The 55,818-nt window shown below is 71.1% G+C and carries 51 protein-coding genes and 2 pseudogenes (1 of these 53 only partly in view); 18 read left to right on the top strand and 35 right to left on the bottom strand.

Features of this window, described 5'->3' with window-relative positions; translation table 11 throughout:
* Both ACZ4WS_RS24610 and ACZ4WS_RS24605 read right to left on the bottom strand, forming a co-directional pair.
* Positions 1–373, bottom strand: the beginning of a protein-coding gene (locus tag ACZ4WS_RS24610) for an aldehyde dehydrogenase family protein (protein ID WP_467983364.1). The gene continues 1,088 nt to the left of window position 1, outside the view; 373 of the gene's 1,461 nt are visible here — the first part of the coding sequence; its start codon is at positions 371–373; its stop codon lies beyond the left edge, outside the window.
* A gap of 140 nt (positions 374–513) precedes the next feature.
* Positions 514–1,338 (bottom strand): helix-turn-helix domain-containing protein, encoded by an 825-nt coding sequence (locus tag ACZ4WS_RS24605; protein ID WP_467983501.1) that lies wholly within the window; start codon positions 1,336–1,338, stop codon positions 514–516.
* A gap of 358 nt (positions 1,339–1,696) precedes the next feature.
* Here ACZ4WS_RS24605 and ACZ4WS_RS24600 point away from each other — a divergent pair, with 358 nt between their 5' ends.
* Entirely contained in the window at positions 1,697–2,191 is a 495-nt protein-coding gene (locus tag ACZ4WS_RS24600) for an ATP-binding protein (RefSeq protein WP_467983363.1), read from the top strand.
* A gap of 92 nt (positions 2,192–2,283) precedes the next feature.
* On the opposite strand, the gene ACZ4WS_RS24595 is transcribed toward ACZ4WS_RS24600, so the two are convergent.
* The 4 genes from ACZ4WS_RS24595 to ACZ4WS_RS24580 all read right to left on the bottom strand — a co-directional run bounded on the left by ACZ4WS_RS24595 (position 2,284) and on the right by ACZ4WS_RS24580 (position 3,991).
* Positions 2,284–2,544 carry a DUF397 domain-containing protein gene (locus ACZ4WS_RS24595; protein ID WP_095935699.1) on the bottom strand — a complete coding sequence of 87 codons (261 nt, stop codon included), beginning with the start codon at positions 2,542–2,544 and terminating at the stop codon, positions 2,284–2,286.
* Between the two features lie 214 nt (positions 2,545–2,758).
* Positions 2,759–3,220 carry an SRPBCC family protein gene (locus tag ACZ4WS_RS24590; RefSeq protein ID WP_467983362.1) on the bottom strand — a complete coding sequence of 154 codons (462 nt, stop codon included), beginning with the start codon at positions 3,218–3,220 and terminating at the stop codon, positions 2,759–2,761.
* Complete coding sequence (locus tag ACZ4WS_RS24585) at positions 3,217–3,585, bottom strand: ArsR/SmtB family transcription factor (protein ID WP_467983361.1); 369 nt, start codon at positions 3,583–3,585, stop codon at positions 3,217–3,219. The genes ACZ4WS_RS24590 and ACZ4WS_RS24585 overlap by 4 nt, the downstream gene beginning before the upstream one ends.
* A gap of 43 nt (positions 3,586–3,628) precedes the next feature.
* The gene (locus ACZ4WS_RS24580; RefSeq protein WP_467983360.1) at positions 3,629–3,991 is read right to left on the bottom strand and encodes a VOC family protein; all 363 of its coding nucleotides are present in this window, start codon (positions 3,989–3,991) and stop codon (positions 3,629–3,631) included.
* A gap of 65 nt (positions 3,992–4,056) precedes the next feature.
* On the opposite strand from ACZ4WS_RS24580, the pseudogene ACZ4WS_RS24575 reads away from it, so the two are divergent.
* The 3 genes and pseudogenes from ACZ4WS_RS24575 to ACZ4WS_RS24565 form a co-directional block, all read left to right on the top strand.
* Positions 4,057–4,164 (top strand): annotated as a pseudogene (locus ACZ4WS_RS24575) (50S ribosomal protein L28); the annotation flags it as partial.
* Positions 4,164–4,468, top strand: a pseudogene (gene rpsN / locus ACZ4WS_RS24570) (30S ribosomal protein S14). The pseudogenes ACZ4WS_RS24575 and rpsN, both read left to right, overlap by 1 nt.
* Positions 4,469–4,521: 53 nt before the next feature.
* Complete coding sequence (locus ACZ4WS_RS24565) at positions 4,522–5,046, top strand: hypothetical protein (RefSeq protein ID WP_467983359.1); 525 nt, start codon at positions 4,522–4,524, stop codon at positions 5,044–5,046.
* A 32-nt stretch (positions 5,047–5,078) separates the two neighbouring features.
* Here ACZ4WS_RS24565 and ACZ4WS_RS24560 read toward each other — a convergent pair whose 3' ends face one another.
* On the bottom strand, positions 5,079–7,307 hold the full coding sequence (locus tag ACZ4WS_RS24560; protein ID WP_467983358.1) for an FUSC family protein: 2,229 nt from the start codon (positions 7,305–7,307) through the stop codon (positions 5,079–5,081).
* 130 nt (positions 7,308–7,437) lie between these two features.
* Between ACZ4WS_RS24560 and ACZ4WS_RS24555 the strand changes: the two genes are divergently transcribed.
* Entirely contained in the window at positions 7,438–7,950 is a 513-nt protein-coding gene (locus ACZ4WS_RS24555; RefSeq protein ID WP_467983357.1) for a DUF4232 domain-containing protein, read from the top strand.
* Positions 7,951–8,001: 51 nt separating this feature from the next.
* Here ACZ4WS_RS24555 and ACZ4WS_RS24550 read toward each other — a convergent pair whose 3' ends face one another.
* Complete coding sequence (locus ACZ4WS_RS24550) at positions 8,002–9,123, bottom strand: DUF2786 domain-containing protein (protein WP_467983356.1); 1,122 nt, start codon at positions 9,121–9,123, stop codon at positions 8,002–8,004.
* Positions 9,124–9,222: 99 nt separating this feature from the next.
* Here ACZ4WS_RS24550 and ACZ4WS_RS24545 point away from each other — a divergent pair, with 99 nt between their 5' ends.
* The 3 genes from ACZ4WS_RS24545 (at position 9,223) to ACZ4WS_RS24535 (ending at position 13,981) form a co-directional block, all read left to right on the top strand.
* Complete coding sequence (locus ACZ4WS_RS24545) at positions 9,223–9,969, top strand: ABC transporter ATP-binding protein (RefSeq protein ID WP_467983355.1); 747 nt, start codon at positions 9,223–9,225, stop codon at positions 9,967–9,969.
* Positions 9,970–10,007: 38 nt separating this feature from the next.
* Complete coding sequence (locus tag ACZ4WS_RS24540; RefSeq protein ID WP_467983354.1) at positions 10,008–12,137, top strand: ABC transporter permease; 2,130 nt, start codon at positions 10,008–10,010, stop codon at positions 12,135–12,137.
* Between the two features lie 152 nt (positions 12,138–12,289).
* Positions 12,290–13,981, top strand: coding sequence for a bifunctional 3'-5' exonuclease/DNA polymerase (locus ACZ4WS_RS24535; protein WP_467983353.1), 1,692 nt, complete (start codon positions 12,290–12,292; stop codon positions 13,979–13,981).
* On the opposite strand, the gene ACZ4WS_RS24530 is transcribed toward ACZ4WS_RS24535, so the two are convergent.
* The 3 genes from ACZ4WS_RS24530 to ACZ4WS_RS24520 form a co-directional block, all read right to left on the bottom strand.
* Positions 13,982–17,500 (bottom strand): AfsR/SARP family transcriptional regulator, encoded by a 3,519-nt coding sequence (locus tag ACZ4WS_RS24530; protein ID WP_467983499.1) that lies wholly within the window; start codon positions 17,498–17,500, stop codon positions 13,982–13,984.
* A 312-nt stretch (positions 17,501–17,812) separates the two neighbouring features.
* The gene (locus tag ACZ4WS_RS24525; RefSeq protein WP_467983496.1) at positions 17,813–18,670 is read right to left on the bottom strand and encodes a glycosyltransferase family 2 protein; all 858 of its coding nucleotides are present in this window, start codon (positions 18,668–18,670) and stop codon (positions 17,813–17,815) included.
* A gap of 193 nt (positions 18,671–18,863) precedes the next feature.
* Complete coding sequence (locus tag ACZ4WS_RS24520; RefSeq protein ID WP_467983352.1) at positions 18,864–19,160, bottom strand: antibiotic biosynthesis monooxygenase family protein; 297 nt, start codon at positions 19,158–19,160, stop codon at positions 18,864–18,866.
* Positions 19,161–19,302: 142 nt separating this feature from the next.
* Here ACZ4WS_RS24520 and ACZ4WS_RS24515 point away from each other — a divergent pair, with 142 nt between their 5' ends.
* The 6 genes from ACZ4WS_RS24515 (at position 19,303) to ACZ4WS_RS24490 (ending at position 27,660) form a co-directional block, all read left to right on the top strand.
* Positions 19,303–20,868, top strand: coding sequence for an APC family permease (locus ACZ4WS_RS24515; protein WP_467983351.1), 1,566 nt, complete (start codon positions 19,303–19,305; stop codon positions 20,866–20,868).
* 139 nt (positions 20,869–21,007) lie between these two features.
* Complete coding sequence (locus ACZ4WS_RS24510) at positions 21,008–23,497, top strand: ATP-binding SpoIIE family protein phosphatase (protein WP_467983350.1); 2,490 nt, start codon at positions 21,008–21,010, stop codon at positions 23,495–23,497.
* A 2-nt stretch (positions 23,498–23,499) separates the two neighbouring features.
* Positions 23,500–24,540: a LacI family DNA-binding transcriptional regulator gene (locus ACZ4WS_RS24505; RefSeq protein ID WP_467983349.1), complete on the top strand. Its 1,041-nt coding sequence runs from the start codon at positions 23,500–23,502 to the stop codon at positions 24,538–24,540.
* 113 nt (positions 24,541–24,653) lie between these two features.
* Positions 24,654–25,898 (top strand): ABC transporter substrate-binding protein, encoded by a 1,245-nt coding sequence (locus tag ACZ4WS_RS24500; protein WP_467983348.1) that lies wholly within the window; start codon positions 24,654–24,656, stop codon positions 25,896–25,898.
* Positions 25,895–26,812, top strand: coding sequence for a carbohydrate ABC transporter permease (locus ACZ4WS_RS24495; RefSeq protein WP_467983347.1), 918 nt, complete (start codon positions 25,895–25,897; stop codon positions 26,810–26,812). The genes ACZ4WS_RS24500 and ACZ4WS_RS24495 overlap by 4 nt, the downstream gene beginning before the upstream one ends.
* Positions 26,809–27,660: a carbohydrate ABC transporter permease gene (locus ACZ4WS_RS24490; protein WP_467983346.1), complete on the top strand. Its 852-nt coding sequence runs from the start codon at positions 26,809–26,811 to the stop codon at positions 27,658–27,660. Before ACZ4WS_RS24495 ends, ACZ4WS_RS24490 begins: the two co-directional genes overlap by 4 nt.
* 79 nt (positions 27,661–27,739) lie before the next feature.
* On the opposite strand, the gene ACZ4WS_RS24485 is transcribed toward ACZ4WS_RS24490, so the two are convergent.
* The 14 genes from ACZ4WS_RS24485 to ACZ4WS_RS24420 all read right to left on the bottom strand — a co-directional run bounded on the left by ACZ4WS_RS24485 (position 27,740) and on the right by ACZ4WS_RS24420 (position 40,311).
* A complete protein-coding gene (locus ACZ4WS_RS24485) occupies positions 27,740–28,543 on the bottom strand; it encodes an SDR family NAD(P)-dependent oxidoreductase (protein ID WP_467983345.1) in 804 nt (267 codons plus the stop codon).
* A gap of 48 nt (positions 28,544–28,591) precedes the next feature.
* Positions 28,592–30,493 (bottom strand): oxidoreductase, encoded by a 1,902-nt coding sequence (locus ACZ4WS_RS24480; RefSeq protein ID WP_467983344.1) that lies wholly within the window; start codon positions 30,491–30,493, stop codon positions 28,592–28,594.
* 141 nt (positions 30,494–30,634) lie between these two features.
* Complete coding sequence (locus ACZ4WS_RS24475) at positions 30,635–31,372, bottom strand: maleate cis-trans isomerase family protein (protein WP_467983343.1); 738 nt, start codon at positions 31,370–31,372, stop codon at positions 30,635–30,637.
* Complete coding sequence (locus tag ACZ4WS_RS24470) at positions 31,369–32,193, bottom strand: GntR family transcriptional regulator (protein ID WP_467983342.1); 825 nt, start codon at positions 32,191–32,193, stop codon at positions 31,369–31,371. The genes ACZ4WS_RS24475 and ACZ4WS_RS24470 overlap by 4 nt, the downstream gene beginning before the upstream one ends.
* The gene (locus tag ACZ4WS_RS24465) at positions 32,193–32,462 is read right to left on the bottom strand and encodes a hypothetical protein (protein ID WP_467983341.1); all 270 of its coding nucleotides are present in this window, start codon (positions 32,460–32,462) and stop codon (positions 32,193–32,195) included. The genes ACZ4WS_RS24470 and ACZ4WS_RS24465 overlap by 1 nt, the downstream gene beginning before the upstream one ends.
* Entirely contained in the window at positions 32,459–33,331 is an 873-nt protein-coding gene (locus tag ACZ4WS_RS24460; protein WP_467983340.1) for a nitrilase-related carbon-nitrogen hydrolase, read from the bottom strand. Before ACZ4WS_RS24460 ends, ACZ4WS_RS24465 begins: the two co-directional genes overlap by 4 nt.
* The gene (locus ACZ4WS_RS24455; RefSeq protein WP_467983339.1) at positions 33,324–34,448 is read right to left on the bottom strand and encodes a DODA-type extradiol aromatic ring-opening family dioxygenase; all 1,125 of its coding nucleotides are present in this window, start codon (positions 34,446–34,448) and stop codon (positions 33,324–33,326) included. Before ACZ4WS_RS24455 ends, ACZ4WS_RS24460 begins: the two co-directional genes overlap by 8 nt.
* Complete coding sequence (locus ACZ4WS_RS24450) at positions 34,449–35,468, bottom strand: 2,5-dihydroxypyridine 5,6-dioxygenase NicX family protein (RefSeq protein ID WP_467983338.1); 1,020 nt, start codon at positions 35,466–35,468, stop codon at positions 34,449–34,451.
* 24 nt (positions 35,469–35,492) lie between these two features.
* Positions 35,493–36,248, bottom strand: a complete 756-nt coding sequence (locus tag ACZ4WS_RS24445; RefSeq protein WP_467983337.1) for an SDR family oxidoreductase — start codon at positions 36,246–36,248, stop codon at positions 35,493–35,495.
* Between the two features lie 35 nt (positions 36,249–36,283).
* The gene (locus ACZ4WS_RS24440) at positions 36,284–36,472 is read right to left on the bottom strand and encodes a ferredoxin (RefSeq protein WP_467983336.1); all 189 of its coding nucleotides are present in this window, start codon (positions 36,470–36,472) and stop codon (positions 36,284–36,286) included.
* Positions 36,469–37,731 carry an NADH-ubiquinone oxidoreductase-F iron-sulfur binding region domain-containing protein gene (locus ACZ4WS_RS24435; protein ID WP_467983335.1) on the bottom strand — a complete coding sequence of 421 codons (1,263 nt, stop codon included), beginning with the start codon at positions 37,729–37,731 and terminating at the stop codon, positions 36,469–36,471. The genes ACZ4WS_RS24440 and ACZ4WS_RS24435 overlap by 4 nt, the downstream gene beginning before the upstream one ends.
* A gap of 8 nt (positions 37,732–37,739) precedes the next feature.
* On the bottom strand, positions 37,740–38,390 hold the full coding sequence (locus tag ACZ4WS_RS24430; protein WP_467983334.1) for an isochorismatase family protein: 651 nt from the start codon (positions 38,388–38,390) through the stop codon (positions 37,740–37,742).
* Positions 38,383–39,759, bottom strand: a complete 1,377-nt coding sequence (locus tag ACZ4WS_RS24425) for an aromatic ring-hydroxylating oxygenase subunit alpha (RefSeq protein ID WP_467983333.1) — start codon at positions 39,757–39,759, stop codon at positions 38,383–38,385. The genes ACZ4WS_RS24430 and ACZ4WS_RS24425 overlap by 8 nt, the downstream gene beginning before the upstream one ends.
* Positions 39,760–39,777: 18 nt before the next feature.
* Positions 39,778–40,311 carry an aromatic-ring-hydroxylating dioxygenase subunit beta gene (locus ACZ4WS_RS24420; RefSeq protein ID WP_467983332.1) on the bottom strand — a complete coding sequence of 178 codons (534 nt, stop codon included), beginning with the start codon at positions 40,309–40,311 and terminating at the stop codon, positions 39,778–39,780.
* 365 nt (positions 40,312–40,676) lie between these two features.
* Here ACZ4WS_RS24420 and ACZ4WS_RS24415 point away from each other — a divergent pair, with 365 nt between their 5' ends.
* Positions 40,677–41,249, top strand: a complete 573-nt coding sequence (locus tag ACZ4WS_RS24415) for a MarR family winged helix-turn-helix transcriptional regulator (protein WP_467983331.1) — start codon at positions 40,677–40,679, stop codon at positions 41,247–41,249.
* A gap of 163 nt (positions 41,250–41,412) precedes the next feature.
* Here ACZ4WS_RS24415 and ACZ4WS_RS24410 read toward each other — a convergent pair whose 3' ends face one another.
* Positions 41,413–42,132 carry a gamma-glutamyl-gamma-aminobutyrate hydrolase family protein gene (locus ACZ4WS_RS24410; protein WP_467983330.1) on the bottom strand — a complete coding sequence of 240 codons (720 nt, stop codon included), beginning with the start codon at positions 42,130–42,132 and terminating at the stop codon, positions 41,413–41,415.
* Positions 42,129–43,619 carry an aldehyde dehydrogenase gene (locus ACZ4WS_RS24405; protein ID WP_467983329.1) on the bottom strand — a complete coding sequence of 497 codons (1,491 nt, stop codon included), beginning with the start codon at positions 43,617–43,619 and terminating at the stop codon, positions 42,129–42,131. Before ACZ4WS_RS24405 ends, ACZ4WS_RS24410 begins: the two co-directional genes overlap by 4 nt.
* A 170-nt stretch (positions 43,620–43,789) precedes the next feature.
* Between ACZ4WS_RS24405 and ACZ4WS_RS24400 the strand changes: the two genes are divergently transcribed.
* Complete coding sequence (locus ACZ4WS_RS24400) at positions 43,790–44,500, top strand: type 1 glutamine amidotransferase (RefSeq protein ID WP_467983328.1); 711 nt, start codon at positions 43,790–43,792, stop codon at positions 44,498–44,500.
* 191 nt (positions 44,501–44,691) lie between these two features.
* Here the strand turns inward: ACZ4WS_RS24400 and ACZ4WS_RS24395 are convergent, their stop codons facing one another.
* From ACZ4WS_RS24395 to ACZ4WS_RS24360, 8 genes are all read right to left on the bottom strand, one after another.
* A complete protein-coding gene (locus ACZ4WS_RS24395) occupies positions 44,692–46,149 on the bottom strand; it encodes an APC family permease (protein WP_467983327.1) in 1,458 nt (485 codons plus the stop codon).
* A 239-nt stretch (positions 46,150–46,388) separates the two neighbouring features.
* A complete protein-coding gene (locus ACZ4WS_RS24390; RefSeq protein WP_467983326.1) occupies positions 46,389–47,051 on the bottom strand; it encodes a TetR/AcrR family transcriptional regulator in 663 nt (220 codons plus the stop codon).
* A 37-nt stretch (positions 47,052–47,088) separates the two neighbouring features.
* Complete coding sequence (locus tag ACZ4WS_RS24385; protein ID WP_467983325.1) at positions 47,089–47,946, bottom strand: fumarylacetoacetate hydrolase family protein; 858 nt, start codon at positions 47,944–47,946, stop codon at positions 47,089–47,091.
* A gap of 3 nt (positions 47,947–47,949) precedes the next feature.
* Positions 47,950–48,903, bottom strand: a complete 954-nt coding sequence (locus ACZ4WS_RS24380) for a 3,4-dihydroxyphenylacetate 2,3-dioxygenase (protein WP_467983324.1) — start codon at positions 48,901–48,903, stop codon at positions 47,950–47,952.
* The gene (locus tag ACZ4WS_RS24375) at positions 48,896–50,368 is read right to left on the bottom strand and encodes an aldehyde dehydrogenase (protein ID WP_467983323.1); all 1,473 of its coding nucleotides are present in this window, start codon (positions 50,366–50,368) and stop codon (positions 48,896–48,898) included. The genes ACZ4WS_RS24380 and ACZ4WS_RS24375 overlap by 8 nt, the downstream gene beginning before the upstream one ends.
* A gap of 37 nt (positions 50,369–50,405) precedes the next feature.
* Entirely contained in the window at positions 50,406–51,212 is an 807-nt protein-coding gene (locus tag ACZ4WS_RS24370; protein WP_467983322.1) for an acetoacetate decarboxylase family protein, read from the bottom strand.
* A gap of 10 nt (positions 51,213–51,222) precedes the next feature.
* Positions 51,223–52,431 (bottom strand): NAD(P)/FAD-dependent oxidoreductase, encoded by a 1,209-nt coding sequence (locus ACZ4WS_RS24365; protein WP_467983321.1) that lies wholly within the window; start codon positions 52,429–52,431, stop codon positions 51,223–51,225.
* Positions 52,432–52,436: 5 nt separating this feature from the next.
* Complete coding sequence (locus ACZ4WS_RS24360; protein ID WP_030038098.1) at positions 52,437–52,625, bottom strand: ferredoxin; 189 nt, start codon at positions 52,623–52,625, stop codon at positions 52,437–52,439.
* Positions 52,626–52,996: 371 nt separating this feature from the next.
* On the opposite strand from ACZ4WS_RS24360, the gene ACZ4WS_RS24355 reads away from it, so the two are divergent.
* Both ACZ4WS_RS24355 and ACZ4WS_RS24350 read left to right on the top strand, forming a co-directional pair.
* On the top strand, positions 52,997–54,352 hold the full coding sequence (locus ACZ4WS_RS24355) for a glutamine synthetase family protein (RefSeq protein WP_467983320.1): 1,356 nt from the start codon (positions 52,997–52,999) through the stop codon (positions 54,350–54,352).
* A 32-nt stretch (positions 54,353–54,384) separates the two neighbouring features.
* Positions 54,385–55,701, top strand: a complete 1,317-nt coding sequence (locus ACZ4WS_RS24350) for a cytochrome P450 (RefSeq protein WP_467983319.1) — start codon at positions 54,385–54,387, stop codon at positions 55,699–55,701.
* Positions 55,702–55,818: the final 117 nt, after the last annotated feature.

The raw sequence follows: 55,818 nt of genomic DNA, 5'->3' as shown, positions 1-55,818 counted from the left end.
CGGGACGCAGCGCCAGCTGGATCGACTCGCGCAGGAACTCCTTGGCGAGGTGCAGTTCGAAGCCCGCCTTGAGGTGCGTGCCGCCGAGCTCGGCGATGATCACCTCGGTGATCTCGGCCTCGCGCTCCTCGATGATCCTGAGGGCCTTCTCGAAGACCGCGCGACGGGCGTACGCGTTGGTCGCGCCCCATGCCTTCTGGGCGCGCTCGGCCGCGCGGTAGGCCTGATCGACCTCGTCCACCGTGGCTATGGTGATCGACGCCAGCTTCTCGCCGTCGTACGGGTTGAAGTCGATGATGTCCCAGGAGCCGGTGCCCGGGCGCCACTCGCCGTCGATGTACTGCTGGGCCAGGTCGGTGAAGTAGGACGACATGTGCTCCCTCAATCCCTGTGCTGCCGAAGCAGACATCCGATCACGGTCTGATCACGCGTCATCGTACTTGTGTTTCAAGGGAGTTGGAGAACACCTCCGGGCAGTCTGTGAAGACTCTCAGGAGAATGCCAGGGGCACTTTCAGGACAGCTGGAGCAGCCCCCTGAGCAGATCGCGGCTCTCCGACGGACCGGGGCTGTCCTGTTGCAGCTGCTTCAGCGCGCCCTCGTACTGCGTGACGTCCTCGCGCTTGTCCAGGTAGAGCGCGCTGGTGAGCTGCTCCAGATAGACGACGTCCGACAGGTCGGACTCGGGGAAGCTCAGAATGGTGAAGGAGCCGCTCTCGCCGGAGTGCCCGCCGAAGCTGAACGGCATGACCTGAAGTCGTACGTTGGGGCGCTCCGAGACCTCGATCAGATGCTGGAGCTGTCCGCGCATCACCTCGCGGTCGCCGTACGGGCGGCGCAGGGCGGCCTCGTCGAGGACGATGTGGAACTCCGGGGCGTTCTCGGAGACGAGGTACTTCTGGCGCTCCAGACGCAGCGCGACGCGCCGGTCGATGTCGGCGACGCTCGCGCCCTTCATACCGCGCGCGACGACCGCATGCGCGTACGCCTCGGTCTGCAACAGGCCGTGCACGAACTGTACTTCGTACACCCGGATCAGGTGGGCCGCGCCTTCGAGGCCGACGTAGGTCGGGAACCAGCTGGGCAGGACGTCGGAGTAACTGTGCCACCATCCCGCGACGTTGGCTTCCTTGGCGAGCGAGACCAGGGAGGTGCGCTCCGCCTCGTCGGCGATGCCATACAGCGTCAACAGGTCTTCGACGTCACGCGTCTTGAAGCTCACCCGTCCCAACTCCATGCGGCTGATCTTCGATTCGGAGGCACGGATCGAGTACCCGGCCGCTTCCCGGGTGATCCCGCGCGCCTCCCGCAGGCGCCGAAGATGTGACCCCAGCAGCATGCGCCGCACCACCGAGCCGCTCGACTCACCAGCGCTCACGTTCGTCCGCCTCCCCAACCGTCTTCAAGGGCCGAAGTCTGCCACTAAAACACTTCAAGCAGTACTCGTTCGATTACGGAAACGGAAAGTAGCCAAAGGAGCCGCACGGGAAGAGGTCAGAAGAGGGGCAACAAGAGGGAAGAAGGTGACAGAAGAAATGAGCAAGAAGCGGTAGAGGAAGGTCCAATTCGGGCGCGTGCACGTGCATCTGCCCTTGCATCTGCTGTACGCATTCGGAACCATGGTCCCCGCGCCACCGCTGCATCGCAACGACCGCGAACACCCGGGAGTGCCTCGCATGGGGACGAATGGATCGACCATGCTCGAGCCCTTACGGCAGGGACTTCCGCCGCTCGATCCCGCGGCTGTGTCCAACGCCGCTTCCTGCGCCCTGCCCCCTCGCTATGAAGCGGTGCGCGAAGCACGGCAGTTCACCCGCAGAACGCTCGACCAGTGGGACATCGGCGAACGCTTCGACGACGTCTGTCTGGTGGTCTCCGAGCTCGTCACCAACGCGCTGCGGCACGCACTGCCCTCGGACACGCCCCGGGACGACCAAGGCCCGCCCGTGCGGCTGCACTTGATGCGGTGGACCTCACGTCTGGTGTGCGCGGTGCGCGACCCCAGTCACGACAGCCCGGTCGCGGGTGACTCGGACGACTTCTCGGCGGAGTCGGGCCGCGGCCTGTTCCTGGTCGACTCGTTCGCCGACAGCTGGGGCTGGCACCCGCTCGCGGGCACCCTCAGCGGCAAGGTCGTGTGGGCGCTGTTCCGGCTGCCGCCGGCGGGGCCGGCCGCACTTCCGGCCGAATAGCGAACCGCGGCGCCTTTTGGCGCCGCGGTTCTACGCGCGTTACACACCGTTGAACGGCCATCGCGCTCGGTCGCGTACTCAGGGGCCCGTCATCAGCCCGCGATCAGGTGATCGAACTCGCCGTCCTTGATGCCCAGGAGCATCGCTTCGATCTCCGCACGCGTGTAGACGAGCGCGGGCCCCTCGGGGAACCGCGAATTCCGCACGGCCACGTCACCGCCGGGCAGCCGCGCGAACTCCACGCAGGATCCCTGCGAGTTGCTGTGCCGACTCTTCTGCCAGGCCACCCCATTCAGCTCGGTCGCGGCCATGCCGTTGTACACGTCATCCACGTCGTACACGTCGTGGTCCACAGGTCGCTCCCCGGTCGTGCAGTGGCTGAAGTGGCCATAGATGCAGTGGTCAACTGACCCGGATCATAGCTCTGTTCATGTGCAGATGCGTGGGCAGATGCACGTGCACGCGGGGTGGTCCTGCGGTTACAGCTTTTACCGGCCCTTGACTACCGGCTGCTGTTCGCTTGACTACGGCCTGCTGCTCGCCGGGCTGCATACGGAGTACGTCCGGCTACATCCGGTCCAGCGCCTGCCCCAGAGATCGCAGGACATGCGACCTCCAGCCCCCGTCCATGATCTTCCGCGCCATCATCTGTGCGGGATCGTCCGGATCGAATCCCTCGTGTACTAGGAACAGACGCGTACCGCGGCCTTCGTGTTCCAGTGTCCAAGTAATGGTCCAGTCCGCAGGATTGGCCGGATCGGTGTCCGCCCACCGGACGCGCAGCATCCGCTCCGGCTCGTACGCGAGAACCCGCACGTCAACGCTGCCGGAGAAGTTCGAGTTGGGCCGCGGTACGGACGTCAGCGTGTACTGGTGGCCGACTTCGAGCCGGAAGTTTTCCGACCCCTGCATCTGCCACTGCACGAGCAGCTCGGGCTCGGTGAGGGCGCGCCAGACCTTGGCGGGCGGGTGCGGGAGGAACTGGTCGACGCGGATGGTCGTCAGGTCAGTCTCTGGAACGGAGTTCATGTCTCGGCATCGTCGGGCATGCGGTCCAGGAGATCGCCGAGGCCCTTGAGCCTGTCGCGCCAGAACCGCTCGTACGGATGGAGCCAGTCCTGTACGTCGGCGAGCGGCGCGGCCTCCAGCCGGTAGATGCGCTGCCGTCCCGCACGCTCCTCCGACACCAGCCCGGCGTCCCGGAGCACCTTGAGGTGTTCGGAGAGGCTGGGACGCCGCATGTCGAAGTGGTCGGCCAGGGCCTGGACGGGCTGGGGCCCCTGCTCGCGCAGCAGGCGGAGCACCTCGCGGCGCGTGGCGTTGGCGAGCGCGGCGAAGATCTGGTCCTCGCGAGCGCCGGCCCCAACCTCGGCCCCAGTCCCGGTCACAGTCATGGCGCGCTCAGAAGCCTTCCTTCTCCGTGGCCTTCTTCGTGGCCTACTCCGTGATCAGCATCAGACCGTTGCCGTCCGGGTCGCGGAACGAGGCCATGCGGCCCCAGGGAAGGTCGTCGGGACCTTCCACCGCGACACCCGCGGCGGCGAGCCGCGCGCAGTCGGCGTCGACATCGGTCGTGACCAACATGATCCCCCGGGTCTCGCCGGGCGTAAAACCGCCCATCCCCGGACCCGAGAGCGTGAAGACGGTCTGCGCCCCCTTCGGGGCGACCTGGAGCCAGCGCCCGGGCGGCATGTCCAGGTCGGCGGTGACCTCGAATCCGAGTACGTCCGCGTAGAAGCGCAGGGCGCGGTCCTGGTCGGCGACGGGGAGGGTGACGAAGGAGGCGTGGGTGATGTTCATGAACCAAACGATAGGTAGGAGATTCCCTACGCGTCAACCGTAGGGAATCTCCTACCTATGAGTGGGGCCGCCACGTACGGCTGCGGCTGAGCGCGAAGGGGATCAAGACGGTCGACACGATCGGCGCCGAGGCCTCCGTGGCGAGGACTCGTGCCCGGGGAGTGAAGGTCTGATGGCGAAGCGGAGCGAGATCACGAAGAACCAGAGGCGCCATGAGTCCGTCGCGCGGTACGCCGCCCGGCGGGCCGAGCTGAAGGAGATCATCCGCAGGCCCTCGTCGGGCGCTGCCGAACGGCTCGCCGCCCAGGAGGAATTGTGCAGGCAGCCGCGCGACGCCGGCGCCACCCGTGTACGCAACCGGGACAGTGTGGACGGCCGCCCCCGCGGCTGCCTCCGCACCTTCGGCCTCTCCCGGGTGAATCTGCGGGAGAGGCGCAGGCGGGATTCCTCCCGGGGGTTCTCAAGTCCTCCTGGTAGCTTGCTGCGGTCGTTCCGGCGACCCGGCATCATCACCACCCTTGGGGGCTTCAGTGACTTCGGCGACTTCGGCGACGGCTTCGGCGGTCTTCCCGCGTCGGCAGGCGCGTATCGCGGCCGCGGCGGCGGGTCTGACGGCCGCGCTCGTGCTGACCGCGTGCAGCAGCGACGGCGGCGGTTCCGGTGACAAGTCCGCGAGTCCCAGCGCGTCCGCGAGCGGGACGGCCGACACCAGCGGCGGAACGGGGAGCAGCACGTCCCCCGCGGGCAAGCTGGCGGGCAGCTGGCTGGCGACGACCGACGGCAAGGCCGTGGCTCTGGTGATCACGGGCAAGCAGGCCGGGCTCTTCGCCACGGGGGGCACCGTGTGCAGCGGTACCGCCGGTGAGGAGTCGGGCATGCAGATGATCCATCTGACGTGCACGGACGGGAACAAGGACCGGGCCACCGGCATGGTCTCGAAGGTCGACTCCACGTCCATGCGGGTCAAGTGGGAGGGCTTCGGCCAGGAGATCTACACGAAGACCGAGGGCGGGCAGCTGCCGACGGGGCTGCCGACGGCGAGCCTGGGCTCCTGACCGGTTGTTCGGGCTCCTGACCCGTTGTTCGTCTACCGGCGGGCCGCGGAATTCTTCGGGTTCCGCGGCCCGTTCGCGTGTCCGGGCCCGCGGTCGCTCACCGTCATCGGAGGTACGGCGGCGTCGAGGGCCTCGGACAGTTCGACGAGGGAGTCCAGGAGGAGGCCCGCGCCCCGGCGGACGAACGCTTCGGGGCCGTCCTGCGGGACACCCTCGGCGTCCCAGGCCTCCAGGGCCTCGCGGACGGCGTCCCAGCGCGGCACGCGGCGCTCCCGTACGGCCCTCGCGCCCTGGTGGGTGGCCTTGCGCAGGGCCTCGGCGAAGCGGGCGGCGGCCGGGACGGGGGGCGCGTCCCGGTCCGGGAGGTGGGCCTCCAGGAGCATCGCGACGCGGCCCATCTGGGCGAGGGCGTCCTCGGTGTCACGGGCCGCGGTGCGGGACAGGCCCCGGTGGCGTACCGGCTCCTGCTGGGCGCGGGCCACGGCGGTGTGCCAGGCCGCGCGGGCGGTGCGCGAGGCGAGGAGGGCCTCGCGCACGTCGCTGCGGGCCCGTGGGTCGGCGATGGGGGTCCCACCTGCTCGAGCGAAGTCGAGAGCTTGGGGGAGGGTGACGGCGGCGGCGGCGTAACGGCCCTGCGCGGCCAGCCAGTCGGCGAGGCGGGTGCGCAGCCGCGGTGTCTCCCAGGCCGGGTAGACCGCGTACGCCAGCATCGCCAGCAAGCCGCCGAGCAGGGTGAGCAGCACGCGCTCGGGGACCGTCTGCGTCCACTGCTCGCCGCCCATGCCGAGCAGGAAGACGACGTACGCGGCCACGCAGGCCTGGGCGGCCACCTGACCTGTGCGCATCAGCAGGTACATCAGCCCCGCGCTGATCACGGCGAGGCCGCCCGAAAGGTACGTTCCCGGGTTCGCCACCTGTACGACCCCCGTGGCCAGCGCCACCCCGACGAGCGTGCCGGCGAAACGGGCGACCGCGCGGCTGTACGTCTGCGAGAAGTCCGGGCGCATGATCATGACCGAGGCCAGGGGTGCCCAGTAGCCGTGGCCCAGGGGGAGCCAGCTGCCGAGAAGGTAGCCGACGGCGGCCACCGCGGAGACGCGGGTCGCGTGACGGGTGATCTGGGAACCCCGGTGGAGCTCCTTGCGCATGGCCTTGAGGGCCACCGGGATGAGGCGCGGGAGCGTGGGGCGGAGGAGGGGGGCGGCCCCGCCGGGGTCACCCGCGGAGCCTCCCGCCGCGACGCCTCCCGTCGTGGCGCCCGCCGCTACGCCCCCCGTCGTGGCGCCCGCCGTCTCCACCACGTCCTGGATCAGCGTCCCGAGCCGCGTCGCCGCCCGGTACGGCGGCCCCGTCAGGATCGCCCCGGTGTCCGGGGTCTTGAACGCGGCGACCGCGCCCGGCGGAAGGGACACCGGAGTGCCGTGGCGGACGGCGTGGGCGGCGACGTCCAGGGTGGCGGCCGCGGCGTCGAGGAGTTCGCGGACGCGGTCGCGTTCGGGACCCTCGGGGGGTACGCCCATCGCCGGGTCGGCGAGGGAGGCGAGGACGGGGCGGATGCGTTCGGCGAGGCCCCGGGTGCCGTGGAGCTCGGCGGGGCGGTGGCGGGCCTGGCGCGGGGTGACGGCGGCCGCGTTGCGGGCCTCCATCAGCGGGAGCGGGTCGAAGGGCGCCACCGGGTCGTGGCGCAGCCGGCGCGCGTAGTCCGCCTCGGCGGCCAGGGCGTCGGCCAGCGCGTCACGGTGGGGACCCCAGCGCCGTACGGGAAAGAGCACGACCAGGGACGCCTGCACCACCCCGCCCGCGATCATCATCGCGCCGTGGCCCGCCGCCTCCGCGACCGAGGTCGGCAGCGTGACCGTGACCAGCATGATCGCGACGTTGGAGGTGGCGATCAGGCCGATGGTCGGGCCCGCCGCCCAGCTCAGCCCGGCCAGGAACGTCCACACCACCAGCAGCGCCAGGAACAGGACCAGGTGGGAAATGGTGAGATAGCCGACGAACGTGGAGACGGCGAGGCTCGCGCCCGAGGCGAGCGCCAGCTCGGGACGCGGCCGCCAGCTGCGCTGGAACGTCGCGATCGCCGCCTGGAACGCCCCGAACGCCCCGCCCGCCGCCGCCCCGGGCCCGAACGCCCACAGGCTCACCGCGATCACCAGCGCGAGCCCGGCGGCGCCGCGCAGCGCGACCAGCGGTTCAAGACGCTTCCGCTCGATCGTCAGCCCCGAGCGGGTGGTCTCCTTCAGCGCCCGGAGCCAGCTCATTCCGTCAGCGTACGGGAGGTTTCAGGGTATTTACGGCCTATGAGATGCGTATGGGCCGGGGGCCGCGGAACGCGCGCGCACCGATCTGCGTGATGATCCATGAGCACCGCCACAACCTCAGGGGAACACCATGCGCGCTCTACCCATCGCCGTCACCGTCCTCGCGGCGGCCCTCGTCCTGACCGCCTGCGACGACAGCGGCGACGGCAGCAAGAAGGCCTCCGACGCGTGCAGCGCCGACCAGGTCGGCATGCAGGTCGGCCCGGCCAACACCGCCCCGGCCGCCGGAGACACCGGCGACATCCCCGTCACGATCACCAATCGCAGCAGCACCTGCACGCTGAAGGGCTTTCCGGGCCTGGAAGTGCAGGGCGGCGGCGTCTCCACGGACATCGTCGCGGACAAGTCCGCGAAGCCGGTGAAGCTGACCCTGGCGGAGAACGACACCGCGTCCTTCACCATCACCTACGTACGGGGCAAGGCGGGCGACGCGAAGAGCCTCGACACGAAGACGCTGAAGATCAGCCTGCCCGGCGCCACCGCCTCGCAGACCTTCCCCTGGTCGTACGGCGCCATCGCGGGGAAGGGCGACGCGGGCACCCTGAACGCCTCCGTGAGCCCGTTCCAGCACGCGGGCGACTGAGCGATTGAGCCGCCGGCTCCTGCGTCACGGCAGGAGCCGTCGGCTCTCGCGTCACCGCAGCGGTGGCCGTCCCCTGACCTGCGCCCGGTCCGCCGCCGCGGCCCCTTCCTGCCACCCGGCCGCGTCATTGACCCCGCGCATCCGGGTGGTCACCGTTTCCGGGAACATCCGCTCCATGTGGTCCGCGACCGCCACGTCGCGGGCCACCAGCACCGGCAGCAACGCGCCCTCCGTGGCCGTCACCTGGCCCTCGGCGGCGGACGCCAGCCGGTCGCCGATCCGGTGCGCGTACGCGGCGAGGAAGGACTGCCGGAAGGTCTTCGTACGCTTGCGGCCACCGGCCCGCTGTGCCGCCTCCGCCTTGGTCATCGCGGTCGTGGCCTGCACCAGCAGCGAGGTGTAGAGGAGCTCGACCGCCTCCAGATCGGCTTCGAAACCGACGACCGTCGAGAAGCCGAGGGATTCGTTCCACACGGCCCGGCAGCGGTTCGCCCCGGCCACCGCGTCCAGGAGCACCGCCTTGGCCGTCTCGTACGGCGACTCGACCCCGATACGGCAGGCGCCGGGCGCGTCCTTGGCGTGCGTGCGCGCCGCGAGCAGCGCCTCGTCGATGCTGTGTCGCGCCATCAGCTCCTGCGCCTTGGCGCTCAGCGCCTCCGCCTCCTCCGGGAACCCGGTCGCCTCGGCCTTCGCGAGCAGCGCGCGGATACGGGTGAGCATGCGGGAGTCCTGGGCAGCCGCCTGCCGGGGCGGGTCGAGGGGCTCGAGGGGCTCGATGGAGGGCAGGCGGAGCAGCAGCCGGTACAGCTCCAATACGGCGGTGGCGTAGGAGAAGCGGTCGGTGCGGGGTGCCCTGGACCCGGCCTTCAGCTCTTCGAGCTGCGCCGCCCAGCGCGGGCCCCGCGGCTCGCGGTTCCCCGCGAGAATCAGCGCCGACACCAGGCGTACGTGTACGTCGTCCAGCTCGCGCCGCACGAACCGTACGAGGTCGGCGGGCTGCCAGCCCCGGCGCCAGGCCGCCGCGACGAACTCCTCGCCACGTCGGGCGAGTTCGGCGTCGGACGCGAGGTCGGCCGCGAGCAGTGAGGCGCCCGTGTCGAGGGTCGCGTCGGTGTCGGCGTAGAGCGCGGCCTCGAAGGCGCGCTCCACGGTGCTGGACGTACTGCTGCTCATACGTCGATCGTGTCACGGGCCCGGGTATGCCTGGCCCTACCCCCGGGACGCCCCCTGGTGGTCGTGTGCGCGGGCGCGGCGGACGGTTCGCTGGAGGGCATGACGACCACAGCCGTACGTATCCGATCGCTGCGCCGTGACTACGGCGCCGTCGCCGCCCTGGACGGGGTCGACCTGGACTTCGCCGCCGGGACCTTCACCGCCGTGATGGGCCCCTCGGGGTCGGGCAAGTCGACCTTGCTGCAGTGCGCGGCAGGCCTTGACCGGCCGAGTTCCGGGACGGTGGCCGTCGACGGGGTCGAGCTGGCCGGGCTGAGCGCACGCCGGCTGACGCTGCTGCGGCGGGAGCGGATCGGGTTCGTGTTCCAGTCCTTCAATCTGTTGCCGTCCCTGACCGCCGCGCAGAACGTGGCGCTGCCGCTGCGGCTGGCAGGGCGCCGCCCGTCACGGGCGGCGGTGCGCGAGGCGCTGGCCCGGGTGGGGCTGGCCGACCGCGCCGGGCACCGGCCGTCGCAGTTGTCGGGCGGGCAGCAGCAGCGAGTGGCGCTCGCGCGGGCGCTGATCACCCGCCCGGCGGTGCTCTTCGGCGACGAGCCGACGGGGGCGCTGGACACCGGCACCAGCCGTGAAGTCCTGTCGCTGTTGCGGGAGTTGGTGGACCGGGAGGGCCAGACCACGGTCATGGTCACGCACGATCCGGTGGCCGCCTCGTACGCGGACCGGGTGGTGTTTCTGGTCGACGGGCGGGCGAGCGGGGAACTGGCGGAGCCCACGGCGGAGGGCGTCGCCCGTCGGATGGCGGGGCTGGAGCGTGCCGCGACCGGGCCGGAGCGTGTGCCGTGCTGACCTTGCCCCTCTCGCCCCCTTCACCCTCCTTGCCCTCCTTGTCCTCCTTGTCCTCCTTGCGCACCCGCTGGGCCTCCTTCCTCGGCTCCTTCGTCGCCGTCGCGCTCGGGGTCGCCGTGATGACGGCGATGGGGCTCGGCCTCGCCGCCACCCTCGACGCGCCCGCGCGGCAGCCGACCCGGTTCGCGTCCTCGCCCGTCGTGGTGATGGGCCGGGACACGCTCACGGTGGAGGTACGGCGGGGACCGGGCACCGCGCTCGTGTCGGGGAAACTGGCGCATCCACACCCTGTGGACAGTGAACTGATCGGCGAGCTGAGGGCGTTGGGGCCCGTACGGCTGGACGGTGCGGCGCGGGACGCGGTCGGCGTCGACGCGCCCGCCGCGGCCGTACGACAGCTCGTCGGCGACCGTGCCCGGGTCCTCACCGGCGACGACCGCCACCGGGCCGACCCTTCCGCCGCGCGCGATGCCGAGGCGTTGACCGGGGTCAACGCCCTGCTGGGCACGGCGGCCGGGGTCACGACCTTCGTCTCGGTCTTCGTGACGGCCTCGACGTTCGCCTTCGTCGTGGCCCTGCGGCGCCGGGAGTTCGGGCTGCTGAGGATGGCCGGGGCGACACCCGGGCAGGTGCGGCGGCTGCTGCTCGGGGAGGCGGTCGCGGTGGGGCTCGCGGCGTCGGCGGCGGGGTGCGCGCTGGGGGCGCGGGCGGCGCCGTGGCTCCTGCGGGCGCTGGTGGACGGCGGGGTGGCGCCGTCATGGCTCACGCTGCGCGGGTCGGTGAGCCGGCCGTACCAAGTCGCCTTTTGTACCGGCCTGTTGGTGGCATTGGCCGGTGCGTGGACGGCCTCGCGGCGGGCGGGGCGGATCAGTCCCGTGGAGGCGCTGCGCGAGGCGTCCGTGGACACGGGTGTGATGCCGTGGTCGCGACGGGTGATCGGCTGCGGGCTGCTCGCCGTCGGACTCGGGCTGCTGGCCTGGACGCTGGGGACGGACCCGGCCGCACTGCTCAAGCGGAAGACGTACGCGACGCAGCCGATGGTCCTGGTCTCGGCGGTGGCCGCGCTCGCGCCCCTGCTGGTCCGTCCGGTCGTACGACTGCTGCCCCTGCGCCGGCTGCCCGGCGCGAGCGGGCTGTTGATCCGTGAGAACGCCCTCGCGTCCGTACGGCGCACGGCCGCCGTGGCGGCTCCCGTCCTGGTGACGGTCGCGCTGGCGGGCTCACTGCTGGGGTCGGCGGCGACGGTGACACAGGCGAAGGCGACGGAGGCGCGGGAGCAGACTCGGGGTCAATTCATCGTCACCGGCGCGGACTTGCGGGCGGTGCGGATGCCCGGGGCCACCGTGTCGGCGACCGCGTCCACGGCGGTCTTCGTACGGGAGGAGGAGACCGCTCTCGTACGGTCCGACGCGCGGGCGGTGAGCGATGTGGCGGCGTTCGCGTCGGTGTCCCGGCTGCCGGTGGTGGCGGGCGACGTACGCGATCTCGACGACCGTTCGATCATCGTCAACGAGGAGTGGGAGCGGCACGAGGTGGGCTCCTGGGTCCGGGTCCGGCTCGGGGACGGCCGGCCCGCCCGGCTGCGGATCGTCGCGGTGCTGGCGCGGGGCACCGGGGACAACGGGGCGTATGTCACCTCGGCGAACGCGCCGGGGGCCTCGGTCGACCGCCTCGATGTGCGGGTGGCGGCAGGCGCCGACCGGGCGGAGGTCGCGGCGGCGCTCCGGCCGTCCGGGGGGACGGTGCGGTCTACCGCGGCCTGGCTGGCCGCCACCCACCCGCGCACCGGTCCACAGACCCGCCTCGGGCTGCTGGTGGTCCTGGGCATCGCCCTTGTCTACGCCGCAATCTCCCTCGCCGGGACCCTGCTGATGGCGACCTCCGCGCGGGGTACGGAGCTGCGGTCCCTGCGGCTCGCGGGGGCCACCCGGGGGCAGGTGCTCCGGGTCGTCGCGGGCGAGGCGGTGGTGGGGGTCGGCGTGGGAGCGGTGCTCGGGGGTGCCGTCGCCGGGGTGAACCTCGCGGGGCTGGCGGCGGCGCTCGGGCGATTGTCGGCGCCGGTCGGGGTCGCCGTGCCCTGGGTGGAGGTGGGCGGGTGCGTGGGGGTCTGCCTGGTGATCGCGGGGGTGGCTTCGGTGGCGGGGGCTTGGCGGGTGGCTCGGGGGTGAGGCGACCGGCCGACGCACCGCCGCGGAGGAGGCCGGCGGCTGACGCACCGCGGCGGCGGAGACCAACGGCTGACGCACGCCGGCGGAGGAGGCGACCGGCTGACGCACCGCGTCGGACGCCGTTGTCAGACCCTCCTGCGAGACTCGGATTCATGACCGAGCGGTGGGCCCTCGCGCCGACCGAGGACGGTGGCGCGGAGGTCGCCGTCCTCGGCCCCGACGGGCTGCCCGTCGGCCCGGTCCGCAGGGAGCCGGATCTCGCGGGGGCCGTGCGGTCGCGGCCCGATGTGAGCCGCTGGGTCTGGCGGTCCACGGCCGACGTCTATCCGCGTCTGCTCGCCACGGGGGTGCGAGTGGAGCGGTGTTACGACGTCGAGGCCGCCGAGACCCTGCTGCTCGGCCACGAGGGGCGGCTCGGCGAGCCCCGGTCGGCGGCCGCCGCGCTGGCCCGGCTGCGCGGCGGCCCCGTACCGCCCGATCCGCCCCAGCGCTCCGCCGAGCCCGGTTCGCAGTCCTCCCTCTTCGAACCGCGCCCGGTCCACCTGCCGCTGACGGATCTCCTGGAGGTGTACGCGGACCAGCAGCGCCGCCATCACGCGACCGCGCACCCGGACCGGATGCACCTGCTCACGGCGGCCGAGTCGGCGGGGATGCTGGTGGCCGCCGAGATGAACGGAGCGGGGCTGCCGTGGAGCGCGGCCGTCCACCGCGAGGTCCTGCACGAACTGCTCGGGGAGCGCTACGCGGGCGGCGGCGAGCCCCGGCGCCTCGCCGAGCTCACGGACGAGATCTCGGCGGCCTTCGGCAGACGGGTCAGACCCGACCTGCCCGCGGACGTCATCAAGGCCTTCGCGCAGGCCGGGATCAAGATCAAGTCCACCCGGCGCTGGGAGATCGAGTCCCTCGACCATCCGGCCGTGAAGCCGCTGGTCGAGTACAAGAAGCTGTACCGGATCTGGGTCGCACACGGCTGGTCCTGGCTGCAGGACTGGGTGCGGGACGGGCGGTTCAGACCCGAGTACCTGCCGGGCGGGACGGTCACCGGGCGATGGGTGACGAACGGCGGCGGGGCCCTCCAGATCCCCAAGGTGATCCGGCGCGCGGTCGTCGCCGACCCCGGCTGGCGGCTCGTCGTGGCCGACGCCGACCAGATGGAGCCCCGGGTGCTCGCGGCGATCTCCCGGGACCCCGGCCTGATGGAGGTCGCGGGCCGCGAGAGCGACCTCTACCAGTCGGTGTCGGACCGGGCGTTCGCCGGTGACCGGGCCCAGGCGAAGCTCGCCGTCCTGGGGGCCGTGTACGGACAGACCTCCGGAGACGGCCTCAAGAACCTCGCCCTGCTGCGCCGCCGCTTCCCCAAGGCCGTGGCGTACGTGGACGACGCGGCGCGCGCGGGCGAGGAGGGGCGGCTCGTCCGGACCTGGCTGGGCCGCACCTGTCCTCCGGCGGTCGGCGCGTCCGACGCCGCTTCGGAAGAGGCGGGCATCCCGCAGGACGAGCCCGCCGAGACCACTCCCGACCAGGGCTGGATCCCCGGTTACGCCTCCTCCAACTCCCGCGCCCGCGGCCGTTTCGCCCGCAACTTCGTCGTCCAGGGCAGCGCCGCCGAGTGGACCCTGCTGGTGCTCGCCGCGCTCCGCCGCACCTGCGCGGACCTCGCGGCCGAGCTGGTCTTCTTCCAGCACGACGAGGTGATCGTGCACTGCCCCGCCGAGGAGGCCGACACGGTGGTGACCGCGATCCGCGACGCCGCCGACCTCGCGGGCCGCCTCACGTTCGGCCGGACACCGGTGCGTTTTCCGTTCACGACGGCCGTGGTGGAGTGCTACGCGGACGCGAAGTGATTACCGGGCGCGCTCCGCAAGGAGTTCCCTCAGCTCCCCCACCACCGGGGTGTCCGTCCCGTCCAGCGCTTCGAGGGCCAACTCCCACTGCTCGCACGCCCCTTCGGCATCTCCCCGCATCCGCAGCAGCAACCCCCGCTGATGCCGGGCGAGCCCCCCGGTGTACCGGTCGGCGCGGCGGTCGGCCCGGCACAGCAGCAGATCGCACTCGCCCGCGGCCCGCTCGCCGTGCCCCACACCGCGCAGGGCGCGCACCAGCCCGAGCCGGGTCTGCGACTCGCCGTGCCAGTCGCCGTGGCTGCCGAGAATGCGCAGGCTCTCCTCGAAGTGCGGTACGGCGGCGGCGGGTTCGCCGAGGGTGAGATGGGCGTAGCCGATGTTGCAGTGCGCGGAGTGCCGGACGATGAAGTCACCGATGGTCTCGCCGAGCGCGAGGCTCCGCTTGTGGTGGTCGATGGCGGCCCGGGGGTCGGTGTGCTCGTACAGGTTGCCGAGGTGGCTGTAGGTGACGGCCTCCGTGTGCGGGTCACCCAACTCCCGTGAGAGTTCGAGGCTTTGCAGCAGGGCGTCGCTGGACTCGGTGTAGCGGCCGAGCCCCTCGAGGAGCATGCCGCGGTTGTTCAGACCCCGCCGCACCCACGACAGGACCCCGAGCCGGCGCCAGATCGCCAGCGCCTCGTCGTTCAGGGCGAGGGCGTCGCTCGCACGGCCCGTCATGAAGTGCAGCCCCGCGAGGTCCCCGAGCGCGTACGCCTCGGCCGCCTCGTCCCCGAGCCGCCGTGCCGCGCCGAGCGTGGCCCGCTGGAGGACCTCCAGCTCGGCGACGCGGCCGCTGCGCTGGACGTACGGGTTGAACAGCCGCACCAGGACGGGAACGTACGCGGACGTCTCCGCGTACCGTTCCACCAGCGCGACCACGTTCTCCAGCTCCAGATCGCCCCAGGCGAAGGCCTCCTTCGCGGAGCAGAACGGCGGCGTGGCCGCGGCGTCCGCCGCGTGCGGGTCCGGCTGCGAGGCGGTCGCCCGGCCGCGGTCCTCGCGGTCGAGACCGGGCTCGACGATCGCCTCGAGAGCGCGCGCGGCGACACCGGCGTACCAGCGCAGGGCGCGCTCGGACACGTCAGGAGTGTGGTCGTCAGAGGTGCCCTCGCCGGACCTCCGGCACTCGACCGTCCCCGCGATCTCCCGGGCGAAGTCGCGGACGAGGTCGTGGGGTGCGTAGCGGCCGTACGCCGTCTCCTCCAGGAGGGCGACGTCGACGAGCCGGTCGAGGGCGGCCTCGGCACGGCGTTCGTCCGTGCCGGAGAGACGGGCGAGGAGGGGTGCCCCGTACGCGGGCAGGTCGAGCGCGCCGATACGGCACAGGGCGAGCGCCGCGTCCCGGTCGGCCTCCCGCTCGGAGGCGCGCAGCGCGTCATGGGCGACGGCGAGTGACCTGCGGACACTCAGGTCGTCGTATTCCAGGTGGTGCAACCGCCCTTCGGTGGCGGTCAGTTGACCGGCGAGCGCGTCCGGCGTGAGCGCGCCGCGCGCGGCGAGGCGGGCGGCCACGACACGGAGGGCGAGCGGCAGCCGTCCGGTGAGTTCGACAAGGGGATGCTCGCCGTCGAGCCCGTCCTCCCGCCCGGAGACCGCGCGGAGCAGCGCCGCGCTGTCCTCGTCGGACAGCGGTGCCAGCGGGAAACGGTGGGCGCCGTCCAGCGCGGTGAGCGGCGAACGGCTCGTCACGATCACCGCGCACCCCGTGCCCGCGGGCAGCAGCGGCCGCACCTGCGCGGCGTGCGCGGCGTCGTCGAGCACCATCAGCGTGCGCGTCGGCGCGAGCATCGACCGGAGCAACGCGGCTGCCGCGTCCGGGTGTTCGGGGATCCGGCGCGGCTCGGCGCCGAGGTCGCGCAGGAGGGCGGCGAGCGCCTGTCCGGAGGAGAGCGGGGTCATGCCGGGGGTGGCCCCGTGCAGGTTGACGTACAACTGGCCATCGGGGAAACGTTCCCGCAGTCCATGGGCCGCGTGCAGGGCGAGCGCGCTCTTGCCTACGCCGGCCATGCCGCTGATGACGGCGATGCCCGGCCCGGTGGTCCCGCGCGCGCCATTCGTGTCCAGGGTCAGCCGGAGTGCCTCACGGATGTCTCCGCGGCCGGTGAAATGGGCGGGTGGGGGCGGGAGTTGGGCAGGTCTGGGCGGGGGCTGCTCCGTCGGCGGGACGGCGGTGTCCTGCTCTGCTCGGCCGGAGCTTTCGGTGCGGGTGTCCGGGGGCGCGTCGCGGTCCCGGTCCCGGTCGCGGTCCCGGTCCCGGTCGCGCTCGCGCTGCCGGTCGCGGTCCCCATCCCGGTCCCCGTCCCGACTCCGGCCCTGGCCTCGATCCCGATCCCGACTCCGGTCCCGGTCCCGCTCCCGCTCCCGCTCCCAGTCACGGTCCCGAAGAATCTCCAGGTGCGCCTCACGCACGGCGGGGCCCGGCTCCACGCCGAGCTCCTCGACCAGGCGGGCGCGCAGATCCCGGTGAACGGCCAGCGCCTCGGCCCGACGGCCGGTGCGGTGCAGCACGAGCATCAGGAGCCGGTGGAAGGCCTCACGGAACGGGTACTCGGCGACGAGGGCGGCCAGTTCGGGGGCGAGGCGGTCGAGCCGGGCGATCCCGGAACCGACCAGGCCCGCGGTCCCGAAACCACCGACCGACCCAGAGGATCCAGCACCGCCGACCGACCCAGAGAATCCAGCACCATCGACCGTCCCGGAGGATCCGGCACCGCCGACCGACCCAGAGAATCCAGCACCATCGACCGTCCCGGAGGATCCGGCACCACCGACCGACCCAGAGAATCCGGCATCACCAGCTGTCCCTGCGGACCCGGGCCCCCCAGCCGTCGCCAAACGCCCAGCCGTCCCCAGCCCTCCGGCACTACCCGAACTCCCTGCACCCCCGATGCCCCCGGCACCCCCGATGCCCCCGGCACCCCCGATGCCCCCGGAACTCCCGACACCCGCCGCCCCCGCAAGCTGCAGCTCAGCCTCGTACCGCCACTCCAGAACGAGCAGCCGCGCCTCCTCCAGGCGCTGGACGAGCGCGTGCGCACCGGGCTCGGTCGGGACCCCGCTCAGTGGTGTGCCGCGCCACAGCGCGAGCGCGGAGGTGGATGCGCTCAGCGCCCGCTCCCAGTCGCGCCCGGCATGCGCGGCGCGCGCGCCCATGACGTGGTGTTCGAAGACGCGGACGTCCAACTCGCCCTCGCCGACCCGCAGAACGTAACCCGGCGGCACGGCGCGCAGCCGCTCGGGATCGCCGAGGAGGCGCCGCAGCCGCGTCACGTGGTTCTGCAGCGATGCCTGAGCGGACGCCGGTGGCGCCCCGCCCCACAGCGCGTCCTTGAGGACGTCGACCGAGACGACCCGGCCGGGCTCCAGGAGCAACGCGACCAGCAGGGCGCGCATTTTGCCGCTGCCGATCGACCGGACGTCGCCGTCGGCGTCGTACAGGACCGGCGGCCCCAGCAGCCCGAACCGCAGCCCGTCCCGCATCACGCCGACCCACTGCCTTCCCGCGCGGCCGTTCCGACCGCACCCGCGGCGACTTCGCGCCTTCTTACGGCGACTTCGCGCCGACCGACTCTCGGCTCACAAGAGAAACCGTTGGCCATATGTTAGCGATCCGTTGGCGCGACCTGATGTGATCAATCCATCGGATCTGGCCCGACGGCGCGCGCGTACGACGCGTAACTCGGGGGAGTGTCGCCGCCGCGGCCGGATCCGGGGACGCGAGAGGCCCCGGTCGTCGGAGGTGAGCGACCGGGGCCTCCGTCTGTCCGCAACGTCCTGAAGCGAAACCGCTGTTCAGATGACGGGCGGCCGCCCGAGCCGAGTGAGCCGCCACACGGTCCCCCACCGCATCGGCCGCCGCTCCCCGCCGGACTGCCTGAGCCCCTCCGCGAACCCGCCGAACCAGGCCCGCAGTCCACCCACGGACCTGGTCCGTACCAGGGTGAGCAGCACCCAGATCCCCAAGTGCACGGGAATCAGCGGGAGGGGCAGCCGCCGGCGGGTGAGCCAGACCCGGTTGCGGGCGGTCACCCGGTGGTAGATGGCGTGCCGGGCGGGCGAGGTCTTCGGGTGCTGGAGCAGCAGCGCGGGCTCGTACAGCACGGTCCACCCGCCGTCGATGGCACGCCAGGCCAGGTCGGTCTCCTCGTGCGCGAAGAAGAACTCGGCGGGCCAGTCACCGATCTCGGCGAGCATCGGCATCGAGAGCGCGTGACCGCCGCCGAGGAACCCGGTGACCGGTCCTCCCCGCATCGGATCCCTGGCCCCGACCCGGGGCACGTGCCGCCGCTGGGTCTCGCCGTTCTCGTCGGCGATCCGGAATCCGACGATGCCGAGCCGCGGATCACCGGCGTACAGATCGCGCACCCGCCGCAGCACATCCCCGTCGACGAGCAGCCCGTCGTCGTCGAGTTCGACGACGACGTCCACATCCGCCAGCTCCCGCAGCCGCTGGAGCGCGACATTGCGCCCGCCGGGGCACCCGAGGTTCTCATCGACCTCGATGGTGGTCACTTCGCCGGGCAGCCCGAGGCGCTCGCCGAACTCGGGCAGCGGACACCCGTTGCCCACGATCACGATCCGGGCGGGCGCGACATCCTGCTTGGCCACGGAGGCGAGCAGCGCGTCGACCTCAGCGGGCCGATTGCCCATGGTCACCACTGCGACGGCAACCCGCGGCCCCTCCTCCGCCTGTGACACGACAACCACTCCATCCCGGCCGACGACTGTGCCGCGATGCTAGCCGTTCACCGGAATTTGCCTTCACGTACGCCCCGTTGTGCGCCCTCAAGAGCCCGGCACGGGTGCGCACTCGCACGACCGCGGAGTGCGCACCCGTACGGCATCAGCCCGAGTACGAGCCCCTGACCTCGAAGTGCTCCACCGACGGCGGACCGGCCAGCCAGTCCTTCACCCCCGCCTGGAACTCCCGGAACTCCGCAACGGCGGGAAGCGGATTCTCGACACCGTCCGCGATCTCGAGCTCCGCGACGTACGTGACCCCGTCGGGAAGCCGGTACGAGGCATAGCGCACCCCCGCGGGCTGCTCCCGCGCGATGGCGGTGAACATCTTCCCCAGAGCCTCTTCGAGCTCCCCGACGAATTCGGGCTTCACCGTGGACCGCACCATCAGAACAGTCATCTCGTCATCTCCCTCTGCCAACGCAAGGGCACCGTGGGTGGCGCCATCTCCTTGACGCACGCGGTGGCGGACATGTGACAGCCCGCGTTTCCGGGTTCATGCTGGTGAACAGCAGCCGCGTGTTCGTCGACCGGAGGGCGCCATGGGTCTGCCCACTGTCCCGGTCCCGCCCGCAGCGCCCTCCCCGCCGGGACCGGGAGTGACGGACAAGGGGCTCAAGGGCGGTGCGCTGGGGCTCTTCTCCAGCACGGTGATCGGCCTGGCCTCCACCGCTCCCGCCTACAGCCTCGCCGCGACCCTCGGGGTCATCGTCGGGATCGTGGGCTTCCAGTCCCCGATCGTGGTCATCCTCGCCTTCGTCCCGATGTTCCTGATCGCCTACGGCTACAAGGAGCTCAACCGGGCGGACCCCGACTGCGGCACCACCTTCACCTGGGCCTCCAGGGCCTTCGGCCCCCGCACCGGCTGGCTGGGCGGATGGGGCATCGTCGCCGCCGACATCATCGTGATGGCCAACCTGGCCCAGATCGCAGGGGCGTACGGCTTCCAGCTCGTGGGCGCGGACGGGCTCGCCCAGGACACCTTCTGGGTCACCGTGGTCGGCGTGGTGTGGATCGCCGTGATGACGCTGATCTGCTACATCGGCATCGAGATCTCGGCCAATCTGCAGAAGGTGCTGCTCACCATCGAGATCGTGGTGCTCTTCCTGCTGGCCGTCACCGCGCTGGTCAAGGTGTACGGGGGAACGGCGCCGAGCGTCTCGTCGGAGATCTCGTGGTCGTGGTTCAACCCCGCCCGGATCAACTCGCTCGACGACCTCACCAAGAGCGTGCTCGCCGGTGTGTTCATCTACTGGGGCTGGGACACCGCCGTATCCGTCAACGAGGAGACCGTCGACCGCGATCGCACCCCGGGCCGGGCGGCGGTCATCTCCACCGTCATCCTGCTGCTCGTCTACGTCATGATCACCACGTCCGCACAGGCCTTCGCCGGAGTCGGCGACCGCGGCATCGGCCTCGCCAACCCGGACCACTCCGGGGACGTCCTCTCCAGTCTCGGAGCCGAGGTCTTCGGCACCGGGGGCTGGGGCGAGACCGCCACCAAACTCCTGATCCTCATGGTGCTCACCTCAGCGGCCGCCTCCACCCAGACCACCATCCTCCCGACCGCGCGCACCACCCTCTCGATGGCCGCCTTCAAGGCCATCCCGGACCGGTTCGCCCGTATCCACCCGCGCTTCCTCACCCCGACCTGGTCCACCGTCGGCATGGGCCTGGCCTCGATCGCCTTCTACGTCATGCTGACCCGGGTGAGCGAGAACGTCCTGGCCGACTCGATCGGTTCGGTCGGCCTCATGATCGCCTTCTACTACGGGCTCACCGGGTTCGCCTGCGTCTGGTACTACCGCAGAGTCCTCACCCGCGGCGCCCGCGATCTGTGGACGAAGGGGATCATGCCCGCTCTCGGCGGCGTCCTGCTGCTCTACTTCTTCGTCAACGCCTGCGTGGTGTACTCCGCCGCGGACTACGGCAGCACCTCGTGGACGCTGCCGTTCCCGCCGCACTGGCAGCTCGGCGGCGTCTTCGTCACCGGTATCGGCGCGCTGCTGCTGGGTGCCGTTCTGATGCTCGTGTGCCGGGTGTTCAATCCGGGGTTCTTCCACCAGGAGACGATCTCCGTCTCCGCGCACGAACGGGACGGCAGCTGAGGCTCTGGGGACGCCCCAGCCTTGGCGACTGCCCGGGCGCAGCCCTTGCGACCGCCTGCGCGAGTCCGACTTGTCCGTTTCTTGCCCAGCGCGCACGCTGAGGACTATGAGTGAGACGCCTGGCGTGAATTGAGCAGGGATGGACACCAAAAGGCCGGTTTCCGATCAACCCCCCGATCACTGTGCCTACTCGGCCGATGCCGCCACGGCCACCCTCAGCACCGGCGGCATCGTCACGGGCTGGAGCGAGGGGGCCAGGCGGCTGCTGGGTTACCGCGCCTCGGACGTCGTGGGGTATACCGCGGCCGACCTTCTCGCCACCGTGGAAGCCTCCCGCGCGGCCGGGTTCTCCCTGATCGACTCACAGGAATGGAGCGGCACAGCGGCCTTCCGCCACCGGGACGGTCACCGCATCGATCTGGCCCTGCACTCCTACCCCTCACTGGACGGCAACGCCGAGGCCCAAGGGTTCGTCGTAACCGCCACCGCCGACGCGTCCGAGTCGGAATACGACCGGAGGATGGTGGAGTGGGCGTCCACCCAGTCCTCGGTGGCCATGTCCACCTTCGCCATGGGCTCGCACGGGTGGCGGCTGAACACAGTCGCGTCAGGAGGAGGGGAAGCCGAGAGGGGAGGGGAAGCGAAGGCAGGAGCAGGAGCAAAGGCAGGAGCGGGAGCGAAGGCAGGTGAACGGGGCGGCTCGCCGTACCCGGACGTCCTCGACGAGCACGACGACGACGGATTTCGGCGGCTCGTCCAACAGGTGGCCGAGGAAGCCAAGCCGATGCGCTACGAGTGCAGCGCCCCGGGCCCTTTCTCCTCCCGTCAACACGCCTGGATCATCGAGATGTGGCCCGTCAAAGACCCCTCCACCGGCCAGGTGTGCGGCGTCGGCACCGCGGCGTTCGACAGCAGCGAGGAGCACTGGGCCCGGCAGCGGCTGGCCCTGCTGAACGAAGCGGGTGCCAGTATCGGCACCACCCTGAACGTGCAGCGGACCGCCCAGGAACTCGCCGATCTGGCCGTCCCCCGGCTCGCCGACTTCGTCAGCGTGGACCTGCTCGACTCCGTGACCCGCGGGCAGGAGCCGGCCCCGGGGCCCGTCGACGCCACCGTGGTACTGCGCCGGGTCGCGCACCAGTCCTCCCGCGAGGGGGTGCCCGAAGCGGTCCTCGACCTCGGCGCGATCGACACCTATCCCCCGTTCTCCCCTCCCGTCCGCGCCCTGACCACCGGGCAACCGCTGCTCAGCGGCCTCGACGACCCCGACTACACCCGGTGGATCACCGAGGACGAGAGAAGGATCGAACGTGTACGGGCCTACGGATTCCACTCGATCATGGCCACGCCGCTGCAGGCCCGGACGATCACCCTCGGGGTGGCGCTCTTCGCCCGGAGCGAGGGCTCGCGCCCCTTCGAGGAGGACGATCTGGTCCTCGCCGAGGAACTCGCGGGCCGGGCGGCCGTCGGCGTGGACAACGCGCGCCGGTACACCCGCGAGCGCACCAACGCGCTCACCCTCCAGCGCAGCCTGCTGCCCCGTGATCTCCCCAAACAGGCGGCCGTCGAGGTCGCGTTCCGCTATCTGCCGGCCGGCACGGGGGCCGGCGTGGGCGGCGACTGGTTCGACGTGGTGCCCCTCTCCGGCACTCGGGTCGCCCTGGTCGTCGGCGATGTCGTCGGGCACGGCCTCCATGCCTCCGCCACCATGGGCCGGCTCCGCACGGCGGTGCGCACGCTCGCCGATGTCGACCTGCCTCCGGACGAGCTCCTCACCCACCTCGACGACCTGGTCACCCACCTCACCTCGGACGACGGCAGCGTCTCCGCGGACATGACGTCCTCCGGTGAGATCGGCGCCACCTGTCTGTACGCCGTCTACGACCCGGTCTCCCGCATCTGCACCCTCGCCAGCGCCGGCCACCCGCCACCCGCCGTGCTCTTCCCCGATGGCACGGTCAGCGTGGTCCGGCTCTCCCCGGGGCCCCTCCTGGGTGTCGGCGGCCTGCCCTTCGAGGCCACCGAGCTGGAGCTGCCCGAAGGCAGTCTGCTCGCCTTCTACACCGACGGCCTGATCGAAGCCCGCGGCCATGACATCGGCATCGGCCTCGACCGGCTGTGCGAGTCCCTCGCCTCCCCCGTCCCCTCTCTGGAGGTCACCTGCGACGTCGTACTCAAGGCGCTGCTCCCCGAAAGCCCGGCCCCGGCCGACGACGTGGCCCTGCTCCTCGCGCGCACCCGTGCCCTCCACACCGACCAGGTCGCCGCCTGGTCCGTGCCGTCCGACCCCGCGATCGTCGCGGACGCCCGGGCCCAGGCCTCCCGCCAGCTGGCCGTCTGGGGACTGGAGGAAGCGGCGTTCGTCACCGAACTGGTGGTGAGCGAGCTGGTCACCAACGCCATCCGGTACGGGGAAGTGCCCATCGGGCTGCGGCTGATCCGCGACAGGACGCTGATCTGCGAGGTCTCCGACGCCAGCAGCACCGCGCCCCACCTGCGTCGCGCCCGCACCTACGACGAGGGCGGACGCGGACTGCACATGGTTGCCCAGCTCACCCAGGGCTGGGGCACCCGCCAGACCTCGACCGGCAAGACCATCTGGGCCGAACAACCCCTGCCGGTCAGCTGAAGATGACGAGGCGGCCAGACGCTCCGAAGACCGGAGCCGACCCGCGCGCGGACACGGACGCCCTGGCGGGTGGTGGCGGTCCCACGGCGGGTGGCGGTACGCCGACGCGCGGCGGTACGCACATCCTCGGTCTGGTCTATCCGCCGGCCGGCCGGGGTCGCGACTACACCGGGATGCAGCTCGCCTTCGTCGGCGGAGTGGCCGAGGCCGCCACCACGTACGGCTACGACCTCCTGCTCTCCCCCGCCGACCGGGCGAGTGACCCCTCGTTCCGGCGGATGATCGACGAGCGGCGGGTGGACGGCGTGATCGTCATGGAGATCCGGCTGGAGGACGACCGGGTCGAGCACCTCGCCAAGGCCGGCTTCCCCTTCGTCACCATCGGAAGGAACAGCAGGGCCGAGGAGACCGGCTGGGTCGATCTGGACTTCGCGGGCCTCGCACGCGGCTGCGTGTACCACCTGGCCGATCTGGGCCACCGCCGTATCGCCTTCGTCAACCGGTCCGAAGAGCTCTTCCAGAGCGGATACGGCTTCGCGCACCTCGGGCTCGAGGGCTACACCAAGGCCATGGCGGAACAGGTACTCACCCCACACGCGTACCTCTGCGGCGACGACGTCGCGGCGGGGGAGGCGATCCTGGAGCAGATCCTGCTGGACGATCCGGCGACCACCTCGCTGGTCACCATGAACGAGGCGGCTCTGGAGGGCCTGTATCGCGGGCTGACGCGCCACGGCCGCGCCGTGCCGCGCGACTTCTCGGTCGTCGGCGTGGCGGCCGGCCGCTGGGCGGAACAGGTGAACCCGCAGCTCACGGCGGCCGAGATCCCCGCCAAGGAGATGAGCCGGGTGGCTGTCGACCTGATGATGCAACGGCTCACCTCACCCGGCTCGGCTCCCCGACACGTCCTGCTGAAACCCCTGATCTCCCTGCGGGCCAGCACCGGTCCCTGCCGACCGGTGCCCGGTTCGGAGCCCGAAGCGGACTTCCCGGATCTCGAAGATTTCCCCGATCTCCCGGATCTCCCGAATTCCGACTTCTGAGATTTCCGACTAACGAGACTGCCGACCCCGAGACTGCCGACTTCTGAGACTGCCGACCCCGAGACTGCCGACTTCTGAGGTGGCGAACACCGATCACACACTGGGAGCAGAGCATGTCGTACGCCGTCGACCGCCGCGGATTCCTGCGCGCCGCGGGGACGGGAGCGGCCGCCCTCGGCCTCGGCTCGACCCTGGTCTCCTGCGGCTCGGACCAGCAGAGCGGCGGTACGGTCACGCTCACCTGGTGGGACTACTTCACCCTGGACAACTTCCAGCCCGGGATGACGGCCCTGGTCAACGACATCGAAGCGCACGTCCCCGGCGTGCGGATCGAACGGCGTACGTTCCCCTTCGCGGACCTCGACCGGCAGATCACCCTGGGCGCGGTCTCCGGCGATCTTCCGGACATCGCCATCGTCGACAACGTCGCCATGAACTCACTGGGCGGCACCGGGCTGCTGGCCGATCTCACCGACAGGATCGAGGAATGGGGTCAGGCCGACCAGTACTACGAAGGCCCCTGGGCCGGCTGCCAGGTCGCCGGGAAAAGCCTGGGAATCCCCAACAGCAGCAACTGCCTCGCCCTCTACTGCAACACCGCGATGCTCCGCGCCGCCGATGTGCAACCCCCCACCACGTGGGACGAGCTGGCCGCTGCGGCCAGCCGGCTGACCAGCGGGGACCGGTTCGGTCTGGCGCTGAGCGCAATCAGGACGGAGGAGGGTGTCTTCCAGTTCCTGCCTTTCCTGTGGCAGGCCGGCGGCGACCTGGACACCTTCGACACCTACGGCACGACCGCGCTGTCCTTCCTCGACGACCTCGTCGCCAAGGGCTCGCTGTCCGAGCAGTGCGTGGGCTGGACGCAGCAGGACGTCAACACACGGTTCATCAACCAGCGCGCCGCCCTGCAGATCAACGGCCCGTGGCAGCTCCCCACCCTCAAGAAGGCCGACCTGGAGTGGGAGGTCGTCGCGCTCCCCCGCGACAAGGCGTCCGCCACCTGTCTGGGCGGAGAGAACTGGGTCCTGATGGCGAGCGGCAAACATCTCGACAAGGCGTGGGAGGTCCTCGAGTACACCCAGCGTCCATCGGTTCTGGTGCCGTACCTGGTGGCGCTCGGCAACCTCCCCGCCCGCAAGGATCTGGCGAGCGCGGGCACTTGGGCATCCGACCCCGCCCTGCGACTGTTCCTCAGCCAGCTGCCCGTGGCCCGTCCGCGTCAGTACGGGCCGCACTACGCCGAGGCCTCGCAGGCAGTCGCCGAGGCCGAACAGGCCGTACTCACCGGCGCCGCCGCCCCCTCCGCCGCGGCGAAGTCCGCCGCCGTCAAGATCGACAAGGCGTTGGAGCGGCGGTGAGACCTAGCCGCCCCACTGCCCTCTCCCTCTCCGCCCGCCGCCGGCGGGCGGGGTATCTCTTCTCCCTCCCGGGCCTGGTCTTCCTGGGCCTCTTCCTGGCGTACCCCCTGCTCTACAACCTATGGACGTCCGTGCACGACGTGGGCCTGCGGGAACTGCTCGGCGGTGCCCCGCGGTTCAACGGCCTCGCCAACTACCGGGCCACCGTCGCCGACCCGGACTTCTGGCGCGCCGTACGTCTCACGATGGTCTTCACCCTGGGATCGCTGCTGTTCCAGTTCGTCATCGGCTTCGCCCTGGCGCTGCTGTTCGCCCGCCAGTTCCCGTTGAACGGGCTGTTGCGGTCGCTGCTCCTTGTGGCCTGGCTGCTGCCCCCGGTCGTCAGCGGCACCCTCTTCCGCTGGATGCTCGACGACGAGTCCGGCGTCTACAACGCCCTGCTCCGCGCAACGGGTCTGGGCGCCCTGTCCCACGACTGGCTCACCGACCCGAGCACGTCCCTGGCGGGGGTCGTCTTCGCCAACGTATGGGTCGGCGTGCCCTTCAACATGCTGCTGCTCCTGGTGGGCCTGCACACCATCGACCCGGAACTTCACGAAGCCGCCGCCATCGACGGCGCGGGCGTCTGGCAGCGCTTCCGCTGGATCACCCTCCCGCTGATGCGACCCGTGTCGGTGACCGTGCTGCTCCTCGGCCTCGTTTACACCTTCAAGGTCTTCGACATCATCTTCGTGATGACGGGCGGCGGCCCCGTCGACGCCACCAGCGTCCTGTCCCTCTACGTCTACGAGATCTTCTTCAAGTTCTTCCGCTTCGGAGAGGGCGCCGCGGCGGGCCTGTTGCTGTTGCTCGTTCCCCTGCTCGCGGGCGCGCTCTATGTGCGTCGACTGCGCCGGGAGAGCGAGGCGGCGTGAAAAAGAGCATGGCCATCGGTCGGAAACCGACCCGCCGCCCCTGGCTCCTCACCACAATCGCCTCGCTGATCACCGCCGCCTTCCTCCTGCCGGTCTACTGGATGGTCAACACCAGCCTCACCGAGCCGGACCGGATCCTGGCCGAGTCCCCGCAGTGGGTCCCCACCCCGGCCACCACGGAGAACTACTCAAGGGCGCTGTCCGACGAGACCCTGCACCAGGCCCTGCTCAACAGCCTGGTGATCTCCTGCGGAGTGGTCGCGCTCACCCTGCTGCTGGGCGTCCCTCTCGCCTACGCGCTCGCCCGCATCCCGATGCGCGGCTCCGGCACCATGGTGCTCGCCCTGCTCATCGCCCAACTGCCGCCCAGCATCGTGCTCGCGGCCCCGCTGTTCATCCTCGAACGCCGGGCCGGCCTCGCTGACACATACCTCGGTCTGATCACCGCGGACACCACCCTCACGCTGCCCTTCGCGGTGATCGTGCTGCGCCCGGTGCTGCGGAGCGTCCCCAGGGAGTTGGAGGAGGCGGCTCTGGTCGACGGCTGCGGGCCGGTGGGCGTACTCCTGCGGATCATCCTGCCGATCATGGTGCCCGGCCTGGTTGCGGTGGTCGGCCTCTCCTTCCTGATCGGCTGGGGCGAGTTCGTCTTCGGCCTCACCCTCGCCGCGAAGCCCGACGTACAACCGGTCACTGTCCTGCTCAACGCCTTCGTCGGCCAACACGGAACCGCATGGGGAGCCCTGATGGCCACCGCCACCCTCATCAGCATCCCCGTGGTCTGCGTCTTCGCCATCTTCCAACGCTTCATCACCGGCGGCCTCACCACCGGAACCATCAAAGGCTGAGGCTGCGGGATCGAGGGGCCGTGCGACGTGCAACGCAAAAGACCAGGCCGCTGAGGCTCAGGCGGGCCCGCGCCGCCCATCACCGGTGCTCGGTGACCCGGCCGCCGGGGCGCGCCAGCCCCCGGATCGACAGTCCGCTGTCGGCGGTGACCATGGTCCCGGTCATCGCGGCCGACTGCGCCGGCGAGGCGAGCAGGGTGAAGATCCCGCTGTACGCGTCGACGTCCGGCACCTCCTGAAGCGGCAGCACCTCCCGGGTGCCGTCCAGCACCGAATCGGCGGCCGTCTGGCCGAGGGAGGCCGTGCCGCGCAACCGGGTCGGCGCCACACCCGGTGCCACGCCGTTGACCCGGACGTCCGGCGCGAGTTCGTACGCGAGCTGCCGGACAAGCCCCTGCACCGCGTGCTTGGACGCGGTGTACAGCACCCCGCCGCCCGCCGCGTTGGTGCTGGCGAACGAGCCGGTCAGGATGACGCATCCGCGCGACTTCACGAGATCGTCGACGACGGCCCGTACGCCGAGCATCGGCGCGAGGACGTTCACCCCGAACAGTTCGGAGAAGGCGTCGGTGAGCCGTTCCCCCGGGATCTCCTCCAGGGGCCTGGCCGCGTCGGTGATACCCGCGTTTCCGACGAAGACATCGATGCGCCCCCAGGTCTCCCTGGCGACTGCGGCGGCCCGGGCGTTGCCCTCCCAGGACCGTACGTCCGTGACCACCGGGACGACGGCGTCCCCGAGTTCCTCGGCCAACTGCTCGACGGTGTCGGCGACGTCCACCGCCACCACGCGGGCGCCCTCCGCGACGTAGCGGGTGACGACCGCACGTCCGATGCCCGATCCGGCGCCGGTGAACACCACGACCTGCCCGTCCAGTGCACCCATGGCTGACCTCCTTGTCTGCTGTGCGTTATGGAAAGTTTCCTTAGGGGATCACGCGCGGCGGGACTCGAAGAACGCCCCGTGGAGGGCGTCGAAGACCCGTCCGTTGCGCGCGGCGCCGCCGAGTGTGACGACCTCCAGGTCCGGGGCGGCCTCGCGCAGCGCGCTCGCGAGCCCGGAGTCGCTGTCGTGTCCGATGGCGACGAGAACCGTGGCGGCGGGTATCAGCCGGCCGTCCGCGGTGCGGGCACCGTCGTCGCCGAGCCCCGTCACCTCGGCACCGGTGAGGATCGCCACCCCCTTGTCGGCGAGGATCTTCGGCAGCGCTCCCGCGTCGGTGAAGACCTCGCGGTTGCCGAGGATCGCCTCTCCGGCCTCCGCCAGCGTGACCTCGTGTCCGGCGTCGGCCAGCCACAGCGCGGTGTCGGCTCCGGTCATCCCGCCGCCGACGACCACGACCGGGGAGACCACGTCTTTCGGATCCGTGACGTCCCGGGCCAACTGCATGCCCGGCAGTGTGCGGGGGACCGCGCCCGTGGCCACGTACACCAGGTCGAAGCCGCCGTCTGCGAGGGTCGTGGCGTCGGCGTGCTCGGCGACGACCTCTACGGGGCGGGAACGCACCTGGTGGACGAGGTGGTCGCGGAGTGCGGCGAGGTCCTGCTTGTACGGCGAGCGCGTCGCGGGTACCAGGGCCCCGCCGAGCTCCCCGGGCTCGTAGAGCGTCACCTCGTGTCCCCGGTCGGCGAGCACGGCGGCGGCGCGCAGCCCGGCGGGACCGCCGCCTGCCACCGCGACACGGCGGCGGACGGCCGCCGGTTCGACGGGGAAGCGGTACTCCTCCCCCATCGACGGGTTCACCGTGCAGCCCGTGCTGCGGCCCGCGTTGAGCCCTCGGTCGAGGCAGCCGTCGTTGCAGCGGATGCACGGGACGATGTCCAGGAGCCGTCCCTCCTGGGCCTTACGGGTCCAGTCCGGGTCGGCCAGCATCGCCCGGCCGAGGGAGACGAAGTCGGCGCCGCCCTCCAGTGCCTCGGCCGCGACCTGAGGGGTGACCAGAGAACCGGAGCCGATGACCGGGATCGTCACCTCGGGCTTGATCTTCTCCCAGCCCCAGCGGTGCACGGCACGCGGCATGTACCAGGGGCTGACCTCGTACTCCATCAGCGCGTGGTGGCCCCCGGAGGCGTGGATGACGTCCACGCCCGCGGACTGGAGCAGTCGCGCCAATCGGACGGTCTCCTCGACCGGGATGCCGTCGTCCTCGTAGTCGGTGACCGAGAGACGGACGCTGAGAGGGAAGTCGCGCGGGACGCGTTCCCGGATGGCGGCGACGATCTCCAGGGTCAGGCGGGCGCGGTTCTCGAAGGAGCCGCCGTAGCGGTCGGTGCGCTTGTTGGTGTGCGGGGACAGGAAGTTGGTCAGCAGATAGCCGTGGCCCGCGTGCACCTCGACGAGGTCGAACCGGGCCAGCCAGGCGCGCTCGGCGGCGTCCGCGAAAGACGTGACGACCCCGTGGATCTCCTCCTCGGTCAGGACCTGGGGCCGCTCGCCGTACTGGGATTCGACGTAGTCCCAGGAGACGTCCGACGCGGTCTTGATCGGCTGCGTACCGAGGAACTTCTGCCGGCCGCAGTGCTCCAACTGGATGCCGATCCTCGCCCCCGCGGCATGGACCTCGTCGACGAGCCAGCCGAGGCCGGGGATGTGCTCGCGGCGGGAGATGCCCAGCTGGGCGTGGATGGACTTGCTGGCGTCGTCATCGACGTAGCTGTACTCGACGATGATCAGGCCGGGTCCGCCCTCGGCGAGCCGCTTGTAGTGGTTGACCAGCCGTTGGGTGACCGTGCCGTCCTGGTTGGCCAGGGCGGTGGTCTGGGGCGACTTGATGACGCGGTTCTTCAGTTCGAGCGAGCCGATGCGGCCGGGGCGGAACAGGGTGTGCAGTGCCATGGCATCCATCTCCTGGTTCGGTCCTGGTGCGGTCCTGCTGGTTCGGTCCTGGTGCGGTCCTGCTGGTGCGGTCCCGGTTCGGTTCCTCAGCGGTTCCGACAGTGCATGCATAACTGCATGCACTGCACGGGAAAGAAAAGGTCAGCCGCGGTCGGCCAGCAGCCATCCCGCGCGCGGCACCACCGGGTCGAGCCCGAGGACCCGCAGCGTCCGCCAGACCGTGGCGACGGAGGCGGTCACCACCGGGATGTCGAAAGCGTTCTGGATCTGCTCCACCACCGGCAGCGAGGGCATCTGCACACACGCGCTGAGCACCAGGGCGTCCACACCCGAGGTATCGACCTTGGCGGCGATGTCGACGAGCTGCGCCGGGTCCAGCCGGCCGACCTCCAGGTTGTCCGCGACCTCCAGGCTGATCGAGTCGTGAACCTCGACTCCCTCGGCCTCGATGTAGTCGCAGACGGTCCGCGTGAGCGGCTTCATGTACGGCGCGATCACCGAGATCTTCTTCGCGCCGAGGTGCTGCAGTCCCTCCACCAGCGCGCCCGCGGACGTGATGACGGGGGTGCCCTCCGCGATCTCGGCCAGCCGCCGCTGGCTCTCGTGGTGGTATCCCTTGGCCCGCGCCATGATCGCCACGAGGCAGGCGTACGCCATCACGTCGACCTCGGCGTCCGCGAGTTCACGGGCGCAACGCAGCGACTGGTCGTCCATGTCGCGCAGCTGCTCCGGAGTCACCTGCTGCATCCGCATCCGGGCGGAGTGGAAGGTGAACCGCTCGGGGCGGATCTCCTCGCGGGCTCGGAGCATCGCGGGGATCTCGGTCTCCATCGTGGTGTTCGAGCTCGGCACGATGAGGCCGACCCGGGTCGAGGTCATGAGCTGTCTCCTTCGGTGCGCAGCAGGCGCAGGTTGGACGTGTGCAGTTCGAGATCGGTGCGTGCGCCGAGGCGGCGCCAGCGCAGTGGTACGGGGCATTCCACCCGGTTGTCGGGGGTGGTGCCCAGCTCGATGCCGAGCCCTCTGGTCGCGATGAGCAGCGCGTCGAACCGGTGGTCGGGATCGCTGTCCAGGACCAGGCCCAACGCGGCGTCGATGAGGTGGAACTCCAGTATCTGACGGGCGAGTTCGGTGTCACGGGCGCGGGCTGCCTCCAGGAAGAGGCGGTCGACGCTCGTGAAGTGCTCGGGGACGTGCGGGTGCGAGAGGTAGAGCCGCTGGTGGCGGTAGATCTTCAGGTGCAGCGACTCGGTGAGCTCGGCCAGCGCCTTCGGGTAGCGGCGCATCGCGGTCTGGTGGAAGCGCAGGTGCGCTTCCTGGAAGTCGCGGATGCGGTGCCGGGCCGCCTCCATCGCCTCCAGGTCCTCCGTCATCCGTACGAGGTCGTCCTCGGTGAGCAGGTCGATGATCCCCGAGATCGTCGTCGGCTCCACGAGCAGCCGCAGCACGTAGTGCTGCTCCACATCGGCCGGGCTGGTCGGTGCGACCTCCATGCCGCGGTTGGCCTCGGCCACCACCAGGCCATCGGCCTCCAGGCGGTGCAGTGCTTCCCGCAGCGGGGTGCGGGAGGTCTCCAGCTCCGCGGCGAGCCCGCCCTGCGACAGCCGGAACCCGGGCGCGTACCGCCCTTCGATGATCCGCTCCCGCAGGGTCCGGTAGATGTCCTCGACCGTCGTGCCCGGCCTGGTTCCCGTGGCCATCAGCTGCCGCCCTCCCCCGACGTGGGCTCCTCGGCTCCGAAGGACACCGCGAACAGCTCGCTGAAGCGCTCGGGCTCCTGGGCGGCGATGATCTCCAGTTGCATGGCGTCGAGCAGAATGCGGTAGCCCCGCTTCGGCACGTGGAGTTCCAGCCTCTCGCCCTGTCGCGTCCACACCTTGCGTACGCGCACCCCGGTGAACTCGTTGCCGATGCCGAAGCTCTCGCCGGCCCGGACGATGCCGTCACCCCGTGGCGGTTCGGTGGTCATGTTCTCTCCCTCATGTCTGCATCCATGATCTCAGGAGGGGCCCCGTACACGCCGGTCTTCACCCCACGCAGCACCGGCAGGGCCTGGCGGCGCGCCGCCACCTGGGACAGGTCCAGATCGACGACCTGCCAGGCCGCCGCCCGCTCCCCCAGGTCGGCGAGCACCTCGCCCCAGGGACCCACCGCGAGCGCGTGCCCGTACGTGGGGAAGGCGTCGTCGGCGTCGTCGTGCTGCCCGCGGACCGTCGCCGAGGCCACCACGTACGCGGCGTTCTCGATGGCACGGGCACGCAGCAGCACCTCCCAGTGGGCCTCGCCGGTCCGCTGCGTGAACGCCGCCGGGACCAGCAGGACTTCGGCACCGGCCAGCGCGAGCGACCGGTAGAGCTCCGGGAAGCGCACGTCGTAGCAGATCGTCAGGCCCACGGTGGTGCCGCCGACGCGGAGCAGCGCCGGGCGGTCGCCCGCGGTCTCGACGCCGGATGCCTCGAAGGACCGGCCGTCGACGCGGGCGTCGAACAGGTGGATCTTGTCGTAGCCGCCGACGATCTCGCCGTCGGCGTCGATCACCAGGGCCGTGTTGCGGATGCCGTCCGGGCCGCGCCGCTTGAAGCCGCCCAGCACGACCACCGTTCCCGACTCCTTGGCGGCCTGCCGCAGGCTGGTGATCTCCAGTGAGTCCACCGCGAGGGCGGCCTCACGCATCTCGGTGTTGGTACCGAGCATCAGCCCGTTCTCGGGCAGCAGCACCAGATCGGCCCCTGCGGCGGCGCACTCGCACACCATCCGCACGGCCGTGGCCGTGTTGGTGGCCAGGTCCCGGGTGGCGTGCCACTGGGTGAGGCCGACCCGCAGTGTCCGGTCAGTCACGGTCGCCCGCCTCCACGGCTTCGCGCTCCGACAGGAGCATGTCGACGACCGTCCAGCCGCCGCCGGACACCTCCATGGGCTCGTACGCGAGCACCTCGCCGCGTACGCCGGGGCCGGTGAGACCCAGCATGATCAGCCAGTTGGGGAATTCGTACTGCCCGTGGTCGAGCAGGGCGTACGGCTCGAGATTCGCCAGGTCGGATCCTCGTCCGGTCTGCAGCATCTCCAGGATGTAGGTGTCGAACTCGACGTCCACACCGCCGAACTTGCCCGGGTCGAGCCAGTGCGACAGACCGCCGGTGGCCAGCATCGCCACCTTCAGGTCGCGCCCGTCGACCACGCAGCGCAGCACCTCGCCGAAGGCGCGGGCGCCGAACGGGGAGAAGGAGCGGGCGGGCTGCGTGATGATCGGGATCACCGGCAGGTCCGGGCGGGGCAGCAGCTGCCGCAGCGGGACGATCAGCCCGTGGTCGAGGTCGATCTGCTCGGACTCCTCGACCTCCAGCCCCTCGGCGCGAATGGCGTCGGCCATGGCGCGGGCGTACTCGGGCGCGCCGGTCAGGGTCAGGTCGAGGTCGGGGCGCTTGAAGAACTCCATCGACCCGGTGTGCTCCTTGCCGGTGCCGATGACGAAGGCGCCGGTCCGGAAGGACTGGAAGTGGCAGTCCGCCGTCACGATGAGCACGTCGGGCTCGGCGGCCGCGATCCGCTCGGCCAGCTGCCGGTAGCCCTCGGTCAGCCGGGCCACCGCGTCGGCGGGGTCCACCTCGGGCCGGGCCAGCAGGTCCGGTACGTGCGAGCAGCCACCGGCGAACACCAGGTTCTCCGGCACGTTCGGCTCGGGCAGCGGCGTCGACGTCTCGACGTGGAAGCGGCCGGAGCTCGTCGAGTCGCCCAGGTCGTCGGCGAACCAGCGGCTGACCAGGATGGTGATGCCGTCCACGACCCCGGCCGAGCGCAGCCGGTCGCGGTCGCCTCCGGCGATCACGGCGGCCCAATCGGCGTCCAGGCCGAGCTCGGCGGCGCCCACGCCGACCGGGTCGGCGCGGAAGCGGTCGAGCAGCCCGGTGTCCTTGCCGAGCGCGAGGATCGCGCGCTCCAGTGTGCGGGTGTCCATCTACGCTCCCTCACCGGTCAGCTTGCCGTCACGGACGACCGCCGTACCGTCGATCTCGACGGTGCAGCCGCGCATCGGGATGTCGAGGTGCGCGGGCGTCTCGCGGTTCGCGAAGCGGTTCGGGCCGGTGGACCACATGAAGTTGCCCGCTGTGGAGCGCAGTTCCTGCCCGTACAGGGAGCGCGGCTCGTACACCTCGAAGGCCGACCAGCGGGCGATCGGGTGCACGCCCCAGCCCATGTGGGAGACCGCGAACACCTCCGGGTCCTCCCAGGCGTCGAAGTAGTCCTGCAGGACGAACGCGTCGTTGCCCTTGCCCTCGACGCCGGTGATGAAGCCCTTCTCGACGGTGAGGGTGACGGTGTCGCGCACGGCGCGCTGCCACGGGATCAGTACGTCGCCCGGCTGGAGCACGATGGTGCCCTCGGCGGTGCGGTCGCGCGGGAAGCAGGCGACGAAGCCGCTCGGCCAGTGGTCCCAGCGGCCGGGCTCGTCGACGTAGCCCCACTGGTGGGTGATCGGGAGGTCCTCGCCGGAGATGTCGGCGGTCAGGTCGGTGCCCGCGGCGCTGGTGACGCGCAGCGTGCTGCCCGCCTTGAGCAGCCGGCCGCCGGCCTCCACGGTGCTGCGCAGACCCTCGTCGCCCATCATGCGCTCCAGCACGTCGGCGGGCTCCGCGACGAACAGCATCCGCTTGCCGTTGCCGGTGATCCGGGTGCGTACGTCGGAGTGGATGAGGCCGCCGACGGTCACGTCGATCACCAGGTCGCACTCGGCCGCGGCGGCCAGCAGCGCGGCGATCTCACGGCCGTCGGCCTCGTACGGCGGCAGCATCGGGTTGGACAGGCTGGAGGCGGTGAGCACCAGGGCGCCGGCGCCGATGTCCCGGGCGGCGGCCACCGCCGCTTCGGCGTACTCGGTCTTCTGGCCCAGTTCCTGGATGACGGCGACCGTCTCGTCCGGGGTGAGCTTGCACAGCCGGTACTGGTCGACGAACAGTTCACGCAGAGTCTTCGGCATGTCGATGCCTCTCTTTCTGATCGGTCAGAGGGTGGAGCGGATGGCGCCGCCGTCGACGGCGAAGGTCTGGCCCGTGACGAACGCGGCGGCCGGGGAGACCAGGTAGGCGGCGGCCTGTGCGATCTCCTCCGGCTCGGCCCAGCGGCCGAGCGGGATGGCGGAGACGACCTTGCCGATCTCCTCTTCCCGGGTCGTGCCGTTGGCCGCCGACTTGGCCGCCACGATGTTCTCCATCCGGTCGGTGCCGGTGGCCCCGGGCATGAGCTGATTGACGCGCACGCCCCGCTCCGCGAGCTCCAGCGACATCTGCTTGGCCAGAGCCGACAGCATCGAGCGCATCGCCGCCGACAGGACGCCTCCGGCCGCGGGCTGCTTCACCCAGGTGGAGGTGATGAAGAGGATCGAGCCGCCGCCGTTCGCCGCCATCGCCCGCGCCGCGCCCGTCGCCAACTGCACGGCAGGCCGTACGAGTTGGCCGTAGGCGGTGTCCCAGTCGGGCAGCTCGGTCTCGAGCACCGGCATGATCTTGGGGCCTGGTGTGTTGACGACCAGGATGTCCAGGGCGCCGTGCGCGGCGATCACATCGGGGATCAGCCTGTCGACGGCTGCGGGGTTCAACAGGTCCGTGGGATACGAGGTCTGACCTTCCGCCTCGACCGGCGTACGGGCGCTGACGGCCACCACGGCGTCCTCGGCGACGAGCTGCCGCGCGATCGCCTGCCCGATGCCCCTGCTGGCGGCGGTGACCAGGGCCACCTTGCCCTTGAGTCCGAGATCCATGACGTTTCCGTTCAGTCGTGGAGGGTGATGGCGCGTCAGTCGTGGAGGGTGATGGCGTGCTCGGGGCAGCCCGCGGCCGCCCGGCAGGCGGCGTCCTTGTCGGTCACCGTGCCGTCGCCGATGACACCGGCGTAGCCCCACTCGTCGAGCTGGAAGACGGTGGGCGCCTCGTCCGCGCAGGTGCCGTATCCGTTGCACTTGGTGGAGTCAACGGTTGCTTTCATGCGTGTTCTCCCTCGGTGTCGCTGGTTCGGGTGTCGCTATCGCTGTCGCCGGTGTCGCCGTCGCCGGTGTCGATGTGCTCCGGGAACTCGGCCAGTACGGTGCGCGCCCAGGTCGCGGCGCCGTCGAGAAAGGCGCAGGCGCCCCGGCCGGGCAGGGTCTGCCCCCAACGGGCGAGGTTGTCCCGGTCCCCGGCGGTGGCCGTGCCCGCGCCGAGCGAGGCGAAGGCGTCCCGGATGGACGCGGTGCCCTTGACGCACACCCCGCACTGCTGCGCGGACTCGGCGGCGTACCAGGCCGAGACCTCGGCAGCGACGGCGAGCGGATCCCGGCCGGTGTCCAGCGCGGTGATCGCCGCGCAGCCCAGCCCTGACCCCGCCGCGCGGACGTCCTCGTACGTGCACACGGTCGCCGCGTGCGCCGGGCCGAGCAGGCCGCCGAACCAGCCGCCCATCAGGAACCCGGCCGGAGATGAGGTGAACCCGCCTGCCAGGCCGAAGAGTTCGGCGACGGTCAGCCCGTAGGGGACCTCGTAGACACCGGGCCTGGCGCATGCGCCGCTGAGCGTCACCAGGGTGGTGCCGGGCGACTCGGTGGTGCCGTGCGCACGGTAGGCCGCCGCGCCGTGCCGGGCGATCCAGGCGGCGTGGGCCAGCGTCTCGACGTTCGAGACGAGCGTCGGCAGGCCGTCCACTCCCTTCTCGCCGACCCGGGGCGGGCGGGCCATCGGCAGCGCCGGGCCTCCGCTGATCGACCGGCAGACCGCCGTCTCCTCGCCCGCCACATAGGTGGGCGCCACGGTGTGCACGTCCAGGCGTACCCCGGCCATCAGGGCCGGGTCGAGCTCGGCGAGCGCGACGCGGACGGAGGTCTCGGTCTCGGGGTGGGAGAGGTAGACGACGGCCCGGTCGGCGCCGACGGTGCGGGCGGCGAGCAGCAGCCCGTCCAGCACCAGGTGCGGCCGGTGCGTCAGCAGCCAGCGGTCCTTGTACGAACTCGGCTCGCCCTCCTCGCCGTTGGCCACCACCACGCGGGGCCCGTCCGCGTCCGCGACCCCTCGCCACTTGATGTGCGCGGGGAACCCGGCGCCGCCCCGGCCGCGCAGCCCGGAGGCCTCCAGTTCGGCGATCACGTCGGGGCAGGCCGGCGGTCCGTACGTACCGCGTTCGTGTTCGGCGGCGAGGTCGAGCGGGCGGTCGGCGGCCAGGCGGGGTTCGATGCCGGGCGCGTACCCGGCAGCCGGGGCGAGTGCTGGACTCACGGCCGGCGTCATACGACCGTCACCTCATCCAGCCCCTCGTCCAGCACCTCGTCCAGACCCACCACATCGGCGTACTTGGCGTCGATGTCGAAGAGGTTGGCCTCATGCGGCCCTTCGGCCCGGTCGCCCACGCACTCACGAGGGACGCGCACCGGATAGTTGCCCGCACACGCGTCGATCACGGTGGCCCGCACGCAGCCGGAGGTGGTGGCGCCGCAGACGATCAGGCTGTCCACCCCCGCGGCCGCCAGCTGTTGGGCGAGGTCCGTGCCGTGGAACGCCGAGGCCGCCTTCTTGGCGATCACCGGCTCCGTGGCCAGGGGCGCCAGCCGCTCGTCCACCTCCACCCACCGCGAACCCGCGGTGAGCGCCCGAAGCGCGGGCATCTTGCGCAACCAGACGAGTTCGTCCAGGTCACGGGGCTCGTACGAGATCGCAGTGAAGAAGACCGGCAGCCCGGCCGCGCGGGCCCACTCCAGCAGCTCAGCCGTACGTTCGACCACCGCGTCGAGGTCGGAGCCAGGAGGACAAGCAGGGTCGGTGAAGCCATTGATCAGGTCCACGACCACGACGCCGGGCTTCCGGTTGCCGGCCGCCAGCCGCTCCCCCACTCCCCGCCCGCGGTACTGCTCCCGCACCGCCTCCATCCAGTCACTCATCGAAAGTCGACTTCGGCCAGGTGCCGGGCTCGGCACGCATCATGTCGGCGTAGTGGCGGTAGAGGTTGCGCTGGACACCTTCCTCATAGCGGGTCCAGTAGGCGATGCCCGGACCGGCCCAGTCCTCCACCCGCTTGGCGATACCGATACCCGGCATCCCCATCTGGTAGTTGAGCTTGAAGTCCAGCAGGTCGGCGGCGACGGAACGGCCGGTGCGGCTGACGGTGATCCACGGCTCGGTGTCGTCCATCTCGAACGCGCCGCCCATGGAGAACGTGCCGAGCCCGGCCCGGTAGGCCCGGTCCTTCTGCTCGGGCGTCATGTTCTTGTAGACGCAGAACCAGTTCCAGATCTCGACCTGGCCGACTCCGTGCGGCTGCCACATGCGGATGGTCACGACGCCGGTCGGCTCGTGGTTGGCGCCGTCCTCGGTCATCGGCAGCGCCAGCATCGAGAAGTTCGGGAAGACATTGGCGACCATCACCCGGGAACGGCGTGCGATGTCGAGCTGGTGGTCGCTGATGCGGCTGGTGTCGAAGGTCTCGGCGAGTTCATCGGGGAACCCGAAGAACTTCGGCCCCGGTTCGTCCTCGGTCGGCGCCATCGAGAACGACAGCGAATGCCCGGGGGCCGCCTGGATGTGATAGCCCATCATGTTCTCGCGGAAGGGCACCGGGAAGGCACCGATCTCCCACACCGACCGGTGCAGTGTGCCCAGGTGGTAGTCGTCGCCGGCGAAGTTCTCGCTGCCCGACTTCCAGTTGGCGTCGATGACGAAGCGCTGCGGCGGCCCGACGACCTCCATACCGTGTTCGTTGAGGCCGAACAGCAGGTCCAAGTACCAGGCCATGCCGCCCAGATACTCCTCCAGCGGCGGAGCCGACGGGTCCAGTGTCGCGAAGACCAGGCCGTGGTACGACTGCACCCGCGCCGCCTTCGACAGCCCGTTGCCCTCCTTCGGCATCCCGCCGAACGCGTTGCGCCACAGCGGCGCACCCACCAGGTCGCCCTTCGCGTTGTACGTCCAGCCGTGGTACGGACACCGGAAGTGCGAGGTGTTGCCCGAATCCGCCCGGCACACCTGCACCCCGCGGTGCCGGCACGCGTCGAACAGGACGTTGATCCCGCCCTCTTCATCGCGGATCACGATGAAGTTGTCCTCGCCGATCTTGCGCAGGACGTAGTCGCCCTTGGCCTCGATCTCCGACTCGTGGGCGAGGAACACCCAGCACCGGCCGAAGACCGCGCGCAGCTCACGGTCGTAGATCTCCTGGTTCCCGAACAGCCCTGCGGGGACCTCGCCCTCAGCCAGACCGGTGTCGAGTTCGTCGAGAAGCGCGTCGGCTCTCGTGCTCTTCGCCTGCGTCATCGCCGCGTTCCTCTCAGATCAGAAGAAGATGGAAAGGTTGTGCGTGCCGATCACCGTGAGATCCAGCAGGACTTCACGGCGGAGGAGGCGCAGCGCGCCGTCCTCCCTGCGCAACTGGTCCCGCCGCTCCCCCGAGAGCAGCTGCGGCTGGGTCTGCTCCTGCCGCGTGCGGTAGATCAGCAGATTGCTGCGTGCGGTCACCAGGCCCGGGGCTTCGGCGTCCTCGGCGACCCTGATGCCGGTCACGAAGTGGCGGATACGGGACGGCGGGTCCTCCGCCCAGGCGTACGCGGTCTCGTTCCGCGCCACCCGGCTCTCCAGTGACCCGTATGTCTCGTCCAGGTGGAACGCCCCGGCGACGAACCCGGTCCCGCGCGCCCGCTCCACGGTCTGCCGGATCGGCACCTGATACACCACGTCGCGGCTGACCATCGCCTCCAGCCACTCGCGTTCCTGGTAGGCGTCCAGCAGCTCGGCCTCGGTGTCCATCCACTCGACGACCTCGTTGTAAAGAGCGCTGCCCACTCTCGCCCTGACACTCGTCTCGGCCATGGAGACCCTCCCTTCCAAGATGCCCACACTTTTGCATGCACTTTTGTCGACGGCAATACCCCATGGTCGATTGCTTGATGCCGCTGCGCATCGCCCCCGAGGCTTCGCGACATCGCGCCGGTGAGCCCCCGAAGGCCGCGGACAAGCAGAAGCCCCAGGTCACGGCGGGGCGCACGGCACCCCGTGGAGCCGGCTGCCGCAGGACCGTCCAACGGATCCTCCAGTGGCGCGCCCTGCGGAAGGAGCCGCCTGCCCGCGTCGGGGTCGACCCGGCTCCCCGGACTCCTGTCCCTTCGTACAATTTGAGTCCGAACGACAATCGCGGTCCGAGCTCGACGTATCCACAGAGCCGAAGGAGCATGCCAGTGCCCGGCCATCGTTCCATCTCCGAAGCCGAGAAGCTGGCAGAGGCCAAGCTCGGCGGTATCCCCATCCGTCATGAGCAGATGGCCGTCGTCGCCAACATCTACCGCGCCGCCTCGGCGGTCCGGCAACACCTGGAGAACTCCGTGCTGCGCAGTTCCGATCTGACCTGGACGGCGTTCGTCGTGCTCTGGGTGGTCTGGGTCTGGGGCGAGTCGGAGACCCGGCACGTCGCTGAGGAAGCCGGGATCTCCAAGGGGACGCTCACCGGGGTCTCGCGGACGCTGGAGGGACGGGGGCTCGTCAAGCGGGCCGGACACCCGGAGGACGGCAGGCGGGTGCTGCTCAGCCTCACCGACGAGGGGGAGGCGCTGATGCGGCGGTTGTTCCCGGAGTTCAACCAGGAGGAGGCCTTCGTCGCCGGGAAGCTCAGCGATGAGGAGTGCCGGGACATCGCGGACGGACTGCGGCGGGTCGTGCTCCAGGTCGAGGAGCACGGTGAGGAGCGGCGCCTCGCCCTGCTGGACGGTGCCGCGCCGGCACCGCGCCGCAGCGGGCGGCGGCCGAAGGCCTGAGCCCTCAGCGGTCTCGGGCCGCTGCCGTCCGGAGCCGTCAGAGCGAGAACGCCTCGACCGCGAAGGCTCCCGGCAGCCCGGCCGGTGTCGGCGACACCTCCAGGTGCGTGCGGTGGGGGACGGGTGTCCCCCACCCGTTCAACGTACGAGAGCCATGGCGGTGTCAGCGTCTTTCGCGGGCGGCTCGTACGAGGGCGTCGAAGAGACCCTGCTGGGCGGGGTCCTCGTGGGCGGTGTCCTCGGGATGCCACTGGACGGCGGTGAACCATCCGTGGATTCCGGGGAGTTCGAGACCTTCCACGGTGTCGTCGGCGGCGTGGGCGGTCACCTTGAGCCCGGTGCCGACGCGGGCCACTCGCTGGTGGTGGTAGCAGGAGGCGTCCGCCTTCTCCGCGCCGACGGCCTGCTCCAGCAGCGTGCCGCGCCGGATCGCCACCGGATGCACGACGTGCCGGTGTTCGCGCTCGGGGCCGCCCATGTCCTGTTCCAGAGTGCCGCCGAGGGCGACGTTGACGACCTGCATGCCGCGGCATATCGCGAGCAGCGGCAGACCCAGGTCCAGGGCCTGGCGGGCGACTTCGAGGTCGAAGGCGTCCTGAAGGTCGTCGACGTCGTAGACGCTGTCGTGGGTGTCGGCGGCGCCGTAGCGGTGGGGGGCGAGGTCGCCGCCGCCGGGAAGCAGGACGCCGTCGAAGCGGGCGAGCCGGGCGGCCACATCGGTCTCGGCGGGGTCGGCCGGGTGGATGGTCGCCGGTTCGCCGCCCGCCCGCCAGACCGCTTCGACCAGGGCACGGGCGTTGACCTCGGCGGCGTACCGCAGCGCGGAGGTGGAGGCGGCGAAGCGGGCGGGGACGGCGATGAGCGGTCGTGGGGACGTCGTCACAGCTGGATCCAGGTGGTCTTGAGTTCGGTGTACTTCTCGATCGCGTGCGCGGACTTGTCGCGGCCGTTGCCGGACTGCTTCATGCCGCCGAAGGGCACGGTCAGGTCGCCCTCCTCGTAGCAGTTGACCCAGACCGTGCCGGCCTTCAGGGCGCGCGAGACCTGGTGCGCGGTGGACAGGTCCGAGGTCCACAGGCCGGCGGCGAGGCCGTACTCGGTGGCGTTCGCGAGCCGCACCGCCTCGTCGAGGTCGTCGAAGGTGAGCACGGACAGGACCGGGCCGAAGATCTCCTCGCGGGCCAGCCGGGCGTCCGAGGCGACCTGGTCGAACACGGTGGGCTGGAGGAAGCTGCCCCCGCTGTCGGTCAGGGTCCGCGAGCCCCCGATGCGCAGGCGCGCGCCGTCGTCGACTCCGTGCCGGATGTGGTCGAGTACGCGGTCCAGGTGGCTCTCCCGGACCAGTGCGCCCATCTCGGTGGCCGGGTCGAGGGGGTCGCCGACGCGCAGCTCCTGAGCCCGCCGGACGATGGCCTCGGTGACCCGTTCGGCGATGGAGGAGTGCACCAGCAGCCGGGAGGGGGCGGTGCACATCTCGCCCTGGTTGAAGAAGATGCCCCAGGCGGCGGTGGCGGCGGCCTTCTCCAGATCGGGGGCGTCCGGGAGGATGATGTTGGGCGACTTTCCGCCGAGCTCCAGCCAGACGCGCTTGAGGTTGGAGTCGGCGGCGTAGTGCAGGAAGTGGCGGCCTACGGCTGTGGAGCCGGTGAACGCCAGGACGTCGACGTCGGGGTGGAGACCGAGGGCCCGCCCGGCGACCGGTCCGTTGCCGTTGACGACGTTGAGCGCACCCGGCGGGAGCCCCGCCTCGGTGGCGATCCGGCCCAGCAGCAGCGCGGACAGCGGCGAGTTCTCGGAGGGCTTGAGCACCACCGTGCAGCCGGCGGCCAGTGCGGGGGCCACTTTCCACGAAGCCAAGGTCAGGGGGAAGTTCCACGGGACCACCGCGCCCACGACGCCGGCCGGCTCCCGGGTGACCAGCGCGAGCGCGTCCGGCGCGGTGCGCGGCGACTCGTCGGTGAGCTTGTCCGCCAGCTGCCCGTACCAGCGGAAGGTGTTGATGGCGGCGCGCAGTTCGATGTCGTACGCGTCCGTGATCGGCTTGCCCATCTCCAGGCTGATGGCGAGCGCGAGCGTCTCGCGCCGTTCCTCCAGCAGGTCGGCGATCCGCACCAGTACCCGGCCCCGCTCGGCGGGCGCCAACCGCGGCCACGGCCCGGTGTCGAAGGCCCGCCGGGCTGCGGCGACGGCCGCGTCCACCTCGGCGGCGCCCCCGTCCGCGACTTGGGCCAGCACCTGACCGTCACGGGGCGAGACGACCGCGTAGGCCGCTCCTCCCCCGGCCTCGTCGGCGCCGTCGATGTGGTGGGCGCCGGGCACCTCCAGGGCCTTGGCTCGGCGCAGCCACTCGTCGTGGGTGATGTCCAGCATGCGTGGCCTCCAGTTCCCGGCGATACATTTGAACCCAAACGATATGCTCACAGAGGGCCCCCCACAAGGCATCCGGGCGCAGGAGTCGGCCACATCATTTGATCCCGTACGACCTCTCGTCCGGTCGATCACAACCGGTCTTCCACGAGACCGGGGAAGGAGCAGTCGCCGTGCGCGCACTCGTCGTCCTGCACGACCACGTCACGGAGCCGGGGCTGGTCGGAGCCCGGCTTGAGGAGCGCGGATACGACCTCACCACCGTGACCGTCGTACCCGAACACCGCCACCACGCACCGAACGTGACGTTCGACTTCCCCGACGCCGCCGGCTGGGACCTCGTCGTCTCGCTCGGCGCCCCCTGGTCGGTGTACGACGAGACGGCCGTCGGCAGCTGGATCGGCGGCGAGCTGGCGCTCCTGCGCAAGGCCCACCACCTCGGCGTTCCGGTGCTCGGCGTCTGCTTCGGCGCCCAGGCGCTGGCCACCGCCCTCGGGGGCGCCGTCGAAGCGTCGCCGCGCCCGGAGATCGGCTGGGTCGAGATCGACACGGACGATTCCTCCCTGGTCGGCTCCGGCCCCTGGTTCCAGTGGCACTACGACCGCTGCGTCCTGCCGCCCGGCGGCGAGGAGGTGGCCCGCAACGCCGTGTGCGTGCAGGCGTTCCGGGCCGGGCGCAGCCTGGGCGTGCAGTTCCATCCGGAGATCACCACCGCGATGGTGCACGGCTGGCTGGACCTCGGCGGCGCGGAGCAGTGCGTGCGGCACGGCGTGGACCCCGGCGAGCTGCTGGCCCGGAGCCGCGCCATGGAACCGGCGGCCCGGGCGAACGCCCGCCGCCTGGTCGACGGGTTCCTCGACCGGGCGGCGACGTCGGGCCCGTGACGCACCGATGTCAGATCGCCGCGCCGGATCCGGGCCGGACCAGCGTGGCGATCTCGTCGACGAGCGCCTTCTGCCGCGGTGTGAGTTCGTGCCCCGTTGCCGTACTCGAGACCGTTCCTTCCATGAAAGATCGGCTGACCGGTCGAGAAATCGCCCGTGCGGCCCGGGCCGGGCCGCACGGGTGGCGTACGTCAGCCGTCGGCCGCCGCCCTGCCGCGGGCCAGCCGGTCCGCGACGACGCCGAGGAGCAGGACCGCCGGGATGGTGAGTTCCAGCCAGAGGGCTGTGCTCTGTTCGCCGCCGATGAGGGTGGTGAAGTTCTCGACGATCAGCCAGATCGCGCCGGCTACGCCGAGGGCGCCCAGGGCGGGGGCGATCAGCGTGTTCCAGGGCCGGGTGTCCAGACGTTCCCGGCGGAAGAAGATGACCACGGAGACCGAGGTCAGGAAGTACAGCAGCATGATCCCCAGCACGGCCACGCCGCTGCCCCAGGAGAACAGGGTCAGCACCGGGTCCTTGCCCGCCAGCGCGAAAGGCACGACCAGCAGGACCGCGATCGCCGTCTGGACGTAGCCGGCCGCGCCGGGCGAGTGCCGGCGGTTGATCGACGACAGCTTGCGAGGCAGAAGCCCGTCGCGGCTGAGCGAGAACAGGTAGCGGTTGGCCGAGTTGTGGAAGGCGAGGAGGCCGGCGAACAGGGAGGTGGCCAGCAGGACGGGCAGCACGTCGTTCATCCAGGCGCCGAACAGGTCCGCGATCGGCGCGAAGACGAAGCCCGTCGAGTCTCCGCTCTCCAGAGCCGCGCCGGCGGCCGCGGTCGCCTTCGAGGCACCGTAAGCGGAGATCAGCATCCAGGAGGTGAAGGCGAAGAAGCCGGTGACGAGGGCGACGGCCAGGTACGTGGCCCTGGGCACGGTCCTGCGGGGTTCGCGCGCCTCCTCGCCGTAGATCGCGGTGGCCTCGAAACCGATCATCGACGCCGCGGCGAACATCAGCGCCACGCCCGGCGCCCCCTTGAGAGCTGCGCCCGGCGAGAACGACTGGGCGAAGCCGAGACCCTCGGGCCCACCGCCCTTGACGAGGGTGACCAGCGCGAAGACGGCCAGGATGCTGAACTCGGCGAGCACGAAGACCGCCAGCACCTTGGCGCCCATCTCGATCCCCGATGCCCCCAGGACCTGGACGATCACCATGGTGACCAGGACACACGCCCACCACGGCACGTCCGCCCCCGTGTAGTGGGCGAGGAGACCGCTCACGGTCGCCCCGTACAGGCCGTACATGGCGGCCTGAACCGCACAGTAGGCGAACAGTGCGACGCCGGCGCTGCCGGTGCCGAGGGAGCGGCCGAGACCCTTGCCGATGTACGTGTAGAAGGCGCCGGCGTCCACCACGTGCCGGCCCATGGCCACGAAGCCGACCGAGAACAGCAGAGTGATCACACCGGCCGCGACATAGGCGGCGGGCGCTCCGGGTCCGTCACCGACGGCGACGGCGATGGGGACGGCGCCCGCGACGCCGGTGAGCGGCGCCTGGGCGGAAAGGACGAAGAAGAGGATGCCCAGCACGCCGAGGGCATTGGGTTTGAGCTTGCCTGTGGTGGAGGCGTCGGGTGCGGCCTGGTTTCTGACCGCCGTCTGACTGTCCACTCGGATCACCTGCCGGGAAGAGGGGGTTTCGTTTCAGGCCAAACGAGTTGCCTCATCGTGGGCTGAAACTATCCGCTTGGCAAGGGGTTGCCCGAAGATTCCCGAGCCCCACACGGCTCCTTACGGGGTCGCATCCGCGGCGAAACAGAGCAGAACGGTAGGCACCGTGATCACGGTGCCTACCGTTCCTTCGTTGCGTCCGGAGCACTTGCGTCGGTGCTCCGAAACAGGTCAGCGGGTCAGTCCTGCGGCTCGATGCCGCGCTGGCGGTCGGTCTCCGTATCGGCGTTCCCGTCGGCGTTCCCGTCGGCTTCGAGCAGCCGCAGCAGTGCGCGCAGCTCGTCCAGGGCGGCGTCGGTGACCTCGGGCTCGCCGAAGACGAGCTGGTGCAGCACGAGGCCGTCCAGGGCGGCGAAGACCAGCCGGGTCAGCGGACGGCCGACGGTGCCGGGGAGCATGCGGGACAGCTCGCGCTCGGTGGCGTCGAAGTAGTCGTCGTACAGCGCGCGGATCTGCGGCAGCAGTTCGGGCCTGCGCCGGGACTCCAGCAGCAGTTCGTACTGGAAGGCCTGTATGTCCGGGTCGGCCGTGACCATCTCGGAGACCCCGGCCGAGAAGTCGGCGACCCTGCCGGTCCCGGGCTCCACGTCGCTCACGCTGAGACTGGTGCGCACGGCGTGGGCGAGCGCCTCCTCGATCAGCGCGTCGCGCGAGCCGAAGTGGTGCACGACCAGGCCGTGCGTGGTTCCCGCCTCCTCCGCGACCGCCCGGTAGGTGAGCTTGCGCAGCCCGCCCCGGGCCACCACGCGCACGGCCGCGTTGAGCAGGGCGTCCCGGCCCTCCCCGTAGTTCATACGCTTGCGTGGCCTGCGGGTGGAACCGGGCTCGGCGGATGGGGTCATGGCGGCGACCCTACCCGCCGCCTTTCCGAGGGCCGCGTCAGTAACGCTTGGGCGGGCGGATGCCACGGAACTCCCAGTCGCCGCCGAGCGCGGTGGACAGCACCTCCTCGGACTCGGTGGGCTGGGCACCGACGTCGCTGCGAATCGGGGTCGGGCCGGTGACGATGTGGTTGGACAGCCGGCCCAGCCCCTCGACCTCCACCTCGACCACGTCGCCGGGCTGCACGGGCCGGGAGTTGGCCGGGGTGCCGGACAGCAGCACGTCGCCCGGGTAGAGGGTGATGGTGCGGGCGATGTCGGCGACGAGGTAGTGCATGTCCCACTCCATCTCGTCGGTCGAACCGTCCTGCACCACCTCGCCGTTGACGTACGTGCGCAGGTACTTGCCGTGGAAGTCCCAGTCGGTGACCAGACCGGGGCCGAGCGGGCAGAGGGTGTCGGAGCCCTTGACGCGGAGCATGGAGCCGGCGTCGGTGTCCCGGAAGTCGTGCAGGCCGTAGTCGTTCGCGATCGTGTAGCCGGCGATGTACTCCCCTGCCTCGGCTTGGGAGATATTGCGGGCGGTCTTGCCGATGACGATGGCGACCTCGCCCTCGTAGTTGAGCCACTTGCAGCCCTCGGGGCGGACGATCGCGCCCTGGTGGGAGTTGAGGGAGGAGGTCGGCTTGTGGAAGTAGGTCGGTGTCGGGGTGAGCCGGATCTGGAACTCGTCGACCCGGCTGCGATGGTTGAGGTGGACGGCGATCACCTTGGAGGGAACCACCGGGGGCAGGTGCTGCGCCTCCTCGATCTTGACGCGGCGGCCGTCCCCGGCGACGAGTTCGTCCCCGTCGACGGCGACCTGGACGGCGGCACCGTCCAGGAGGATGCGGCGATACTCAGAAAATGCAGCCATGTCTCAGACCTCCTGGGGGCGGCTGTGCGGGGTGCGCTGGTACGACGGTGTGGGTAGTCCGGCGCCGGTCCAGCCGGCGGCGGGGCGGTCGAACCAGAGGTGGACCTGGCCGGTGCCGACGGAGTTCTCGTACTCGCCGTACTGGCGGGCCTTGGCGACGCACGCCTGCTCGCCCAGGGCGCCGGCCATCATCAGGTAGTGGAAGAACTTCGCCTCGGGCTTGTACTTCCAGAACTCGTCCATGGTGTCGAGGACCTTGTCGTGACGGCCCTCCTTGAACCAGGCGATGCGCTCGTAGTCCGCTTCGCGGGCCTCGGGCGTGCGGATGTGCACCGGGTCGCTGGCCTCGTGGTCGCGGATCTCGCGCAGCGGCCAGAAGGTGTGCGACAGGGCGCCCGAGGCGATCAGCAGGACGCGGCGGCCGGGAGTGGCGGCTATGCCGTCCGCGAGCGCGCGGCCGAGCCGCAGGTGGTCCTCCATGTCACCGGTCTGGCAGACCCCGATGGTCACCCACCGCTTGTCGGGCAGCCCTTCACCGAGGAACTTCCAGAGGTTGGTGGTGGCGTAGTAGACCGGCAGGTAGTCGTCCTCGATCGGGGTGATCCAGGTGCCGTGCTTGTCCGCGAACGAGGCGATGTTGTGGGCGAGTTCGGGGTCGCCGGGGAAGTCGTACGGCATCCGGCACATGCCGCGCGGCAACTCCTCCGAGGTGAACAGGCCCGCGCGGCGCTGCTGGGCGGTGACGACGAACTCGACGGTGGTCGCCCAGTGGGAGTCGAGGACGACGACGGTGTCGTATGCGTTGGCGGCATCACGCTCGAAGACGTCCTTGCGGAGCTGGTGCAGGCCGGTGACGAGGGTGATCTCCTTGCCCTCGTTCAGCTCCAGCCGGTCGGCCTCCGGAAGCACGATGGTGGGGACATGGGCGAGCAGGCCCGCCCCGACGATCTCACCCATGGTTCTTCCATCCGTTCGGCGCGGTGACGGTGTTCTTCACGTCGCAGTAGAAGTCGAAGCTCCAGGTGCCGCCCTCGCGGCCGACACCGGAGTGGCGGGAGCCGCCGAAGGGCGCCTGGAGGTCGCGCACGAAGAAACAGTTGACCCAGACCGTGCCCGCGACCAGCTGCGCGGTGACGCGTTCGGCGCGCTCGGGGTCACCCGTGGCGACGGTGGCGGCGAGCCCGAAGCGAGTGTCGTTGGCGAGGCGGACGGCCTCGTCCTCGCCGGTGAAGGTCTGGAGGGTCAGGACGGGCCCGAAGACCTCCTCCTGGACGATCTCCGAGTCCTGCGCGACGTCGGTGAGGAGGGTCGGCGCGTAGTACTGGCCGTCGAGCTCGTCGTTGCGATGGCCGCCGATGACCGCGCGGGCCCCGGCCGCGACCGCCCGCTGCACAAAGCCGTCGATCTTCTCCAGCTGGCGGGGGTGGATGTTGGGCCCGAGGTCGGTGGCCTCGTCGCGCGGGTCGCCCTGCGTGAGCCGCCCGGCCTTCTCCACGAACCGGCGCGTGAACTCCTCGGCGATCGACTGCTCGACGAGGAAGCGCGTCGCGGCCAGGCACACCTGCCCGGCGTTGTCGTACTGCTCCACCGCCAGGTCGACGGCGAGGTCCAGGTCGGCGTCCGCGAACACCAGCAACGGGGACTTGCCGCCGAGTTCGAGGCTGAGCGGGGTCAAGTTCGCTGCCGCCGACTCCGCGATCCGCTTGGCCGTCGGCACAGAACCGGTGAAGCTGATCCGGCGCACCTCCGGGTGCGAGGTGAGGGCGTCGCCGATCTCCGAGCCGTAGCCCTGGACGACGTTGAGGACACCCGCCGGGAGTCCGGCCTCGGCGGCGATGTCGGCGAGCAGGGACGCGGTCAGCGGGGACCACTCTGCGGGCTTGAGGATGACCGTGTTGCCGGCCGCCAGCGCCGGGGCGACCTTCCACGTGGCCAGCATCAGCGGGGCGTTCCACGGCGTGATCAGGACGCTCGGGCCCGCCGGGTCCCACGAGACGTGGTTCGTGTGGCCGCGGGTGTCGAAGTCCTCGTGCTCCAGCTGCAGCAACCAGTCCGCGAAGAAACGGAAGTTGTGCGCCACGCGGGGCATGACACCCCGGCGGTGGGAGCGCAGCAGGGCACCGTTGTCGTTCGTCTCGACGATCGCCAGCTCTTCGATCCGCTTCTCGACACCGTCGGCGATGGCATGGAGGATGCGGGCGCGTTCGGCGCGCGAGGTGGCCGCCCAGGCGGGGGAGGCGGCCTTCGCGGCGGCCACCGCGGCCGCGGCCTCCATCGCCGTACCCCGGGAGATCTCGCCGAGGACGCTGCCGTCGATCGGGGAGACGTCGGTGAAGGTGTCGGTGGAAGCGACGCGCTCGCCGCCGATCCAGTGCCGGGTGTCGACGGCGACCCCGGCAACGGTGGTGAGGTGTTCGGTCATGGTGTCCGGTCTCCAAGTCCTGCGGTGTTGACGGGGGTCACTCGGCGCCGGAGGTGCCGGACTCCAGCAGCCGGCCGCCGTCCCAGACCACGCCGACCTGCCGGTAGTACGCGGCGATCGGCTCGCGGATCTCCAGCCGGGCCAGTTCCTCGGTGGGCGCCTCGAACAGCTCCAGGTCGGCATCGCCGACCCACGGCCGACCGCCCTCGAAGGAGGCCGCGCCGGTCTCGATCAGCTCGTCGAGCGCGAGCCCCCTGCCCTTCTCGATGGACGGCAGCCACCGGTGGTGGGCCATCGGGTGGCTGTTGACGAAGCCGTTCGTCTCCGACGGCTCCCGCAGCGTCACCACCGCCTGGGCGAGGCGCCGGTCGGCAGCCGCCAGAGTCGCCCCGAACCGCGCCCCCGCCTCGATCCGCGGAGCGGGCCCGTACGGATGCGGACGCGTCTGGTGAATGGACCCGAGCTTCTTCGGATAGCCCTGGTGCAGCCCGCGGGCGATAGCGAAGTCCTTGTCGACCCAGATGTAGACGCAGCGGGTGTAGGTCTGGCCCTTGTACTTGCAGCGGACGACCGCGAAGGCCTCCTTGTACTGCGCGAGGACGGGGTCGAGGAGCTCCGCGCCCTCCTGCGAGCACGACTGCCAGTCGGCCCAGATCAGGGCGACCGCGCCGGGGTCCTCGTCGGCCAACTGCAAGGGCTCGGGCAGCAGTTCACGCACGCGGGCGGGGTCCGTGCGGTACTCGACGGTGAGCAGGTCACCCGAGTAGCGCCACGGCGGCGACGGGATCAGCGACGAGGCACCGCTCGCCGTCTTGGGGTGGAAGTAACCACGGACACCGGTCACTTGGGGCTCCTTATGCGGTGAGGGCGGGCTGCTTGAGCAGCTGGGCGCGGTAGCGGGCGGCACCCATGGCGGCGGACTGGCCGCCGAGTGCGACGACGCCGACCAGCCGGTCGCGGCTGTGGTAGCCGACGAGCACGTCCCCGTCCGGCTCTCCGTCCAGGACCCGTACGTCGTCCTTGCCGAGCACGGGCGCGCCGAAGGACTGCAGGCGGAACTCGTGCTGATCGCTCCAGAAGGTGGGCAGCGGCGCGAAGGGCGCCGACTCCGCATCCGTCCCGTGGAGGCGGGCGACGAGGGTCTTCGCGGCGTGCTTGGCGGTGTCGGTCGGGATCGACCAGTGCTCGACACGCCGGGGTACGCCGTCGTAGCGGGCGTTGGGGAAGCGGGCGACGTCGCCGACCGCGACCACGTCCGGGAAGCCGCCGACGCGCAACTGCTCGTCGGTGAGGACGCCGTCGGACAGGTCGAGCCCGTTGCCCTCCAGCCACTCGGTGTTGGCGACCGAGCCGACCGACTCGACCACCACGTCGGCGGGGAGCACGGTGCCGTCGCTCAGTACGACGCCGGTGACCCGGTCCTCGCCCTCGAAACCGGCGACGCCGGTGCCGAGCGCGAAGCGCACCCCTCGTTCCTCGTGCCGCTTCAGCAGCGCCCCGGCGAGCAGTTCGCCCAGCGGGCCCACCATGGGCAGGGGGAGCGGATCGACGACGGTCACCTCGGCGACACCGAGGCCGACGGCGGTGGCCGCCACCTCGCAGCCGATGAAACCGGCGCCGACCACGACCACGCGCGCGCCGGGCCTGGTCAGCTCGTCGCGCAGGCCCTGCGCGTCGGCGAGCGTACGGACCGTGTGCCGGCCGGCGAGGGGGCCGGGGCAGCGCAGCCGACGGGGCCGCATACCGGTCGCGACGACCAGTCCGTCGTACGGGAGTGTCGAGCCGTCGTCGAGTTCGACGGTCCGCTCGGCGAGCCGGGCCGCGACGACCTTCCTGCCCAGCCGCCACTCGACGTCTGCGGCGGCCGCCTTCGGCGTGAAGGCCAGGGACTCGAAGGGCGCCTTCCCGGCCAGGACCTCCTTGGAGAGGGGAGGCCGGTTGTACGGCATGTGCGGCTCGTCGCCGACCGCGGTGATCGCGCCGGCCCAGCCCGCCGCGCGCAACTGCTCGGCGGCCCGCAGGCCGCCCATCGAAGCGCCGGCGACGACTATGCGTCCGGTCACGGGGCTCAGTCCTCGATCCGGATGGCCTGCAGCGGACAGACGTCCGCCGCCTCCTCGACCTCTTCGCGCAGCGCGTCGTCCGGGTCGGGGACGTACGCCAGGTGGCCGTCGTCGTCCATCGAGAAGACGTCGGGGGCCGCGAAGACGCACTGGCCGTGGTCCTGGCACTTGTTCATGTCGACGACGACCTTCATGGCCGGTCCTCCTGCGGGTGAGACGTCGGAGCGAGGCAGACGGGGGTGAAATGGAAGGGGGAGAGGGGCCCGGCCACGGCCGACCGTCGACCGGGCCCCTCGGCCAAAGAGGTGCGAGGAAACCGCACCCCTGACTCGTTTGGCTTCAAACAACATAGAAAGCTGCCCGGCGCTGGTCAATACCTGTCCAGGTGGATAATTTCTTGAGCCAGCCCCTTGCGGGACGCTGACTCGTTCCATACCGTTCGGAATCAAACGAATGGCCCGAGAGTCGCCACTCCCCCGCGCCCGGGCTCCCGTCTTCCTCACGCCACCTCCCCCAGAGCCCGAAGGGCCTGGAGGTACCCCGCCGTCCGCCCAAGGAGACATCGGTGAGCGCTCAAGACACCCCAGACATCCGCCGGCACATGGAGCGGCTCGCCGCCGAGGGCATCGACGTGGTCCGGGTGATCTATCCCGACCTGATCGGCACCGACCGCGCCCGCGACGTCCTGCTCGACCATCTGCCGTCCGCCTGCGAGCACGGCCTGGCGTTCTGTCGCGCCGTCTACCACACGACCCCGCAGGGCGACGTGGTCCCCGTCGCGGGCGGTCTGGACGCGGGCCTGCCGGACGTGTGCGTACGCCCCGACCTGTCCACGCTGGCCGCGCTGCCCTGGGAGCCCGGCGTCGCCACCTGCCTCGGTGAGGTCACCGACCCGGCGACCTCGGCCCCCGCCCCCGAGTCACCGCGCGACCTGCTTCGCACCGTCCTGGCCCGCTGCCGCGAGCAGGGCCTGCGCCCCGTCGTCGGCCCCGAGCTGGAGTACTTCCTCCTGGAGCCCGCCCCCGGCACGGCCACCGGCTGGCGGCGCGCTCCGGAAACGACGGGCGCCGTCTACACCGCCGGTCTGCGGGCCGACCCCGACAACCACCTGCTGCGCACCCTGCGACACCTGCGCGACCTCGGCCTCGGCGTCGTCACCGGCAACCACGAGTTCGACGGCGGCCAGTACGAGATCAACCTGACCCATTCCGAGGCCCTGGACGCCGCCGACCGCGCGTTCCGCTTCAAGGCGGCCGTCAAGGAACTGGCCCGCGGCGAGGGCAACCTGGCCACCTTCATGGCCAAGCCCTTCGGCGACGCGGGCGGCTCCGGCTTCCATCTCCACCTGTCCTGCGGAGATACCGAGGGCCGTAATGCCTTCGACGACCCGGCCGGCGCGTACGGCCTCTCCGCCACCGCCCGGCACGCCCTCGCGGGCATCCTCGCCCACGCGCCGGCCCTCGCGGCCCTGGCCAACCCGACCGTCAACTCGTACAAGCGCTTCGGCCCCGACACCCTCGCGCCCTGGCTGATCGACTGGGGCCTGGACAACCGCAGTGCCATGGTCCGCATCCCGCCCGAGCGCGGTTCCGGCGCCCGGCTGGAGCTCCGCCTGGGCGACGCCAGCGCGAATCCGTACCTGCTGACCGCCGGCACGATCGCCGCCGCGCTGCTCGGCGTCCAAGCGGGCGAGGAGCCCCCGGCCCCGCTGGAGGGCTACGGCTACGACACCGCCCGTTCCGCCCTCCTGCCGACGAGCCTGGCCGCCGCGCTGGACGCGCTGGAGGCGGACACCGCCCTGACCGACGTCCTCGGCAAGGACTTCACCACCTCCTTCCTCACCTACAAGCGGGACGAGGTCGAGCGCTTCGGCCGGTACGTCACCGACTGGGAGTTCACCGAGTACGCCTACCACCTGTAAGCCCCCGAAGCCGCGCCCAGGAGAACCCAGCCATGACCAGCCCCACCGTTCCCGCCCTGCCCACCACCGGCGCCGAGCTGCGCGCCCGCCTCACCGAGCCCCTCCCGCTCGACCAGGTCGACCTCGCCGACCTCGACAACTTCGCCGACGGCATCAAGCCCTGGCGGATGTTCCACACCCTGCGCCACGAGGACCCCGTCCACTGGCAGCCCGAGGCGGCCCCCAACTCCGGCTTCTGGGCGGTGACCCGGCACGCGGACATCGCCACCGTCGACCGCGACGCCGAGACCTTCACCTCGACGAAATTCGTCAACCTCGAAGAACTCGACGACGACCAGATCAAGAAGCGCGCCTCCGTCCTGGAGATGGACGGCGTCCGCCACCGCGCCCTGCGCAGCGTGATCCAGCGCCAGTTCGGCGCGAGCGTCATCAACAGCTACAGCGACTTCCTGCGCGGCCTGACGGCGCGGACCCTGGACGCCGCGCTCGCCAAGGGCACCTTCGACTTCGTCGCCGACGTCTCCGCCGACTTCCCCATCAACGTCCTCGCCCGGCTCCTCGACGTGCCGCCGGAGGACAACCAGCAGCTCATCGACTGGGGCAACCGGATCATCGGCAACACCGACCCCGACTACGCCGACGTCCTGCTGGAGAGCGCGGAGAGCGAGAAGTACCGCGACCTGCCCTTCCGCTCCCCCGCCTCGCTCGAGGTCTTCGAGTACGGGCGGGAGCTGGCCCGGCAGCGGCGCGGCGGCGACGGCACGGACCTGATCTCCAAGCTCGTCAACACGACCCCGCGCGACGGCGTCCCGCTCTCGGCGCAGGACTTCGACAACTACTTCCTGCTGCTGGTCGTCGCCGGCAACGAGACCACCCGGCACACCATCTCCCACTCCATGCTGGCCCTCCTCCAGCACCCCGAGCAGCTCGCCAGGCTCAAGGACGACCCCTCCCTGATCCCGGTGGCGGTCGAGGAGTTCCTGCGCTGGGCCTCCCCCGTCTACCACTTCCGCCGCACCGCGACCCGGGACGTCGAACTCGGCGGCAAGCAGGTCAAGGAGGGCGACAAGGTCGTCATGTGGTTCGCCTCCGGCAACCGCGACGAAGAGGTTTTCGGCAACCCGTACGACTTCGACGTCACCCGGCAGAACAACGACCACGTCACCTTCGGCAAGGGCAGCCCGCACCTGTGCCTGGGCAATCTGCTCGCCCGCACCGAGATCCGCATCATGTTCGAGGAGCTCATCCCGCGCATCGCCGACATCAAGCTGGCCGGTGACGTCCCCCGGGTCCGCTCCAGCTTCGTCAACGGCATCAAGAAGCTCCCGGTCGAGGTCACCCTCGCCTGACGGCGCCACCAGGACTGGGGGGGGGGGGGGGGGGGGGGGGGGGGGGGGGGGGGGTTTGGGGGGGGGGGGGGGGGGGGGGGGGGGTGGGGGGGGGGGGGGCGGGGGGGGGAGGAGAGG

It is taken from the genome of Streptomyces sp. NPDC029292 (genome assembly GCF_055569295.1).
Note: the sequence above shows the minus strand (reverse complement) of the source record. Positions and strands in the feature narration are given on the sequence as shown.

Bases quoted from the DNA above. Each gene is read 5' to 3' on its own strand.
- ACZ4WS_RS24510 (WP_467983350.1), top strand. From the start codon at position 21,008: ATGGACACCAAAAGGCCGGTTTCCGATCAACCCCCCGATCACTGTGCC.
- ACZ4WS_RS24535 (WP_467983353.1), top strand. From the start codon at position 12,290: ATGACCGAGCGGTGGGCCCTCGCGCCGACCGAGGACGGTGGCGCGGAG.
- ACZ4WS_RS24450 (WP_467983338.1), bottom strand. From the start codon at position 35,468: ATGCCGAAGACTCTGCGTGAACTGTTCGTCGACCAGTACCGGCTGTGC.
- ACZ4WS_RS24390 (WP_467983326.1), bottom strand. From the start codon at position 47,051: ATGACCCCATCCGCCGAGCCCGGTTCCACCCGCAGGCCACGCAAGCGT.
- ACZ4WS_RS24525 (WP_467983496.1), bottom strand. From the start codon at position 18,670: ATGGGCAATCGGCCCGCTGAGGTCGACGCGCTGCTCGCCTCCGTGGCC.
- ACZ4WS_RS24485 (WP_467983345.1), bottom strand. From the start codon at position 28,543: ATGGGTGCACTGGACGGGCAGGTCGTGGTGTTCACCGGCGCCGGATCG.
- ACZ4WS_RS24420 (WP_467983332.1), bottom strand. From the start codon at position 40,311: ATGGCCGAGACGAGTGTCAGGGCGAGAGTGGGCAGCGCTCTTTACAAC.
- ACZ4WS_RS24560 (WP_467983358.1), bottom strand. From the start codon at position 7,307: ATGAGCTGGCTCCGGGCGCTGAAGGAGACCACCCGCTCGGGGCTGACG.
- ACZ4WS_RS24350 (WP_467983319.1), top strand. From the start codon at position 54,385: ATGACCAGCCCCACCGTTCCCGCCCTGCCCACCACCGGCGCCGAGCTG.
- ACZ4WS_RS24580 (WP_467983360.1), bottom strand. From the start codon at position 3,991: ATGAACATCACCCACGCCTCCTTCGTCACCCTCCCCGTCGCCGACCAG.
- ACZ4WS_RS24470 (WP_467983342.1), bottom strand. From the start codon at position 32,193: ATGGCCACGGGAACCAGGCCGGGCACGACGGTCGAGGACATCTACCGG.
- ACZ4WS_RS24360 (WP_030038098.1), bottom strand. From the start codon at position 52,625: ATGAAGGTCGTCGTCGACATGAACAAGTGCCAGGACCACGGCCAGTGC.
- ACZ4WS_RS24380 (WP_467983324.1), bottom strand. From the start codon at position 48,903: ATGGGTGAGATCGTCGGGGCGGGCCTGCTCGCCCATGTCCCCACCATC.
- ACZ4WS_RS24520 (WP_467983352.1), bottom strand. From the start codon at position 19,160: ATGACTGTTCTGATGGTGCGGTCCACGGTGAAGCCCGAATTCGTCGGG.
- ACZ4WS_RS24440 (WP_467983336.1), bottom strand. From the start codon at position 36,472: ATGAAAGCAACCGTTGACTCCACCAAGTGCAACGGATACGGCACCTGC.
- ACZ4WS_RS24605 (WP_467983501.1), bottom strand. From the start codon at position 1,338: ATGCTGCTGGGGTCACATCTTCGGCGCCTGCGGGAGGCGCGCGGGATC.
- ACZ4WS_RS24590 (WP_467983362.1), bottom strand. From the start codon at position 3,220: ATGAACTCCGTTCCAGAGACTGACCTGACGACCATCCGCGTCGACCAG.
- ACZ4WS_RS24375 (WP_467983323.1), bottom strand. From the start codon at position 50,368: ATGACCGAACACCTCACCACCGTTGCCGGGGTCGCCGTCGACACCCGG.
- ACZ4WS_RS24600 (WP_467983363.1), top strand. From the start codon at position 1,697: ATGCTCGAGCCCTTACGGCAGGGACTTCCGCCGCTCGATCCCGCGGCT.
- ACZ4WS_RS24445 (WP_467983337.1), bottom strand. From the start codon at position 36,248: ATGGATCTCGGACTCAAGGGCAAGGTGGCCCTGGTCACCGCCGCCAGC.
- ACZ4WS_RS24550 (WP_467983356.1), bottom strand. From the start codon at position 9,123: ATGAGCAGCAGTACGTCCAGCACCGTGGAGCGCGCCTTCGAGGCCGCG.
- ACZ4WS_RS24505 (WP_467983349.1), top strand. From the start codon at position 23,500: ATGACGAGGCGGCCAGACGCTCCGAAGACCGGAGCCGACCCGCGCGCG.
- ACZ4WS_RS24425 (WP_467983333.1), bottom strand. From the start codon at position 39,759: ATGACGCAGGCGAAGAGCACGAGAGCCGACGCGCTTCTCGACGAACTC.
- ACZ4WS_RS24430 (WP_467983334.1), bottom strand. From the start codon at position 38,390: ATGAGTGACTGGATGGAGGCGGTGCGGGAGCAGTACCGCGGGCGGGGA.
- ACZ4WS_RS24555 (WP_467983357.1), top strand. From the start codon at position 7,438: ATGCGCGCTCTACCCATCGCCGTCACCGTCCTCGCGGCGGCCCTCGTC.
- ACZ4WS_RS24455 (WP_467983339.1), bottom strand. From the start codon at position 34,448: ATGGACACCCGCACACTGGAGCGCGCGATCCTCGCGCTCGGCAAGGAC.
- ACZ4WS_RS24480 (WP_467983344.1), bottom strand. From the start codon at position 30,493: ATGGCACTGCACACCCTGTTCCGCCCCGGCCGCATCGGCTCGCTCGAA.
- ACZ4WS_RS24465 (WP_467983341.1), bottom strand. From the start codon at position 32,462: ATGACCACCGAACCGCCACGGGGTGACGGCATCGTCCGGGCCGGCGAG.
- ACZ4WS_RS24385 (WP_467983325.1), bottom strand. From the start codon at position 47,946: ATGGCTGCATTTTCTGAGTATCGCCGCATCCTCCTGGACGGTGCCGCC.
- ACZ4WS_RS24500 (WP_467983348.1), top strand. From the start codon at position 24,654: ATGTCGTACGCCGTCGACCGCCGCGGATTCCTGCGCGCCGCGGGGACG.
- ACZ4WS_RS24475 (WP_467983343.1), bottom strand. From the start codon at position 31,372: ATGACCTCGACCCGGGTCGGCCTCATCGTGCCGAGCTCGAACACCACG.
- ACZ4WS_RS24515 (WP_467983351.1), top strand. From the start codon at position 19,303: ATGGGTCTGCCCACTGTCCCGGTCCCGCCCGCAGCGCCCTCCCCGCCG.
- ACZ4WS_RS24530 (WP_467983499.1), bottom strand. From the start codon at position 17,500: ATGCGGGACGGGCTGCGGTTCGGGCTGCTGGGGCCGCCGGTCCTGTAC.
- ACZ4WS_RS24585 (WP_467983361.1), bottom strand. From the start codon at position 3,585: ATGACTGTGACCGGGACTGGGGCCGAGGTTGGGGCCGGCGCTCGCGAG.
- ACZ4WS_RS24405 (WP_467983329.1), bottom strand. From the start codon at position 43,619: ATGCTGGACATCACCCACGACGAGTGGCTGCGCCGAGCCAAGGCCCTG.
- ACZ4WS_RS24545 (WP_467983355.1), top strand. From the start codon at position 9,223: ATGACGACCACAGCCGTACGTATCCGATCGCTGCGCCGTGACTACGGC.